At 42.3% G+C, this 57,671-nt stretch carries 59 protein-coding genes and 1 riboswitch (2 of these 60 only partly in view); of the genes, 52 read left to right on the top strand and 7 right to left on the bottom strand.

Annotation, left to right across the window (positions count from 1 at the left end):
- From V6C27_04990 to V6C27_04935, 12 genes are all read left to right on the top strand, one after another.
- Positions 1-463: the 3' portion of a molybdopterin-binding protein gene (locus V6C27_04990; GenBank protein ID MEG6615784.1), read on the top strand. 566 nt of this gene lie to the left of the window's left edge; the window shows 463 of its 1,029 coding nt (coding positions 567-1,029); its start codon lies beyond the left edge, outside the window; its stop codon occupies positions 461-463.
- A 253-nt stretch (positions 464-716) separates the two neighbouring features.
- Positions 717-2,504 (top strand): indolepyruvate ferredoxin oxidoreductase subunit alpha, encoded by a 1,788-nt coding sequence (gene iorA / locus V6C27_04985; GenBank protein ID MEG6615783.1) that lies wholly within the window; start codon positions 717-719, stop codon positions 2,502-2,504.
- Position 2,505: 1 nt separating this feature from the next.
- Positions 2,506-3,096 (top strand): indolepyruvate oxidoreductase subunit beta, encoded by a 591-nt coding sequence (locus V6C27_04980; protein MEG6615782.1) that lies wholly within the window; start codon positions 2,506-2,508, stop codon positions 3,094-3,096.
- A 1-nt stretch (position 3,097) separates the two neighbouring features.
- Complete coding sequence (locus V6C27_04975) at positions 3,098-4,387, top strand: phenylacetate--CoA ligase (GenBank protein ID MEG6615781.1); 1,290 nt, start codon at positions 3,098-3,100, stop codon at positions 4,385-4,387.
- A gap of 118 nt (positions 4,388-4,505) precedes the next feature.
- Complete coding sequence (locus V6C27_04970) at positions 4,506-6,068, top strand: spore germination protein (GenBank protein MEG6615780.1); 1,563 nt, start codon at positions 4,506-4,508, stop codon at positions 6,066-6,068.
- Positions 6,061-7,248 (top strand): Ger(x)C family spore germination protein, encoded by a 1,188-nt coding sequence (locus tag V6C27_04965; protein MEG6615779.1) that lies wholly within the window; start codon positions 6,061-6,063, stop codon positions 7,246-7,248. Before V6C27_04970 ends, V6C27_04965 begins: the two co-directional genes overlap by 8 nt.
- Entirely contained in the window at positions 7,235-8,323 is a 1,089-nt protein-coding gene (locus V6C27_04960) for an endospore germination permease (GenBank protein ID MEG6615778.1), read from the top strand. The genes V6C27_04965 and V6C27_04960 overlap by 14 nt, the downstream gene beginning before the upstream one ends.
- A gap of 71 nt (positions 8,324-8,394) precedes the next feature.
- Positions 8,395-9,018, top strand: coding sequence for a DUF2062 domain-containing protein (locus tag V6C27_04955; protein ID MEG6615777.1), 624 nt, complete (start codon positions 8,395-8,397; stop codon positions 9,016-9,018).
- Positions 9,019-9,255: 237 nt separating this feature from the next.
- Positions 9,256-10,599 carry a hemolysin family protein gene (locus V6C27_04950; GenBank protein MEG6615776.1) on the top strand — a complete coding sequence of 448 codons (1,344 nt, stop codon included), beginning with the start codon at positions 9,256-9,258 and terminating at the stop codon, positions 10,597-10,599.
- A 373-nt stretch (positions 10,600-10,972) separates the two neighbouring features.
- Positions 10,973-11,815 (top strand): zinc metalloprotease HtpX, encoded by an 843-nt coding sequence (locus V6C27_04945; GenBank protein MEG6615775.1) that lies wholly within the window; start codon positions 10,973-10,975, stop codon positions 11,813-11,815.
- 110 nt (positions 11,816-11,925) lie between these two features.
- Positions 11,926-13,263, top strand: a complete 1,338-nt coding sequence (locus V6C27_04940) for a solute carrier family 23 protein (protein ID MEG6615774.1) — start codon at positions 11,926-11,928, stop codon at positions 13,261-13,263.
- 38 nt (positions 13,264-13,301) lie between these two features.
- Positions 13,302-13,392, top strand: a riboswitch (SAM riboswitch).
- Between the two features lie 90 nt (positions 13,393-13,482).
- Positions 13,483-13,842, top strand: coding sequence for a hypothetical protein (locus V6C27_04935; protein MEG6615773.1), 360 nt, complete (start codon positions 13,483-13,485; stop codon positions 13,840-13,842).
- 272 nt (positions 13,843-14,114) lie between these two features.
- Here V6C27_04935 and V6C27_04930 read toward each other — a convergent pair whose 3' ends face one another.
- On the bottom strand, positions 14,115-14,336 hold the full coding sequence (locus tag V6C27_04930) for a helix-turn-helix transcriptional regulator (protein ID MEG6615772.1): 222 nt from the start codon (positions 14,334-14,336) through the stop codon (positions 14,115-14,117).
- Between the two features lie 165 nt (positions 14,337-14,501).
- Here V6C27_04930 and V6C27_04925 point away from each other — a divergent pair, with 165 nt between their 5' ends.
- The 9 genes from V6C27_04925 (at position 14,502) to V6C27_04885 (ending at position 22,339) form a co-directional block, all read left to right on the top strand.
- Positions 14,502-15,077, top strand: coding sequence for a TerD family protein (locus V6C27_04925; GenBank protein ID MEG6615771.1), 576 nt, complete (start codon positions 14,502-14,504; stop codon positions 15,075-15,077).
- Between the two features lie 18 nt (positions 15,078-15,095).
- Positions 15,096-15,710: a TerD family protein gene (locus V6C27_04920; GenBank protein MEG6615770.1), complete on the top strand. Its 615-nt coding sequence runs from the start codon at positions 15,096-15,098 to the stop codon at positions 15,708-15,710.
- A gap of 63 nt (positions 15,711-15,773) precedes the next feature.
- A complete protein-coding gene (locus V6C27_04915) occupies positions 15,774-16,355 on the top strand; it encodes a TerD family protein (GenBank protein ID MEG6615769.1) in 582 nt (193 codons plus the stop codon).
- Between the two features lie 58 nt (positions 16,356-16,413).
- On the top strand, positions 16,414-17,169 hold the full coding sequence (locus V6C27_04910; protein MEG6615768.1) for a TerC family protein: 756 nt from the start codon (positions 16,414-16,416) through the stop codon (positions 17,167-17,169).
- Positions 17,169-18,356: an HpcH/HpaI aldolase/citrate lyase family protein gene (locus V6C27_04905; protein MEG6615767.1), complete on the top strand. Its 1,188-nt coding sequence runs from the start codon at positions 17,169-17,171 to the stop codon at positions 18,354-18,356. Before V6C27_04910 ends, V6C27_04905 begins: the two co-directional genes overlap by 1 nt.
- Entirely contained in the window at positions 18,301-19,629 is a 1,329-nt protein-coding gene (locus V6C27_04900) for a phosphoribosyltransferase family protein (GenBank protein MEG6615766.1), read from the top strand. Before V6C27_04905 ends, V6C27_04900 begins: the two co-directional genes overlap by 56 nt.
- A gap of 96 nt (positions 19,630-19,725) precedes the next feature.
- Positions 19,726-20,823, top strand: a complete 1,098-nt coding sequence (locus V6C27_04895; protein MEG6615765.1) for a cysteine protease StiP family protein — start codon at positions 19,726-19,728, stop codon at positions 20,821-20,823.
- The gene (locus V6C27_04890; GenBank protein ID MEG6615764.1) at positions 20,823-21,632 is read left to right on the top strand and encodes a hypothetical protein; all 810 of its coding nucleotides are present in this window, start codon (positions 20,823-20,825) and stop codon (positions 21,630-21,632) included. The genes V6C27_04895 and V6C27_04890 overlap by 1 nt, the downstream gene beginning before the upstream one ends.
- 20 nt (positions 21,633-21,652) lie before the next feature.
- Complete coding sequence (locus tag V6C27_04885) at positions 21,653-22,339, top strand: TIGR00266 family protein (protein MEG6615763.1); 687 nt, start codon at positions 21,653-21,655, stop codon at positions 22,337-22,339.
- Positions 22,340-22,461: 122 nt separating this feature from the next.
- Here the strand turns inward: V6C27_04885 and V6C27_04880 are convergent, their stop codons facing one another.
- Positions 22,462-23,571: a toxic anion resistance protein gene (locus tag V6C27_04880; protein MEG6615762.1), complete on the bottom strand. Its 1,110-nt coding sequence runs from the start codon at positions 23,569-23,571 to the stop codon at positions 22,462-22,464.
- Positions 23,568-25,943 carry a YceG family protein gene (locus V6C27_04875; GenBank protein MEG6615761.1) on the bottom strand — a complete coding sequence of 792 codons (2,376 nt, stop codon included), beginning with the start codon at positions 25,941-25,943 and terminating at the stop codon, positions 23,568-23,570. Before V6C27_04875 ends, V6C27_04880 begins: the two co-directional genes overlap by 4 nt.
- A gap of 197 nt (positions 25,944-26,140) precedes the next feature.
- Here V6C27_04875 and V6C27_04870 point away from each other — a divergent pair, with 197 nt between their 5' ends.
- Complete coding sequence (locus tag V6C27_04870; GenBank protein MEG6615760.1) at positions 26,141-26,326, top strand: hypothetical protein; 186 nt, start codon at positions 26,141-26,143, stop codon at positions 26,324-26,326.
- A 71-nt stretch (positions 26,327-26,397) separates the two neighbouring features.
- Positions 26,398-26,616 (top strand): hypothetical protein, encoded by a 219-nt coding sequence (locus V6C27_04865; GenBank protein ID MEG6615759.1) that lies wholly within the window; start codon positions 26,398-26,400, stop codon positions 26,614-26,616.
- A gap of 143 nt (positions 26,617-26,759) precedes the next feature.
- On the opposite strand, the gene V6C27_04860 is transcribed toward V6C27_04865, so the two are convergent.
- From V6C27_04860 to V6C27_04850, 3 genes are all read right to left on the bottom strand, one after another.
- Positions 26,760-27,806 carry a ComEC/Rec2 family competence protein gene (locus V6C27_04860; GenBank protein ID MEG6615758.1) on the bottom strand — a complete coding sequence of 349 codons (1,047 nt, stop codon included), beginning with the start codon at positions 27,804-27,806 and terminating at the stop codon, positions 26,760-26,762.
- 4 nt (positions 27,807-27,810) lie between these two features.
- A complete protein-coding gene (locus V6C27_04855) occupies positions 27,811-28,011 on the bottom strand; it encodes a DUF3006 domain-containing protein (GenBank protein ID MEG6615757.1) in 201 nt (66 codons plus the stop codon).
- Between the two features lie 81 nt (positions 28,012-28,092).
- On the bottom strand, positions 28,093-28,323 hold the full coding sequence (locus V6C27_04850) for a hypothetical protein (GenBank protein ID MEG6615756.1): 231 nt from the start codon (positions 28,321-28,323) through the stop codon (positions 28,093-28,095).
- A gap of 212 nt (positions 28,324-28,535) precedes the next feature.
- On the opposite strand from V6C27_04850, the gene V6C27_04845 reads away from it, so the two are divergent.
- The 4 genes from V6C27_04845 to V6C27_04830 all read left to right on the top strand — a co-directional run bounded on the left by V6C27_04845 (position 28,536) and on the right by V6C27_04830 (position 33,416).
- Complete coding sequence (locus V6C27_04845; GenBank protein MEG6615755.1) at positions 28,536-28,667, top strand: hypothetical protein; 132 nt, start codon at positions 28,536-28,538, stop codon at positions 28,665-28,667.
- A 232-nt stretch (positions 28,668-28,899) separates the two neighbouring features.
- Positions 28,900-30,795 (top strand): PrkA family serine protein kinase, encoded by a 1,896-nt coding sequence (locus V6C27_04840; GenBank protein ID MEG6615754.1) that lies wholly within the window; start codon positions 28,900-28,902, stop codon positions 30,793-30,795.
- A 10-nt stretch (positions 30,796-30,805) separates the two neighbouring features.
- A complete protein-coding gene (gene yhbH, locus V6C27_04835; protein ID MEG6615753.1) occupies positions 30,806-31,993 on the top strand; it encodes a sporulation protein YhbH in 1,188 nt (395 codons plus the stop codon).
- 13 nt (positions 31,994-32,006) lie between these two features.
- The gene (locus tag V6C27_04830; GenBank protein ID MEG6615752.1) at positions 32,007-33,416 is read left to right on the top strand and encodes a SpoVR family protein; all 1,410 of its coding nucleotides are present in this window, start codon (positions 32,007-32,009) and stop codon (positions 33,414-33,416) included.
- A gap of 45 nt (positions 33,417-33,461) precedes the next feature.
- Here V6C27_04830 and V6C27_04825 read toward each other — a convergent pair whose 3' ends face one another.
- Positions 33,462-33,875 carry a hypothetical protein gene (locus V6C27_04825; GenBank protein ID MEG6615751.1) on the bottom strand — a complete coding sequence of 138 codons (414 nt, stop codon included), beginning with the start codon at positions 33,873-33,875 and terminating at the stop codon, positions 33,462-33,464.
- A gap of 225 nt (positions 33,876-34,100) precedes the next feature.
- On the opposite strand from V6C27_04825, the gene V6C27_04820 reads away from it, so the two are divergent.
- The 25 genes from V6C27_04820 to V6C27_04700 all read left to right on the top strand — a co-directional run.
- Positions 34,101-34,316: a small acid-soluble spore protein gene (locus tag V6C27_04820; GenBank protein MEG6615750.1), complete on the top strand. Its 216-nt coding sequence runs from the start codon at positions 34,101-34,103 to the stop codon at positions 34,314-34,316.
- A gap of 102 nt (positions 34,317-34,418) precedes the next feature.
- Positions 34,419-35,237 carry a Ku protein gene (locus tag V6C27_04815; protein ID MEG6615749.1) on the top strand — a complete coding sequence of 273 codons (819 nt, stop codon included), beginning with the start codon at positions 34,419-34,421 and terminating at the stop codon, positions 35,235-35,237.
- Between the two features lie 105 nt (positions 35,238-35,342).
- Positions 35,343-37,076, top strand: coding sequence for a chloride channel protein (locus tag V6C27_04810; GenBank protein ID MEG6615748.1), 1,734 nt, complete (start codon positions 35,343-35,345; stop codon positions 37,074-37,076).
- Positions 37,077-37,133: 57 nt separating this feature from the next.
- A complete protein-coding gene (locus tag V6C27_04805) occupies positions 37,134-38,321 on the top strand; it encodes a hypothetical protein (GenBank protein MEG6615747.1) in 1,188 nt (395 codons plus the stop codon).
- An 83-nt stretch (positions 38,322-38,404) separates the two neighbouring features.
- Complete coding sequence (gene ligD, locus V6C27_04800) at positions 38,405-39,307, top strand: non-homologous end-joining DNA ligase (protein MEG6615746.1); 903 nt, start codon at positions 38,405-38,407, stop codon at positions 39,305-39,307.
- Between the two features lie 124 nt (positions 39,308-39,431).
- Entirely contained in the window at positions 39,432-40,529 is a 1,098-nt protein-coding gene (dprA, locus tag V6C27_04795) for a DNA-processing protein DprA (GenBank protein ID MEG6615745.1), read from the top strand.
- 106 nt (positions 40,530-40,635) lie between these two features.
- A complete protein-coding gene (topA, locus tag V6C27_04790; protein ID MEG6615744.1) occupies positions 40,636-42,732 on the top strand; it encodes a type I DNA topoisomerase in 2,097 nt (698 codons plus the stop codon).
- A 29-nt stretch (positions 42,733-42,761) separates the two neighbouring features.
- Positions 42,762-44,078 (top strand): FADH(2)-oxidizing methylenetetrahydrofolate--tRNA-(uracil(54)-C(5))-methyltransferase TrmFO, encoded by a 1,317-nt coding sequence (gene trmFO / locus V6C27_04785; protein ID MEG6615743.1) that lies wholly within the window; start codon positions 42,762-42,764, stop codon positions 44,076-44,078.
- Positions 44,078-44,986, top strand: a complete 909-nt coding sequence (xerC, locus tag V6C27_04780; protein ID MEG6615742.1) for a tyrosine recombinase XerC — start codon at positions 44,078-44,080, stop codon at positions 44,984-44,986. The genes trmFO and xerC overlap by 1 nt, the downstream gene beginning before the upstream one ends.
- Before the next feature lie 85 nt (positions 44,987-45,071).
- Positions 45,072-45,602: an ATP-dependent protease subunit HslV gene (gene hslV / locus V6C27_04775; protein ID MEG6615741.1), complete on the top strand. Its 531-nt coding sequence runs from the start codon at positions 45,072-45,074 to the stop codon at positions 45,600-45,602.
- 14 nt (positions 45,603-45,616) lie between these two features.
- Positions 45,617-47,017, top strand: a complete 1,401-nt coding sequence (gene hslU, locus V6C27_04770; protein ID MEG6615740.1) for an ATP-dependent protease ATPase subunit HslU — start codon at positions 45,617-45,619, stop codon at positions 47,015-47,017.
- Between the two features lie 24 nt (positions 47,018-47,041).
- Entirely contained in the window at positions 47,042-47,821 is a 780-nt protein-coding gene (gene codY / locus V6C27_04765; protein MEG6615739.1) for a GTP-sensing pleiotropic transcriptional regulator CodY, read from the top strand.
- A gap of 216 nt (positions 47,822-48,037) precedes the next feature.
- Positions 48,038-48,736, top strand: coding sequence for a 30S ribosomal protein S2 (gene rpsB / locus V6C27_04760; GenBank protein MEG6615738.1), 699 nt, complete (start codon positions 48,038-48,040; stop codon positions 48,734-48,736).
- A gap of 121 nt (positions 48,737-48,857) precedes the next feature.
- Positions 48,858-49,511 (top strand): translation elongation factor Ts, encoded by a 654-nt coding sequence (gene tsf, locus V6C27_04755; GenBank protein MEG6615737.1) that lies wholly within the window; start codon positions 48,858-48,860, stop codon positions 49,509-49,511.
- A 62-nt stretch (positions 49,512-49,573) separates the two neighbouring features.
- Complete coding sequence (gene pyrH / locus V6C27_04750) at positions 49,574-50,290, top strand: UMP kinase (GenBank protein MEG6615736.1); 717 nt, start codon at positions 49,574-49,576, stop codon at positions 50,288-50,290.
- Positions 50,291-50,848 carry a ribosome recycling factor gene (frr, locus tag V6C27_04745; protein MEG6615735.1) on the top strand — a complete coding sequence of 186 codons (558 nt, stop codon included), beginning with the start codon at positions 50,291-50,293 and terminating at the stop codon, positions 50,846-50,848. It begins immediately after the preceding gene.
- A 5-nt stretch (positions 50,849-50,853) separates the two neighbouring features.
- Complete coding sequence (locus V6C27_04740) at positions 50,854-51,060, top strand: hypothetical protein (protein ID MEG6615734.1); 207 nt, start codon at positions 50,854-50,856, stop codon at positions 51,058-51,060.
- Positions 51,060-51,227: a 4Fe-4S binding protein gene (locus V6C27_04735; protein MEG6615733.1), complete on the top strand. Its 168-nt coding sequence runs from the start codon at positions 51,060-51,062 to the stop codon at positions 51,225-51,227. Before V6C27_04740 ends, V6C27_04735 begins: the two co-directional genes overlap by 1 nt.
- Before the next feature lie 54 nt (positions 51,228-51,281).
- Entirely contained in the window at positions 51,282-52,091 is an 810-nt protein-coding gene (locus V6C27_04730) for an isoprenyl transferase (GenBank protein MEG6615732.1), read from the top strand.
- Positions 52,092-52,124: 33 nt separating this feature from the next.
- Positions 52,125-52,901, top strand: a complete 777-nt coding sequence (locus V6C27_04725; protein MEG6615731.1) for a phosphatidate cytidylyltransferase — start codon at positions 52,125-52,127, stop codon at positions 52,899-52,901.
- Between the two features lie 14 nt (positions 52,902-52,915).
- Positions 52,916-53,992, top strand: coding sequence for a sporulation integral membrane protein YtvI (ytvI, locus tag V6C27_04720; protein ID MEG6615730.1), 1,077 nt, complete (start codon positions 52,916-52,918; stop codon positions 53,990-53,992).
- A 20-nt stretch (positions 53,993-54,012) separates the two neighbouring features.
- A complete protein-coding gene (locus V6C27_04715) occupies positions 54,013-55,164 on the top strand; it encodes a 1-deoxy-D-xylulose-5-phosphate reductoisomerase (GenBank protein ID MEG6615729.1) in 1,152 nt (383 codons plus the stop codon).
- A 37-nt stretch (positions 55,165-55,201) separates the two neighbouring features.
- Positions 55,202-56,251, top strand: a complete 1,050-nt coding sequence (gene rseP / locus V6C27_04710) for an RIP metalloprotease RseP (protein ID MEG6615728.1) — start codon at positions 55,202-55,204, stop codon at positions 56,249-56,251.
- 13 nt (positions 56,252-56,264) lie between these two features.
- Positions 56,265-57,314 (top strand): flavodoxin-dependent (E)-4-hydroxy-3-methylbut-2-enyl-diphosphate synthase, encoded by a 1,050-nt coding sequence (gene ispG / locus V6C27_04705; protein ID MEG6615727.1) that lies wholly within the window; start codon positions 56,265-56,267, stop codon positions 57,312-57,314.
- Positions 57,315-57,347: 33 nt separating this feature from the next.
- Positions 57,348-57,671: the beginning of a proline--tRNA ligase gene (locus V6C27_04700; GenBank protein MEG6615726.1), read on the top strand. It continues 1,386 nt past the right edge of the window; 324 of the gene's 1,710 nt are visible here — the first part of the coding sequence; its start codon is at positions 57,348-57,350; its stop codon lies off the right edge, out of view.

The raw sequence follows: 57,671 nt of genomic DNA, 5'->3' as shown, positions 1-57,671 counted from the left end.
CGAAGACAAATACCGTCAGATACTGACTGAAAAGGTACAGCAATACGGGGCAGGTTTGGTGGAAACTGTTTACCAGCCGGATGACAGCGAGGCAATTACTAATACCATCTTAGATTTGAAGGCCAAAGGCATGGAGTTGATTATCTGTGCCGGCGGTATGTCGGTGGACCCGGATGACGTGACACCGGACGCCATTCGCGCCACCGGAGCACAGGTGGTTACCTATGGCTCTCCGGTGTTGCCGGGGGCGATGTTTATGTTGGCTTATTTGGATGATGATGTGCCGTTGTTGGGTATGCCAGCCTGTGGTATGTACTCCAAAACCACAGTGTTAGACTTAGTATTGCCTCGCATATTGGCCGGTGAAAAATTAATTAGGCAGGATATTGCCAACCTTGGCTACGGCGGTCTTTGTAGCAATTGCAAAGTTTGCCACTACCCCCATTGCCCCTTTGGTAAGTAATATCACAAAAACAACGTGACACAAAGTGTAATATATGTTAATATTTATTCTAAGTTAGTTGAGAGTTGTTGTTACCGAGCCTTAAAAATTACACATTGAGCAGAGTTTAGATGAGTAGAGCTGAGCCTAGGTTAAGGTGAGTGGAGTTTTATTATAGTTAATTAACCAGGCAATTTAGTTGCCTGGTTTTTTTGTGTTTTTATGTATTTCAAATACTGGCATAATTCTGTATTTCATATTGGAGGCTTAGACGATGAAAAAGTTATTGATGGGCAATGAAGCCATGGCTTATGGGGCGGTGGAAGCCGGGGTGCAAGTGGCAGCAGCTTACCCAGGCACCCCCTCTTCAGAGATATTTAGCACTTTGGCAGCCATGGCTGAGGATAACGGTATTTACGCCGAATGGTCAACCAACGAAAAAGTTGCGTTGGAAGTGGCGGCGGGGGCTTGCTACGCCGGCGCCCGGGCGTTGGTAACCATGAAACAAGTGGGTTTAAATGTGGCGGCTGATCCGTTGATGACGCTGGCTTATATTGGCATTAAAGGTGGTTTGGTGGTGGTGGTGGCCGATGACCCAGGCCCCCACAGTTCTCAAAACGAACAGGACACCCGCAAGTTTGCTCAATTTGCTAAACTGCCGGTATTGGACCCGGCCACTCCCCAAGAGGCAAAGGATATGATGGTGTCAGCCTTTGACATATCCGAACAACTGGGATTGCCGGTGATATTGCGGCCAACCACCCGCACTTGTCACGTTTGTCAGGATGTAACGGTCAGCCAACAGAGGCAGCAACATCAAGCCACTGGGTTTGAAAAAAGCCCCAAGTGGGTGATTTTCCCCAGCTTGGCCATTAAACAGCACATTTGGTTAAATCAGCAACAGCAAAAAGCAGCGGAGATTTTTTCATTGCTTCATTATAACACCGCCACATATCGGGGCAAAATTGGCGTGGTGGCCTGCGGCGTTTCTTATAACTATGTGAAAGAGGCCATCGCCAAACTGGGAGTAGAGCTTTCGCTACTAAAAATCGGTACTCCATATCCACTGCCTCAACAACTGGCGTTAGAATTTATGCAAAGGCACGATCGGATATTGGTGGTGGAAGAACAAGAGCCGGTGGTGGAAGACCAATTGATTAAACTGGCTTGGGAAAACCAACTGCCGCTGACCATAAAAGGTAAAGCCTTATACGTACCGCGGGAAGGGGAACTCAATGTAGACAAAGTAGCCCAAAGTATTGCCTCTTTCCTAGGCATAAAGTTGTCAAACAACCAAACCCTGCCGTTGCCGGCTTTGCCGATGCGGCCGCCGGTATTGTGTGCCGGTTGCCCACACCGCGCTTCCTTCTACGCCTTTAAACAAGTGGCGGATAAAGATGCGGTATTTGCCGGTGACATTGGTTGCTACACATTGGGCAATATGGCACCACTCAATGCCACAGATACATGCCTGTGCATGGGAGCCAGTGTTAACATTGCCAGCGGAATGCAACGGGTGGAACCGAAACGCCAACATATTGCTTTTTTAGGTGACTCCACCTTTTTCCATACCGGTATTCCAGGCCTAATCAATGCCGTTTATAATCGGGCCAACATTACGTTGGTGGTGCTGGATAACCGCACCACCGCCATGACTGGGCACCAGCCCCATCCCGGGTTAGGATGTACCGCCACCGGCCAGCAAACAGTTAATTTAGACATTGTTAAAATTGTTTCTGCCCTGGGGGTGGAGAAAGTATTAGAGGCAGACCCCTATGACTTAGCGGCGGCCAAAGCGGCAGCGGCAGAGGCCATCAACTTTGACGGCCCTGCGGTGGTGGTGATGCGCCGCCAATGCGTAGCGTTAAAAAACCGACCCAAACAATTGCCTAAAAAAATTAATGCCGAACTCTGCCTAGAGTGTCGGGTTTGTATAGAGGAACTGGGTTGTTCAGCAATCACTCTGCAGGATGATCAACCGGCGATAGACGTTAGCAGTTGCAGTGGTTGTGGCCTTTGTGCTCAGGTTTGCCCAGCCCATGCCATAGAGGAGGTGCGTTAATATGAAATTAGATATTGTGATCACCGGCGTTGGTGGCCAAGGCAACGTGTTGGCTTCGCGGATATTGGCCCAAGCAGCGCTGGATGCCGGTTATTCTGTGCGCACCTCGGAAGCCATTGGTATGGCCCAAAGGGAAGGGGTGGTAATGAGCCAAGTGCGCATCGGGGAAGACCTTAACGGTGCGGTGATACCCGATGGCACAGCAGATGTACTGCTGGGCTTTGAATTGGCTGAAACAGTTCGGGGATTGCCCAAATTAAAACCCCAAGGAACGGTGATTGCCAACAACAAAACTATTTATCCGGTAACGGCTGCTTTGGGCCTTTGCCATTATAACAGGGATCAGCTAATTGATTATATGCACAATAATGTTACTGATTTACATTTGTTTGACGCCACAGATTTAGCAGCCCAGGCAGGTACCACCAAGACCACCAACATTGTACTGCTGGGGGCGTTGGCTGCCACCAATCTGTTGCCCTTCACCAAAGACCATCTGTTGGGGCGGGTATTACAAGCGGTGCCAGCTAAATTTAAAGAGATTAACAGCCGGGCCTTTCAGTTAGGTTTCCAGGCCATGGAGGTGCAATAACGTGGCAGTGGCCATAGAGTCGATAAAGGAAAGCTTTGACTTTGAACAGTTGTATACTCAACAAGAACAAAGCTTGCAAAAGATGATTGATCTGGTATATCGAAATTCCCCCTATTATCGTCAAAAGTTAGATCAACATGGTATTAAGCCCGGGGACATTCGCACCATTAAGGATTTGGCTCGGGTGCCCTTTACCACCAAGGCGGAATTGCGGGAAACCTATCCGCTGGGTATGATGGCAGCGCCGGAAGAACAAGTGGTCCGCATTCACTCCTCATCTGGCACCACCGGCAAACCGGTGATAATACCCTACACCCAAAGGGACGTAGACACCTGGGCGGTGATGATGTCCCGTTGCATGCAAATGGTGGGGGTAACCAACCGAGACCGGGTGCAGGTGACACCGGGCTATGGTCTGTGGACTGCTGGCATCGGTTTTCAGGCGGGAGTAGAGAAGTTAGGTGCCATGGCCATCCCCATGGGCCCGGGTAATACTGAAAAGCAACTGGAAATGATGCAAGACCTGCAAACCACTGTGCTGTTGGGCACCTCCTCCTATGGGCTGCTATTGGCGGAAGAAATTTGCCGCCGGGGACTAAAGGATCAGCTGGCGTTGCGGATAGGCATTTTCGGTTCGGAACGCTGGGGTGACAAAATGCGTGCCCGCATTGAAGCTGATCTAAATATTGACACCTTTGACATTTATGGTTTGACAGAGATATATGGCCCCGGCATTGCTATCGATTGTCCGGAGCATAACGGCATGCATTACTGGAGTGACCATTTGCTGTTTGAAATTATTGATCCCGCCACTGGCCAGCAACTGCCCCCAGGTGTAGAGGGGGAATTGGTCATTACCACTTTAACCAAAGAGGGTTTGCCGCTACTGCGCTATCGTACCCATGACATTACCAGTATTAAGGTTGAACGCTGCAGCTGCGGTTCACCCTACCCATTAATGAGTAGAGTGTTGGGACGCAGTGATGATATGTGTAAAGTTAAAGGGGTAAATATCTATCCCGGTCAAATTGACTTTGTGTTACAAGAAACCCCCGGCGCCGGCAGTGAATACCAACTGGTGTTAACCAGAAATAAGGCCAAGGATAAAGTGACGGTACGCATCGAAGTGGAGACTGGTTATCAGCATAGCGAGGTGGCCGCCCATTGCCAGCGGCTAATCAAATCAAAAATCGGTGTTCTGGCGGACATTGAGACATTAAACTATGGTGATTTACCCCGCAGTGAGAAAAAAACTAAACGCGTCTATGATTACCGGGAAGCTGAATTATAATTGAACCTGCAGGCATCTCCTTTGTGGAGGTGCCTTTTGTTGTTCCATTGGATAAAATTGTTTTATTGTGCAAACGCTATACTGATTACCAATAGATTCTTTTATCCGGAGGCAAACAGTGTTTAAAAAAGTTATTAAGGACATCTTTGCCATCAAAAGTAAACCAAGTAAAACCAAAGGCGAAAATAGCAGTCATCCCGTCAGTGCTAACCTGGAGACTGTCAAGGCAGAGGTGCGCAAAGTTCTTGGCAATTCTACCGACTTGATATTAAGGGAACTGTTAATTGCCAACGGTGCTAGACCGGCACTGCTGGTTTTCCTAGAAAATATGGTGGATTTGGATATCATTAACGAAGCCATCATCGGTAAACTACAGATAGCCCCTAAGGAATCGCTAGATAACGCTGATAAATTGGCCAACTCAGCCTTGGCCACATCTAAAGTCACCGTTACCGACAATTTGGCCAGCGCTTTGCAACAGGTGCTCTACGGCAATAGCGTCATATTTGTTGACGGCTTTAACCAGGCGCTAGTGACAGAAACCATTGGTTATCAAAATAGAAATATTATGCCACCGCAAACCGAACCGAATATAGAGGGGCCTAACGATGGCTTGGTGGAATCGTTAAAGATTAACTTAACTTTGATTAGAAGGCGCTTGGTGGATAAAGATCTGCGTTTTGAACAATTCACCGTTGGCACCAGAAGCAACACCTTGGTGGTGGTGGGATATCTTGCAGGCGTTGCTGATCCCAGCATTGTAGCAGAAGTTAAACGTCGGTTGAAGGCCATCAAGATTGATGCTGTACAGGGTACAGAAACTATAATTGAATATTTCTTTGATAACCCGTTATCACTATTTCCATTGGTTTTAAAAACCGAACGGCCGGATAACGTTGTCTCTTGCTTGCTGGAGGGCAGAGTGGTGGTGATTGTCGATGGTTACCCCTTTGCCATCACAGTGCCCACTACCTTTGCAGAGTTTATGCAGGCCGGGGACGATTATTATCAGAATTTCTATTTTGCCACCTTTACTCGCATCTTGAGATACTTTACATTTGTTGCTACTTTAATCTTGCCATCTTTTTATATCGCCTTGGTCACTCACCACTGGGAGATGCTGCCAACGGCATTGGCTTTAACCATTGCCGGCAGTAGGGAAGGGGTTCCGTTTCCGGTGGTGCTGGAAGTCTTTTTTATGGAAGTAACCTTTGAAATTTTGCGGGAAGCCGGCGTTCGCCTGCCCAGGGCAGTGGGCCAGGCGGTTAGTATTGTGGGGGCACTGGTGTTGGGGCAATCGGCAGTACAGGCCGGGTTGGTTTCGCCATCGGTGGTGATCGTGGTGGCCTTTACCGGCATTGCTTCCTTTAGTATCCCCAAATACAACGCCACCGTTCCACTTAGACTATTGCGGTTTCCATTGATGTTTATCACCGCTCTGTTTGGCTTGCCTGGTTTAGTGGCGGCAACCTTGGCTATCTGGGGATACATGGCCGGCCTGACATCCTTTGGTGTCCCTTATCTGGCCCCTTTAACACCAATGCAGGGCAAAGATTTTAAAGATACCGTTTATCGCTTGCCTCGTTGGGCGATGGTTAACCGACCCCAGTCGGTACCATCAATGGATAGTAAAAGGGTCAAGCCATTCATTCCACCTGGGGGGGGGGATCAAGATGAATAGATTAACCAAGATTACTTTGCTAATACCGATCAGTCTTTGTTTAGTGTTGACGCTGACAAGCTGTGTTACCCATCGGGATATTGAACATATGAATATTGTTCTGGGGGCGGCCTTCGATTACAATCCCGACACTGAGCTATACCAAGTGCATGTGCAGGTGCCAAAAACCCAAGCCTTTGCCAAGGGTGAGGGTGCTCAGGGCAATGAAGAAAGTTATGTGATTTTTCATGGCAAAGGGGAAACCTTGTTTTTAGCTATCCGTGATATGGCCAAAAACGGTATGGTGTTTTTTTGGGGCCATTGTGAGAATTATGTAATTAGTAACCGGTTGGCAGGACATGGCATATACGAGTGCATCGACTTTCTAATTAGGGATGCTGAAATTAGGGGCGAAGCATACCTTTTGGTGTCAAGTGTGCCATTGGAGGAACTGTTATCACTGCCACGTGGGTCACAAAATGTACCGATGATGGCAATAACCCCTATATTGGAAGAAGGGTTAAATGTATACGGTAAAGGTATTAAGGTGCAGATAGATGATGTCTTTAATAATTTACTTTATGAAGAAAGCAGTCATCTGATTTCTTTGCTGGACGTGACACTGTCCGATTACCAAGCCAAAGAGGAAACAGACAAATTTAATGTTTCTGGGGCGGCAGTGTTTAAAGATGACACAATGATTGGTTCTTTGTCTCCGACAGAAACCAGAGGTTATAACTTTATTACTAATCAAATCAAGAACACGTTAATTAATATTGAGTTCAGGGGTGGTCGCTTAGTAATAGAAAATACAAATTCCTCTGTCAACGTCACCGTCACAGAAAACGGCAATGTGGGTCTGTTGGTGGAAGTTAAGCCTCGGGGCAATATTGGGCAATTTAATAAGCCCCTTAATCTGGAAAATCCCAATGTGATCGAGGAAATAGAAAATATTTATGCAGCGGCCATAAAAAGAGAGGTGGAAAGCACCATTGAGCGAGCGCAAATATTACAGGCGGACTTTTTGGGCTTTGGTCGGGAGGTGGAAATTGCCAATCCTGAGCTTTGGGCTGAGTTTAAAAAGCGTTGGCAACAAGAGATATTTCCGGAAATAGAGATAACGGTGACAGTTAAACCTACGGTTGTCCACACTGGGTTAGCGATTACCACAGTCCCGGAGGAAAAATATGCACAATACTAAAATTACCCCGAAACAGGCGACGTTTTTAGTGCTGGCTTGTACTTTGTCTTCAGTACATGTATTTTTGCCCAATGAATTGGCCCAATACACCGGTAGAGATGCTTGGATTTCTGCATTACTGGCGCCGTTTATTGGTTGTTTGATCTTTTTTATGGTTATTAAGTTAGGTTTGTTATTGCCCAACCACTCATTGGCAGGGATTAACAAAAAGTTATTGGGCAGATATTTTGGAGGGTTGATCACGTGTATCTATATTACAAGTTTTTTAGTCCTTTGCATTAGAAATTTAATCCAATTTGGTTTAATTATGTCAGTGGCCTTTAAACCGGAAAGTGTTCCCTATATATGGCATTTGATAGTTTTAATACCGGCATTATATGTGTCATTCTTAGGTATTTCAGTACCGGCCCGGATGAATGAAGTGATCTTGCCCATGGGATTAGGGTTGATTGTGATGCTGGTGCTGTTAAATATACCGAACATTAATCTAAAAGAATACTTACCGGTGCTACAGTACGGATATAAACCTTCATTGGTGGGAACCACCTTTATCGGAGGGCATTTAGCTTACTCAATCATTATTTTTGCGCTAATGCCTCTGATTAACAAAAAAGATAAGCTAATTAAATGCCAAATTATAATATTCGGTACTATAATTATGCTATCTTTGTTGGTGGCAACACTGAGTATTGCTATCCTGGGCTTAAAGTATGCCGAGACAGCGCTGTTGCCGACGGTTAGTATGATTAGAACCGTAGATATTGGCTTTTTTTCTCGGGTGGATGCAGTGATGATGATGGTTTGGCAGATGGGTTTTTTTATTGCTGTTGCGGTATTATTATATGCCGCCGCCAGCCTAACCAGAGACTTGTTTAATTTTAAAGGTTATCGGATTATACTGTTGGTTTACGGGTTGGTTGTGTTTATTGGCGCCAATATTTACATTACCAACGTTCCGCAGCTGAGGCAATTGTTTCTCCAACCTTTAACCATTTTACTTTACTTCCTGGGGTTGGCCATTCCTCTGCTGCTGTACATGTTGGCAAAATTAAAGGGTTATCCCAAAAGGGAGTAGAATTCTTTTTGTGTTCGCAGTGACAATAAATTAATTGTGTACAGCCATACTAAAATCAAATATAATATGGTTTGAACAACAATGTATTTCACAAAGGGGATGTTAATATTCTCAAAAAATTTAAAGCTAATTTACTAAAACTGATTAATATTAAAGACGACCCCAATAAGTTGGCCAAAAGTGTATCACTGGGATTTTTCTTATCTATTCTGCCGCTGCCGGGCTTAAATTTGCCAATCGGCATAGTGCTGGCTAAACTGCTTAAATTAAATATTGCCGCCACCTCAGTGCCAGCTTTACTAATGACCTATGTGTCCCCTTTTTTGTACGTTTTTAACTATAAAGTGGGAACTTTTTTTATTGCTTCTAATGAAAGACCACCTCAGGAATTTGCTGCAGGCCTAACCATTTGGGAAAAATTGGTGGACTTCTTTATCCATGCCGGTCCGGCTTACCTGCTGGGCTGTGCCATTAACGCCACCCTAGCGGCAGTAATGTCATACTTGTTGTTTTTGGTTATTTATAAAAATGCCAGTAAAATATTCACTAATGGGAAAAAAGTTAAGTCTATCAAATTTAAAAAAATTGCGGGCGTGCGGGCGCGGGTGGGCCGCATTAAAAACCCAAAGGTATTTAATAAATTTAAACGTAAAAGAAGTGTTTCATCCACAAATAGAACACATCAAACCTTATGATAGATCAATTGATGCAGGGGTTCAACTTGTTTGAACCCCTGCAATTTTTTGAGCAAGACTATGTAAGGCTGAGATAATGTGCCAGTGTCCGATGCTAAAGTCGCTAAATAAATGGCCAAGTCAATTTTGACAAGAAATTTAACCTTTATTAATGTATTATTATTTTAGTTAATCTGATAAAATAAAAATAGCAAGTTCTAGCTTGCTAATATATTATAAGGAGAGTGAACCCATATAATGGGTGACGACACGTCGTTTAGTATTATTATTTTGCTACAGATAGCGCTGGCATTATTGCTAGTTTTGTTAAACGCTATTTTTGTAGCAGCCGAGTTTGCTTTTGTCAAAGTACGGCCTACCCGCTTAGCTCAGTTGGTGGCAGAGGGCAACGTTCGGGCAAAATTGGCTCAAGATTGTGTTAACCACATTGATGCCTACCTTTCAGTTAGTCAATTGGGTATTACCATCGCCAGTCTTGGTCTAGGTTGGCTGGGGGAACCGGTGGTGGCCAAATTGTTAGAGCCAGTATTGTATTATTTTGGTGTTGCCACTCCGGCGGCAGTGCATTCAATTTCTTTTATCATCGCCTTTACATTGGTGACATATTTGCACGTGGTTTTTGGTGAATTGGTACCAAAATCATTATCTATACAGCGGGCAGAATCGGTTACGCTCTGGCTAGCCGCACCAATGCAGGTTTTCTATCGGTTGTTTTATCCAGGAATTGTGTTGTTCAATGGTACCGCCAATGGAATTTTACGTAAGTTGGGGGTGGAACCAGCCAGCGAGCATGAAGAAAGCCATAGTGAAGAGGAACTACAAATGTTGGTTTCAGAGAGCTATAAAGGTGGTCATTTAGATAAAGATGAATGGAGTTTGCTAAACAACGTTTTTGAATTTGAGAAGCGAGTGGTGAGAGAGGTAATGGTGCCCCGCCCGGAAGTTGTGTTCATGGATATACAAAAAAGTTTGGCAGAAAACATTGAAATTGCTCAGCAAAGCGCCCATACGCGGTTTCCGTTATGTGATCGGGATAGTGATAACGTTATTGGTTTGGTACACATCAAAGATTTATTTCGATTGAAACCCGGGTCTAATATAGAAAAAATTAAACGCAATATCATGATGGTACCCGAAGGTATGCCACTGGATGATTTGCTTAAAGAATTCCAAAAAAACCACCAGCACATGACCTTGGTGGTGGATGAATACGGCTGCACCAGTGGAATAGTTACAATGGAAAACGTGTTAGAGGAACTGGTGGGTGAAATACAAGACGAGTTTGACAAAGAACTGCCCCAGGTGGTTGCTGAAAATGAAGGCACCTATTTGGTGGATGGTCGCCTGCTGTTGGAAGAGGCAGTGGAAGTGTTAGAACTGCCAGTGGATGATGACGATGAGGAATATGACACTTTAGCTGGTTATGTTTTTGGCAAACTGGCTAAAAGGCCCAAAGTGGGCGACGTGGTAGAATTACCTAGCCATAGGTTTGAGGTTATAGAAATGGTGGGCCTGCGCATTAATCGCATCCGTGTCAAGATACTAAACGAAGGGTTTTATCAAGATAGACCGGTGGCTTAAATTAAATGGAACTCCTTTGTTGCAGTTTGATAGCTTTTGTCACGTGTTAAAAAGAACTGTAAAAAATAGTGCGATTCGGTATGAGGGAACTTTGGGCATTAACCTGGGGTTCCTTTTTTGAAACCACCATTTTTACCATCAAGTTTAACTGTACGGTTTTTTGTAAATGCTGTATAATAATTTACTAATATACAAATTAAGTCTTCCAAATCCAATGGGATGCAAAATCGGTATTATCTGGACGATAATATACCAACAATTGTGGATATAAATATACTTAGAGGCTAAATTAGATAGGTGTTGTAACATTACAAACCATTGATCACAACAGAATCAAAATTCACTTTATTATATTTATAAAGGAGAGGTGGATGTGAATACGCTAAAAACTTTTACTTTAATGGGTTTTTTAACGATTTTGCTCGTGTTTATTGGTAATGCATTCTTTGGTCAATCAGGTGCCATGATGTTTTTTATTATTGCCATGGCAATGAATTTATTTGGCTATTTTTACAGCGATAAAATGGCCATTAAAATGACACGTTCTTATCCAGTCTCTAGGGCAGAAGCTCCAGAGCTTTATGCACTGGTGGAGAATTTAGTCAAGCGGGCAGGAATTCCAATGCCAAGACTCTACATTACTCCGTCAGATCAACCCAATGCCTTTGCCACCGGTCGCAACCCACAAAATGCAGCGGTGGCTGTTACCGAAGGGCTTCTGCGGTTGATGAACCGTTCGGAATTGGAAGGCGTAATTGCTCACGAATTGGCCCATGTAAAAAACAGAGATATACTAATTAGCACCATCGCTGCCGGTCTGGCCGGTGCCATCAGTATGATGGGTAATGCCTTGCAGTGGGGGGCAATCTTTGGTATGGGGAGAAGTGATGACGAGGGAGGCGGTGGCATGATTGGTGGTCTGATTATGGCAATCATCGCACCGATAGCAGCAGCCATTGTACAAATGGCCATCTCCCGTTCTAGGGAATATGCTGCAGATGCCACAGGCGCTAAGATTGCTGGCTCGCCCGATGGGTTGTCTAACGCATTGCTTAAGTTACAAGCGGCTGCCCAACGGATACCAATGCAAGTGAATCCGGCTGCGTCCCACATGTTTATTATCAATCCGCTGTCCGGTGCCTCGGTGGCCAGATTGTTTAGTACGCACCCACCCCTTGAAGATCGAGTGGCCAGGTTGCGGGCCATGCGCAGTTAACTAGATATAGATTATTCCTCCTTATTAAGCTCCGGGTAAATATACACGGAGCTTTCACTATATTGCAGTTAACTTTAGTGGGCGTAATTTAGTTAATCTCAGTGCTTTTTATGTGGTTTGCCTTTATAATAGGGTTGGTGATGAAAATGGCTGAAATTAAATTAAAATATCGGTTGAATGAGGTGCCACCGCTGCCAGAACTAATGCTTTTGGGCCTGCAATGGCTGGCAGTGACCGTTCCGGTGCTAATCATTATTGGTAAAGTGGTGGCCGAACTACATTTTAACGAACCGTTAGAACAAATTGTTTACATGCAAAAGCTATTTTTTGTCGTGGCGGTAAGTTTGTTACTGCAGTTAATTTGGGGGCACCGGTTACCACTAATAGTTGGACCGGCAACGGCTTTACTGGTGGCCATAATTGCCAGTCAGGCCAGTGGCATGGGAGCAATTTATTCCTCTGTATTAATCAGTGGTGCTGTGCTTACACTGGTCAGCATCACCGGGTTGTTCAGTTATTTAAAAAAACTGTTCACCCCTAGAGTTGTGGCTACCATTCTAATTTTAATTGCTTTAACCCTTACCCCGACAATTATGAATTTAATTATAAATACTGACATGGCGGGGACTGCATTTTTAAACTTGTGTTTTGCGGTGGCTTTAGTGCTGGCGATGTTTGTGGCCAATCATGTGCTAATGGGTATTTGGAGATCAACGTTAATAGTATGGGCAACCATTATCGGTAGTCTGTTATATTTGCTGTTGGTGCCCCATTATCAATTGTTGACCATGAATGCAGAAATAGCTTTTGTTTCCACATTTTTTAGCAACTTTAACTTGGATTTAACCATTGAACCAGGGGTGTTGGTCTCTTTTTTAGTCTGCTTCTTAGCCCTTTCCATTAACGACTTGGGTTCCATCCAATCGGTGGGGGAAGTAATTAAGTCTGATCAAATGCCCCAAAGGGTGACCAGAGGGATTGCTTTTACCGGCTTGTCCAACGTATTATCTGGTTTGATGGGGGTTATCGGGCAGGTGAATTTTTCACTCAGTCCCGGTCTTATAGCTGCAACCGGCAACGCCTCCAGGTTTACTTTAATACCCACCGGCCTCGGACTATTGTTGATATCATTTTTGCCCAAGGTTATTGCCTTTATGGGCAGTATTCCTTCTGCGGTGGTGGGGGCCACAATGATTTATCTAATGTGTTCACAAATATCCGCAGGATTATTGGTGGTATATAATGGTACAAAAACTATTAATTTTGAAAGCGGCTTAGTGATAGGGCTGCCTTTAATGTTAAGTATTATTGTATCAATTTTGCCGACGGAAACTTTAGCTGCCTTTCCAACATTGGCCAGGCCAATTATCGGCAATGGTTTTGTGGTGGGTGTGTTGGCGGTGCTGCTAATGGAACATATTATTTATCGAGATAAAACAGCTGATTAACTGTGCTATTTATGGTATAATAAACTTAATTTAATAAGAAGCTATCAAGAGCAGGCGAGGGAGTTAGCCCGTTGAACCTGCAGCAACCTGTTATAAAAGGCAAGGTGCTAAAGCTAACAGCGATAGGTGTAATAAGAGGATTATCACACCCTTCTTGCTTGTTGGCGGGAAAGGTGTGTTTTTATTTAATAATGATGTAAATAAACCGGGAGTGATAATATGTTCAGCGAACAGGAATATAAAAGAGCGCCCGGTGGGCTGGGGTTTGCCGATGTGATGCTCAGATCGACAGCCCCCACAGAAAAGTATGTAGCCCACATTACTGCCCTGATCAATAAATACCTGTTCAAAGAAGAAGAGAAACTCAGACTGCAAATTAAAAGAAACATCGTTAAATTTAGGTACCAAAACAGCTTTGTGCTCATTATGCCCCTAAGCTGGGTAGAAAGGTGCCGCAATACCAAGGTCAACGGATTAGAGTGGTTGTTGGTCACTAAGCTGCTGCAACAGGGTGTAGCTATCGATACCAGCTTGCCCTACTATGTAAAGTGGATTGAAGCTAAGAACGATAAAAATTAAGTTATACTTTAAACATTGGATACCCTCTGGCGTAAACCAGAGGGTTAATTCTTGATAGGAAAATTTGTATTTCACATTACTTGCCACCGTCACATATAGTACAGCACAATATAGATACATAAGGAGGTGCTTGGCATCGATACCTTAGTGTTTACTGTGGCGGTAATATATCTGATTATTGGCATTGGTTGTAGGGATCACATAAATTTTATCTTAAAAAATAGGCATAGTTATAACATAAAAGATTTGTTTAAAGATTGGTTTTGAAATGCTTACTTTTTTTTCTTTAGATCGATTGGATTAATGTGGGTGACCACGTCCTCAATATTGCACTGCAGATAAGTACAAATTTTATCCAGTACCTCCATAGATAAGTACTCATTTCGGTTAATTTTGGCAATTGTAGTGGGGCTTAAATTGAGCGCCTGCTGCAATTCTTTTCTTTTTATTCTCTTTTTTGCCAATATGTACCTTAAAGGTCCATAAGAAATCATTTGACATCACCTTTTGTTTATTACAGAAATTAGCACCTTAAGTATAATAAAAAAATACAGAAAAATAAAGTTTTTTATTAAATAGTTATTGTCAACTTGTCCCAGTGCCTGTATAATACTACATTAAGATGTAGTTTTAGAAAAGTAGTGAAGGAGGTATAATTTTTGGCAATTAACCTGCAAAAGGGACAAAAGATTGATTTGACCAAAGGCAGAACGGGCTTGACTAAAGTGATGATTGGCCTCGGTTGGGATGTTAACAATTTTGATGGCGCCGATTTTGACTTGGATGCTTCGGCGTTTTTGCTGGATGTTAACGGTAAGGTATCCCAAGAAAAGGATTTTGTGTTTTACAATAACCTAAAGGCTGAAGCAGATTGTGTTATACATACCGGGGACAACCTCACCGGTGCCGGTGAGGGTGACGATGAACAAATTATTATCGATTTTGCTAAAATTCCCGATCGAGTACAAAAGGTTGCCATTACCGTAACCATTTACGAGGCAGCAGCCCGGAAGCAAAACTTTGGCATGGTGCACAATGCCTTTGCTCGGGTGGTGGATGCTAACACAAATGCAGAGATTTTGCGCTATGATCTCAGTGAAGACTATAGTGTGGAAACGGCGCTGGTAATTTGTGAACTGTACCGACACAATGGCGAGTGGAAGTTTGCAGCGGTGGGCAGTGGTTTCCAAGACGGGTTAGCAGGTTTATGCCGTTTATATGGCTTGAATGTTTAATAATTAGGAGGTTAGTTAATGGCTATTAGCTTACAAAAGGGGCAAAAAATTGATTTGACCAAAGGTAACCCAGGCTTAAAGAAATTGATGGTGGGTTTAGGTTGGGACCCCGTTGAAAATGGTGGCGGTGGTGGATTTTTAAAAGGTCTATTTGGTGGCGGCGCCGGTGGCGCTAAAATCGACTGTGATGCCTCAATTTTTATGCTAGACCAAAACAAAAAATTAACCAAGAAAGAAAACCTGATATACTTTGGTAACCTAAAGAGCAAATGCGGTAGTGTACGGCACATGGGTGACAACCTCACCGGTGATGGAGATGGCGATGACGAACAAATATATGTGGAATTGAGTAAAATTCCTGCCGACATCAACTATCTGGTGTTTGTGGTTAATATCTATGACTGTGTCAAACGTAGACAAGACTTTGGCATGATTAAAAACGCTTTTATTAGAGTGGTTAATAACGATAATGGCCAAGAACTGGTGCGGTTTAACTTAACAGAAAACTATGGTGGCAAAACCTCGCTAATTGTTGGTGAAGTATACCGCCACAATGGAGAATGGAAATTTGCTGCGGTGGGTGAAGGTACCACCGATGCATCACTGGGCAACTTAGCGCAACGGTTTATGTAAAAAGAAAATTACATGTATAATTGTTACATTTGATTAATATAAAAAATAGGGGGTAATTGTTAAATGGCTATTTCTTTGGCAAAGGGTCAAAAAATTGATTTAACCAAAACTAATCCTGGTTTAACCAACATTTTTGTTGGTCTCGGTTGGGACACCAACCAGTATGATGGCGGACAAGCATTTGACTTGGATGCAGCCGCCTTTTTGCTAAACAAAGATGGCAAAGTGGTAAACGATTCTGCCATTGTGTTCTACAACAATCTAAAGGATGCCAGCGGTGCTATCTGTCACAGCGGTGACAACCTGACCGGTGAAGGGGAAGGTGACGATGAAAGGGTGACCATCGACTTGACAAAAGTACCAGCTGAAATTGAAAAGATTGCTTTCACCATCACCATTCACGAAGCGGCAGCCAGAAACCAAAACTTTGGTCAAGTGTCCAACGCCTTTGTTCGGGTAGTAAACGCTGCCAACGACGAAGAATTGATTCGCTACGATCTATCGGAAGATTACTCAATTGAAACAGCACTGGTGGTTGCTGAACTCTACCGTCACAATGGAGAATGGAAATTTAGCGCTGTTGGTGCCGGCTATCAGGGTGGATTAGCTGCCCTTTGCACCAGCTACGGCTTAAACGTTGGTTAATAAAACGCTTAAAGGGGTGCTCCAACAGCACCCCTTCTAAAATGGAGGAATTTAATTAATGGATCTATTCGCTGGTATAGCACAAAGTTATGCACAATTTTTTTCGTGGGAAGCGCTGCATGCAGTTCTCGTCAATCCAGCCTCTTGGGGAATCATTGCTTCTTTAGTTCTGTTAGAAGGTATTTTAAGTGCAGATAATGCCATGGTGTTGGCGGTGGCCGTAAGACACCTGCCACCGGAGCAAAGGAAGAAAGCGTTAGTATATGGTATTTGGGGTGCTTACCTGTTCCGGTTTCTAGCCATTGGTATTGGCGTTTATCTGGTGAAATTTGCCTTTGTTAAAATTCTAGGCGCACTCTACTTGTTATGGTTAGCTGGTAAGTATTTCTTTAAACGGGATAACGGTGATGAAGAGGTCAAGGAAGTTCACGGTGGTTTTTGGCGCACGGTATTAACGGTGGAGATGTTGGACATTGCCTTTAGTATCGACAGTGTGCTGGCAGCCTTTGGTGTCAGTGGTCAAATTTGGGTGCTGTTTATTGGGGGCTTATTGGGAATTTTAATGATGCGTTTGGTGGCTCAGGTATTTATTAATCTGTTGGACAAATACCCGCATCTAGAAGCCACAGCCTATGTGTTAATTGCCTTTATCGGTGGTAAAATGATGGCTTCTGCCTTTGGCATTCACATCACCGAGGTGATGACACTGACCATTATGGCGACGATTTTTGTTGGGGGATTTTTATTTGAAAAGTTCAAAGGCTCTGCTAAATCAGCGGATGCTAAACCAACAGATCAGGGGCATGTGAAATAATGCAGTACTTTAGTTACCTTGATCAGCGGGAAAAGGAAGCGATATTTGCTTTGCCCCCGGCTGATTTAACAGAGAATATGGATAAACAGACGTTGGCCCTTGCCCTAGGGGCCACGCTGTATATTCCGGCAAATTCCCCCAAAGTGGCCCAAAAGCTGGTAAGGGATGACATGCCCGGCCTGGTATCCACTGTGTTATGCCTTGAGGATGCGGTGGGTGACGATATGGTTGCCGCTGCCGAAGGCAATTTGCAAGTACAGTTAAAGGAGCTATTAAAGCAACGGGAAAACGGCAGAAATCTCCCCTTTATCTTTATCCGGGTGAGAAACCTGGAGCAAATGAAGCGGTTAATTGTTAATTTGGGCTCGGCTTTGTCGGTGTTAACCGGTTTTGTTTTTCCTAAGTTTGATCCCGAAGCAGATTGGCAATATTTTGCTGAACTGCAAAGGGTCAATCACAGCTTAGCAAAACCCCTTTACGGTATGCCCATTTTGGAAACTCCCCGGGTAATCGAACAGCCAACCCGGGTGGCTGAAATGTTAAAAATTAAAGCGGTGTTAGATAGTTACGCCGATTTGGTGCTCAATGTCCGCATGGGGGCCACCGATCTTTCAGGGTTATTTGGCATCAGAAGAAGCTATGAATTTACCATTTACGATATTGCGGTCATTAGAGACTTTATCGCCGATTTGCTGAACATCTTTGGCCGTCCCCAAGGCGGTTATGTGATATCAGGACCGGTGTGGGAGTATTTTGGCACCAAAGAAAGGGTGCTGAAGCCCCAGTTGCGAAAAACCCCGTTCTTGGAACAATATGGTGATGCCGGTTTAAATGTCCGTCGGCAACTGGTTTCCAAATATGTGGATGGTTTAATCAAGGAGGTGCTGTTGGACAAAGCCAACGGTATTGTGGGTAAAACCATTATCCATCCCAGCCATCTGGTACCGGTACAGGCACTTTATGCCGTCACCATGGAAGAATATTTGGATGCGATGGATATTTTGGATCATGAAAAAGGCGGCGTATCTAAAAGCATTTACCAAAATAAAATGAACGAGGCTAAGCCCCATACCAATTGGGCCAACAAAATCATGAAATTAGCTAAAATTTATGGAGTGATTAACGAACGACATGACCACGCAAGCATTATCTATGCCGGAGCGAAGAAACTACAACATATTGGCTAACTTATCGGTTGAGGTGGAAATAACCGCTAACCCCTTTCATATTCCCATTGATGATGTGTTTGCCATGGCTGCCAGAAACAATCCTAAGCGCAGCTATTTGTTTGTCAGTAAACTGATTGGTAAGCACATTCCGGTATTACCGGGCACGCCGCGTCTTGCCGGTAGGCTTTTGGCTACGCGTTTGGCCGAACTGCTGGCATTGCCCATTAATCAACAATCAGTTAGTGAGATGGTGGCGGCATTAAGTGGTCACGCAGTGGGCGTAATGCCGAGCTCAGCCTATAAAATGCAGGGTAAAGCACTATTTATCGGTTTTGCCGAAACCGCCACCGGTTTAGGGCATGCCGTGTTCGATTGCTTTGCCGGTGATGTAGAATATTTACATACCACCAGAGAACCCCTTTGCGGTGCACATGATACCATTTATTTTACCGAAGATCACTGTCATGCGCCGGACCAAAAGTTGCTGGTTAACAATCCGGCACTTTTGCAACATAACGATTATCTGGTGCTAATAGATGATGAAATTAGCACTGGTAACCTGTGCTTAAATATCATCCGTTCGATTCATAAAAAGTACCCCCAGCAACATTATGTTATTTTATCTCTTTTAGATTGGCGTTCGTCAGCCGCTAAACAAAGGTACCAGGCGGTGGCAGCGGAGTTGGGCGTCAAAATTAGTGTGTTGTCTTTAATTGCCGGCACCTTTGCCGATAACGGCACCTCACCGGTGATTCACGAAAGCCCTCAACCGTTGCCCAAACTAAAGCAAGCAACAGAAATCTTTGTGCCACCAGCGTTGCCCACGGTGGTAACCACAGCGGAAAACGAAGTGGTTAATTACTTCAAATACACCGGCCGTTTTGGTATTGATCAACAGGATAATCAGTTATTAAAAGAGATTACCGACAAGTTGGGAAAGAGGTTAACTAAACTGCGCCATGGGCAACAAACCCTGTGCTTAGGCACCGGTGAGTTTATGCATATTCCTTTTATGATTGCTGAAGCCATGGGCAAAGGGGTGGTGGTGCAGTCTACCACCAGAAGTCCGGTGCACCCGATTAATAAAGATAACTACGGGGTAAAACACGCCCTTACCTTTAAAGATCCCCACAACGCTGTATCCAACTTTGTCTATAATATTCCTCCTAACCGCTATGATGAAGTGTTTGTTTTTTGGGAAAGGCCAGTGCTACCCCGACAGGTAGAACCGCTATTGATTGGTTTTCAACAATTGGGCATCAAACATGTTGTATTTGTCTGGATGACTTAAAGATTCTTCACAACGCTGGGAATGTGGTGTCAGCCGTCATTCTGGGGTTGTGAAGAATCTCTGTTTTCAGTAAGAATTTAAACGGAGGTGTAGTTTTTGCGAGCAGAAATACCAGCGCCAGAGCCACTGGGTAGTTATTCGCCGGAGGACGTTATATTTTTGCTAAAGGATATCGGCCAATTGGTGGTGGAACAGAGCAACGAAGAGCGGGAACGGGCAATGCAGGCCGACAAACACTATTCGGAAATGTTGCCCATTGAATATCGTCCCTCTGTCCAATATATAAATTTGTTTTATCAGTCTTTACAGAAAAGTGCCACTGATATTGCTAAGGCTGTTGGTATTGTGGCGTCAGCCATTTATCAATTACACGGTGACAACGTAGTGCTGGTTTCGTTGGCTAGGGCCGGCACCCCCATTGGAGTGCTAATAAAGCGTTATTTTAAACAATACTTTGGGATTGATATACCCCACTACAGTATATCCATTATTAGGGATCGGGGAATTGATGAGAACGCTTTGTTTTACATATTGCAACACCACAGCCATGTTAGCATACAATTTGTTGATGGATGGACAGGTAAAGGTGCCATTACCAAAGAGTTGATCAAATCTCTCAATCAATTTGAGAAAAAGTACAGCATTAAAATAAACAGTGAGCTGGCAGTGTTGGCCGACCCTGGATATTGTGCCAATATTTTTGGAACTAGAGAGGATTTTTTAATTCCCAGTGCCTGTTTAAATTCCACTGTCAGTGGCTTGATGTCCCGCACAGTGTTGCGCCCGGACTTGATTGGCCCTTTAGATTTTCATGGTGCCAAATACTATCAAAACCTGCAAGCCGATGATCTTTCTAATTTTTATGTAGACAGTATCACTGAGCACTTTACCGCCACCACCACTGATATCTCTGCCTTTATTGACCACAACCCCAGTTGGTTGGGGTTAAAAAATATCGAAAATATTCAGCAGGAATTTGGTATCAAAAACATAAATTTAATTAAACCGGGGGTGGGGGAAACCACCAGGGTATTGTTGCGTCGGGTGCCATGGCAGGTGTTGGTGCGGGACCAATCTCACCCTCACCTGGAGCACATCATGTTGCTGGCCAATGAGCGAGGGGTGCCGGTGGTTGAGTACCCCAACCTAGCCTATTGTTGCTGTGGACTAATTAAACCAATGGAGAAGAAATAATGATTTTTGCCAGCGACTTAGATCGCACTTTAATTTACTCCAGTAGGTTTATTGCAGATGGTGGCCGCCATTACCGGGTGGAAGTTGGAGATTATGCGTCCTATATGACCGAGCGGGCGGCGGCACTGTTGCAAATTATTGCTGACCGACTGATTTTTGTTCCCTGCACCACCAGGACGGTGGAGCAGTACCGGCGGGTAACCTTTGTTACCGATCTACAACCTAAATATGCCGTCACATCAAACGGTGGCAACCTGCTGATTGATGGCCAGCTAGATCAATCATATCATCAAGAAATTCTACTGAAATTAAGGGATTGCGCACCCAGTGCAGATATAATAAAGGAGTTTAATCGCATTGTTTCGGATGCCTGGGTAATAAAAATGAAAGAGGCAGAGGGGCTGTTTTATTATTGTCTAGTGGACCGGCCGGCGCTGCCGGAGCCAGAGTTAGCCCAGTTTACCAGTTGGGCGGCGACCCAAAATTGGGAGATTTCGCTCCAGGGTCACAAGTTATACTTGGTGCCTAAGGTGATTAACAAATGGGCACCGATAGCAAAGATTATGGCCATCACCGGGGAAACCGAAGTTTACACGGCAGGGGATTCGCTGCTAGACTTGCCTCTGCTGACCGCTACGCCGCATCACCTTTGCCCCAGGCATGGTGAGGTGTTCCAATGTTATCAGCAGCAGTTTAAAGGGGAAAAAATTAATTTTACCCGCAGCGAGGGACTTAAAGCCGGGGAAGAGGTGTTGGAAACAGTGTTAAGATGGAGTGCTGACCAAAGCACTCTTTGCTTTGAAAGTTGAAACTAAAGGGGGGAGAGAACATGAAACATAGAATATTATATCCTGGGGCCTATGCCATGTTGGAAGTGGAACTGCAACAGGGGGAGACCATCAAGGCAGAAGCCGATGCCATGGTTTCGATGTCCTCCACTATAGATGTGGAAGGGAAAATGGATGGTGGTATTTTCGGTGGTATTAGCCGCATGTTGGCGGGGGAAAATTTTTTCTTGCAAACCCTCACCGCCAATCGCGGCCCGGGCAAAGTGTACCTGTCACCACCAATACCGGGGGACATTATTGACGTGGAGTTAGACGGCTCTTACAACCTGATGGTGCAAAAGGACGGTTTTTTAGCCGGTGATAGTGGGTTAAATGTGTCTACCCAAGCCCAGAATTTAGCCCAAGGTTTCCTTTCAGGAGAAGGATTCTTCGTGGTTAAGGTAAGTGGCAAAGGGGTGGTATTTGTCAATACATACGGGGGTATTCATGTTTTCGATCTGCAACCGGGCGAAGAAATAGTGGTGGACAACAACCACCTGGTGGCCTGGCCTGATTATATGCAATACAGCATCGATAAAGCTTCCAAAGGCTGGGTATCTTCCTTCACCAGCGGTGAAGGTATCGTCTGTAGATTCCGCGGCCCCGGCCCGGTAATCATTCAAACCCGTAACCCCAAAGGCTTCGGCAGTTGGATCAGAAAGTTTATTCCCGTTAAGAACAACGGATAAAGAAAGAGCAATTATGAATTTTGAATGTTAAATTATGATTGAGGGGCGCAATGAACTTAACCACTCCATTTAAAATTCATAATTCCTAATGTATAATTACTAAAGGGGGCGTATAGCCCCCTTTATTTTAGCATTTTTTTGTTTTGGAACTCTTCCTTAAAGGCCAACAATTTTTGGCTGTCGGCAACCCTCTTCTGGCGCATATCATCTTGGATTTGCTTGGTTTCTTCAATGCCTTTGACAATGGTTTCCCAGGACTTTTGTAGCGTTTCGATGCTAACAAAGCTGCCCGAGGCCAGTTGGGCGGTCATTTTGGATTGTAAAGCGGTGTTTTGGGCGTTTCTTAATAACAACTCGTTGGTCTTTTCATCCAATGCTTGCATGGCCTTGGCTTGGACTGCCTGACGTTTGAGCATGATGGATTGAATTAAACACTGCTTAAATATTGGTAACGTAATAATAAAGGCCGAGTTGATTTTGCGTATTAAGTTGTAGTTGCCGTTTTGAATAGACTTAATGCTGGGCATGGTTTGGATGGCGATGTTTTCGGCCAGCTTCAGGTCATGCACCCGTTGCTCCATCATTTCCAGCATTCTGGCCACGTTGTTGGCCTGCACCTGATCCAATTGATTACCACTGGTGGCGGCTTGCTGTTGCATTTGGGGCAGAATGTTGTTGCGCACTTCGTTAATGGCCAATTCACCTGCATAAATGTACTGTTCCAATTGCTCATAGTACTCCAGATTTTTCATAAACATCCCTTCCAAATCTGCATTGGCTTTGTTGATTTCACTTTCATACTGTTTAAGGGTGACATAGATTTTATCCACCTCATCACCCATGGTGTGATACTTTTTAAACAACGCTTCGATGGAATCTTTGGCTTTGTTAAACAACTTGCCGAAAAAACTCTGCTTTTTTTCTTCAAAGTCTTTGATGTCGAACTTGTCCATAATGGCATTAAGCTGGGCCAGCATGTTGCCGGAATCTTCCACCTTGACCATTTCCATGCTGTGCAAAATTTGATCGGCAAATTTGGCGATTTCCTCGGTGATGCCGGCACCATAGGTCATAATGGTGTTGGGATTATCCAAATCAATTTGTGCCAAAATATTGTCTATGGCTGGTGAATTTTGTACCTTTACCGCCACTTCTTGTTTTTGCTTTTCTAAATCAAATGGCACTACCTCCACCGCTTGCTCCAGTTGCCTGTCTGTTCTGTTAATTTTCAACGAAATTTCCTCCTTATTTTTGTTGATATCTGGTTAAATAAATTACCGATTTTACTTGATTCATTGGGCATGTCCATTGAATCCGGGATGGGCAAATCCAACTGCAATGATGGTAGTTGATGTTCATCCAGTAGCTCTGTCTTTAGCTTTAGTTCAATGTTGTTGTAATTGGTGGGGGTGAAGATGGCAATGTCTATACCCACCAGATTTAAAAAGGCAATAATGATGGCGTCTTCATCACTAAAGACCTCTTTGGTGCTGTCATAAATGACCAATTTGGGTACTTCTTTGGGGTAATCAAAGGTTTCGATTAACCGTAAGATGTTGTCATCCATCGTCATCACCGTCATCAGGATTTTTAACGGTAATTCCTTATCGGTGCCATCAATGAAGGGGTTGGCTTTAATAAGCTCCTCCACTTTGCTAATAATGAGATGCTGCAATGAGCTTCTTAAATAACTAAAGCGATAAAAACCACTTTGCATCAGCTTCTCTCTATTTAATAGGCCGTCATTATTGAACAAAAATGCAGATGCATATAAATCTCGTTTTTTGTAATTCACTTTAGTAAAGGGCACTTGGGTGACCACAAGGGTGTTTTTGCTGTTGATTAGCAATCGATAATCTTGCCAGTACAGATTTAAGTCTTGATGAGTACCTCTAATTTTGGCAAAGAGGTTGGGTACATACACTGTGTCGTCAACCACTTTAAACTCCGGCCGAATGCGAGCCTCCTCCGGCCACAAAATTTTCAACTCATCATAGGTGGTGCGCAACGTTATTGGTTGAGTGCGGTAATTTTGAAACTGCCAAGGTTTAAATAAACCGGCATCGGCACTGTAAATTACCTGTTGAATTTCTTGGGAGGCGCTGTAGGCCACCGTAGCCTTGCGTATAACTCGCTCCACTTCGGGAAATGGTTCCAGCGCTAAACTGTACGGTTGTGTAATGAGCTTGCTATGTTGCTCAGCCGGGTCAATTTCTTTAAAGATATTATCCTTTTGGCAGTCGGTGTTGATATACAATACGTCGCAACCGATTTTGGACAGGTAGATCAGAAAGCATATTTCGTGTAGTTTAATGTCCCCGTAATACAAAACCTTAGGACTATCTTTAAAATCAAAATCGATGTATAAATCATAAAAATAATTATTTATCCAACCAATTAGTTTTAAAGCAAAATTCTCTAACCTGGTTGAACTGCTGTTGGGTTCAATGTCAATAAACAATTCCATGGTTTGCTGAAATGCTGTTTTGATGGTATTATTCAAAGATTTACTGTTGGTGATCGGTAAAATATTAGCTGACAACACTCCACTAATTAAAGAATTTTGATCGCCATTCCAATGCAACTTGGTTTTGTAGTGGGCAATGTCGCTATTGCTGGGCATCGGCACAAAATCTGTCAACCGGATATAGCCGTAATTTCCATTGGTTAAGGTTCTATCCAGTTGATAAATGGTATTGTAGAACTGGTCCACTGATTCATTGCTTGTCCCCGCAAGACCAATGTGCCTATAAAAGTAGATGGGCAGAACTGGCGTTGGGCTACCCAGGTAACCGCTTCTTTTATGTAGCGGCAACAAAATATCTTGCCAAATATCCGTGGCTTTTTTTAGCTTTACTGCCACGCAGGGGCCGGTGGTGATTGGTCTGACATATGATTTAGCCATTACTTTAATGGGTGGCTCGGCCAGTTTGGTTTTAATACTGCCTTCTATAATCTGAGAAAACTGATTGTTAGGGTCTACATTTTGATAATCTGAATCACTGTAAGGATTGATGTATAACACATCACAGCCCAATTGTGACAAAAAAATTAAAAAGTAAATCGAGTGTTTTTTAATTTCGCCATAATACAACACTTTAGGGTTGTGATTGGCGTTGCTTTGCCGGTATAAAGTCGGGACATGCTGATGGGCCCACAACAAAATTTTAGTAACAAAGTTTTTCAATTGGCTAATATTGACGGTGGGTTCGTTCTTGATATATAAATCGAGAATCGTTTTTAGGGAGCCTGTCATTTGCGAGTTTACTGTAGGTAATAAGCTAGCTTTGGTTAAAACATCGCAAATAACAGTGGGATCAGTGCTATTTAAATCTGTCAGACCCTGGCTTATTTTATCAGTCAGAATATTGTTGAAAGGTAGTGGTAGGCTGTCAATAAAGTAAAGGTAAAGGTCACCATATTTCAACAACTGTTGATGTAACAATGTCACCTTGGTGAGAAATTCGGACTGATTGTTAAAACCAATTAGTCGGTAGAAATAAACAGTTCCCCGGGTCCGTTTCTTCGATGGCAACAATATATCATTAAAAATGTCATTGGCTTGGTTTAAAGCAGTTTGTTGGTTAGACCTACGAATTTTCATCAAAGTACTACCCTTTCATCCAAAATGTGCATTCTACCTATAATTATATAGGGTAATAAGCAAAAATTAAACCACCTAAATGATTACTGTGCAACTGACAAGGTAGAAGTATTCATTTTATCATTAAGACGCTAAACCCCAAAGACTATGAAGTTGAATAGGCTGCCACTGCCTATAAAGAAACAAAATGCGATGCCATGGCCAAGGCCAGTCTGCTGGCAGCCATTGCTGCCTCCAATGCTCTGATTGGGGCGGTACACGCTATGGCACAGCTTGTTGCCAATAAAAGTATCCGGGATGCAGCTAAAAGTTCTATTGAAACTGTACAGGCTTTGGCCACGGAAGTGGGCATTAAGGATACCTTTTTTCAAGCGGGCAATTGATCAGCACTTTACACCGGAGGAAATGGAACTCTGCTTGGACATTACATTGCCAACCCGATGGAGAGCCATTGTTGAAGATCGGCAATGCTAAATATGGTGTTATCTTGGCCCGTACTGACAGATTCGTTAGTCTACATGTGCCCGCGAAGTTGGCCAACACCGAGGCATTGGAGATGTATTTATCCTGCTGGTTGGATAATTTTAAGCTTGATGAATCGATCTATCCCTATGGAATTAGACAATTATCTTTGCAAAACAACCCAAACTTAGCGTACCTATCGGAACTTTAGGGCAAATTATCAGGGTGGAAGGTGGAATTGAAATCTAGTTATCTATCAGAGTGGCAGATAATCTCTCCAAGTGGAGGTCTAACAATATAATTAGGAAAGGTTTTGTGACTGGGGGGGCATTTTATTAAAGCCCCCTCTAATTATTACTGTTTAATGTTACTGCAGGGTTGATAGCCAGCTGCTTTGGCTGCTGCCATATCTTTAAACCAAATAATGTTTTTATCAGCAATACTATCTACATGGGGACAATCTGGGGTATGGTACTTGTCGGAATTGACGCTGCCCAAATAACTGCCCTCAGTTGCAGCAGGCAGTGCCGCTGTTGTTGGTTGCTTAACCGGTGTGACGTTACTGCTAACCTGCTTGCCATCTGATTTGATGATGATGGTGCCTTGTTGATCGGTGCGTAGCACACTGATGCCAGCTTTATTTAACCTTTCTAAAGTTTGCTGGTGAGGGTGTCCATAATCGTTGTTTGTGCCAACACTAATTATGGCAAGTTTAGGGTTAACCGCCGCTAAAAACTTGTCACTGGTGGAAGAAACGCTACCGTGGTGGCCAACCTTTAATACCGTTGCTTTTACGTCTATGCCGCTGGTTAAAATTTCATTCTCCGCCAATTCTTCGGCATCTCCGGTGAACAAAAAACTGGTATGTTGATAATTGAGTTTGATTACAGCGGAGTAATCATTTAATTCTTGGTAGTGGTCATTGATGGGGCTGATTATTATAGCCTGTAATTCATCTTCATTCAGGATCTCTACCCCTGCCTTGGCAGCAATGACCTTTAGACCTTTGTCTTTTAATGCCACCAATACGTCCTGATAGGTTTTAGTGGTGTGCGTTACCTTGGGCAGGTAAACATTACCAATTTCAAACTGGTTTATGACAGTATCCAATCCGCCGATGTGATCTTCATGGGGGTGGGTACCCACTAAATAGTCAATTTTTTTAACCCCTTGTTCCTTTAGGTAACCAGTTACCAACTGGCCGTCATCATTATTGCCGGCATCAATCAGCATATTTTGACCATTGGACAATTGCACCAAAATGCTATCAGCTTGACCCACGTCTAAATAATGAACCAGTAAATCCGTTGGTTGACTAGCGGGTTTATCACCACTACAACCGACAACGAATAGCAGTGGTAGTAACAGTATGAAAGCAAGTTTTTTGATTTGAAAAGTCATTTAATTACTCCTTAAAAATATCGTCAATAAGCGCTTGATTTTGTTGTTTGATACCCTCGGTGGCCTTGGTATTAAGGGAAATATTAATGGTGATTACATCCCCTGCTTTGGCGGTGGGCGGCAGTAGGCTCTTCGGCAAGTTAAATACCTGTCGGTCAAATTCGATCACCGCCCATTCATTTTCAAACCGATCTATAATATACATCACTCACCCTCCTCATAATGGAAAACTACCCAGTTATTATAACACAAAAATATAACCGCCCTAAGTGGTTGCGGAAGATAGTTACTGAAACTGTACCTGCACTTGAGTTACTCCTTCAAAGGACAGTACCCGTTGTGCTATTTCATGCTCAAGGCTTTTATAATCTTTGTCTGGACAGCAACCTCCTAAGACCACAGTAACGGCATTATCATCGCTAATTTCTATGGCCTTTAGGTTGCACGAGATATCCTTCATTGTATTAGGATCTTTAAGCCCGAATAGGGAATCTGTAATTTGTTTTTGATAATCCACCGACACAGCATCCTTCCTGTAAAAGCATTTTAATTTAGTATGTCTAAGGACTGCTGATTATATAAATGTTTATTAAAAGTAAACCACTGAAACCAGTTACATTTTTTATAAAAATTATTGAAGAAAATTTTCACAAGCCTATTGCCAAATACAGTGAATTTTGTTATGCTTTGCTTAAGGATATTGTATACAAAATAATGGGGGGTGGCGCAATGATGAGATATTTGTTAACGTGGATGGAAGGAAACGAGGTTCAGTACCGCTTTATCACAAACAAAGATGAAATCGCTAAGTTTTATGTTGAAGATCGCCATGTAATTGTTACCCCTTTGGATGAAGATTAATCATTATGGAATATGATAACGCTTGTGGTCAAATAGTTGACTACAAGCGTTTTTGTTTTCGTGGTATTTTATCTGGTTAGATAATGTCGAAATAGATAAAGTAGTTTAGAATATTGCATTTATTTTCATTGGAGCGGTGCCAAGCGCATATAATGTTACAACCTAAACACAAAAAACTGCTAATCTTGAAGTGAGCTGTACGCCGCTAATCTTAATATGGGAGTGGTGATAATTGGATTTTTTGAAACGTCTTGAGGAGTATCGACAAAAAGAACGAGAATTGCATTGGGAAGGATTATTCAGTGATTACTTAAATTTGGTTAAGGAAAAACCATATGTTTGTCAACTATCCCATGCCAGACTTTATAATATGATTGAAGATGCTGGCATTATTGTCAACGACGATGTCAAAAGCTATCGCTTTTTCAACAAGGAACTGTTTGGTTTAGATAGGACGTTAGAAAAATTGGTGGAGGAGTACTTTCATCCCGCAGCTAAAAAGTTGGATGTCAGGAAAAGAATTTTATTACTAATGGGCCCTGTAAGTGGTGGCAAATCCACAATTGTTTCGATGTTAAAAAAGGGATTAGAAGCTTACTCCCGTACAGAGGCTGGTGCATTGTATGGCATTAAAGGGTGTCCCATGCATGAGGAGCCGCTGCATTTGATACCAAAGGAATTGCGACCAGAGTTTATGGAGGAATACGGGATAAGCATAGAAGGGGATTTGTGTCCGGCCTGTCAACTGCGGTTGGATACAGAATTTGGTGGTGACGTAGAAAAAGTGCCGGTGGAACGGGTGATTTTATCCGAAGACAAAAGGGTAGGCATTGGCACCTTCGCTCCCTCAGATCCCAAAAGTCAGGACATTGCAGACTTAACAGGAAGCATTGACTTTTCCACCATTGCTGAATACGGTTCTGAAAGTGATCCCCGGGCTTATCGCTTTGATGGAGAACTAAATATCAGTAATCGCGGGTTGATGGAGTTCCAGGAAATGTTAAAGTGTGATGAAAAATTCCTTTGGAATCTGTTGTCCTTATCCCAGGAAGGAAATTTTAAAGCGGGACGTTTTGCGTTGATCTATGCTGATGTATTAATTGTAGCCCATACCAACGAAAACGAATACAAAGCCTTTATAGCCAACAAAAAGAACGAAGCGCTGCAATCCAGGATGATTGTGCTTAAAGTACCATATAACTTAAAGGTGTCTAAAGAGATACAAATTTACGATAAACTAATTAAACAAAGTGACTTAAAAAACGTACACATTGCACCCCATGCCCTAAAGGTGGCAGGTATTTTCTCGGTGTTATCGCGCCTAAAGGAGTCCAAAAAACAGGGCATGGATATTGTCAAAAAGATGAAACTTTACGACGGCGAAGATGTGGAGGGATTTAAACAAAAGGACGTAGCTGAATTGCATCAAGAGGCAGGAGAGGAGGGTATGAGTGGTGTAGACCCGCGGTATATTATCAACCGTTTGTCCAGTGCGTTGATTAGAACCGGCAACAATTGTATCAATGCATTAGATGTGTTGCGCTCTATTAAAGATGGTTTGGATCAACACCCATCTATTAATAAAGAGGAGCGGGAACGGTTGTTAAACTTTATATCCATTGCCCGCAGAGAATATGACGAATTGGCTAAAAAGGAAGTACAGAAGGCCTTTGTATATTCCTTCGAGGACAGTGCCCGGGTTTTGTTTGAAAACTATCTGGATAACGTTGAGGCCTATTGTAACGGTGTCAAATTAAAGGACCCCATTACAGACGAAGAAATTGATCCTGACGAAAGATTAATGCGCTCTATAGAGGAACAAATTGGTGTGTCTGAAAACGCTAAAAAGAGCTTCCGCGAGGAAATTTTAATCAGGTTATCGGTATACGCCCGCAAGAACAAACGGTTTAATTATCAGTCCCATGAGCGTTTGCGGGAAGCAATTGAGAAAAAATTGTTTGTTGATTTAAAGGATGTGGTTAAAATAACCACTTCCACCAAAACCCCTGACGCTGAACAACTAAAGCGGATTAACGAAGTTAGCGCCCGTTTAATTTCAGACCATGGCTATTGCCCGGTGTGTGCCAATGAACTGTTGAAGTATGTAGGTAGTTTGTTAAACCGTTAGGTGATGATATATGGATAAGAAAAAAGTTTATATCATATCCCGCGAAGATTGGTCTCTACATCGCAAGGGTGAACTGGACCAACAACGGCATCGCCAAAAGGTGCGGGAGGCCATCAAAAAAAACTTAGCGGATATTATTACCGATGAAAGCATTATTATGTCTGATGGTAAAAAGGTGTACCGGGTACCCATTCGCTCATTAGAAGAGTACCGTTTTCGTTATGACCATCACAAGCAAAAACATGGGGGTATAGGCGATGGTGACAGTAAAGTGGGGGATGTGGTGGCCAGCGACCGGCAGGGGGGTGGTAACGGCAAGGGCAAAGGTGGCGCTGGTGAGCAACCTGGTATCGATTATTATGAGGCGGATATCAGCTTGGAAGAGCTACAGCAAATGCTCTTTAAGGATTTGGTACTGCCGGATTTAAAAGAAAAACACAATAAACAACTGGCCTCTGAAACAATAGAATTTAGGGACATTCGTAAGCAGGGATTGCAAGGCAACATTGACCGTAAGCGCACGTTAATGGAAGTGCTGAAACGTAACGCTAAGGCAGGTAAGCCAGGAATCCACGGCATTAAGCCAGAGGATCTGCGTTATCGCACCTGGGAAACTGCTTTTAAGTATCAGTCGGCAGCGGTGGTGTTGGCAATGATGGACACGTCGGGCAGTATGGGGCCCTATGAAAAGTATATTGCCCGCAGTTTTTTCTTTTGGATGGTGCAGTTTATACGCTCGAAATATCAACAGGTGGAGATTGTTTTTTTAGCTCATCACACCGAGGCTAAGGAAGTTACTGAGGAGGAGTTTTTTACCAAAGGGGAGAGCGGGGGCACTAGATGCTCGTCGGTCTATGACTTGGCGTTAAATATAATAGAAACCAGATACAGCCCCAACGATTACAACATTTATGCCTTTCACTTTTCCGATGGTGATAATCTCAGCTCAGACAACGAACGTTGTGTGGAACTGATCAATAAAATGTTAGCATACTGTAACTTAGTAGGTTATGGAGAGATCGAGGGTCCATATTATTATAGTAGTACACTGAAAAATTCATTTAAAACAATTGAAAAAAGCAATTTTACCACAGTCAGTATTCGAGATCAGAGTGGCGTTTACCCCGCGTTAAAAGCTTTCTTTTCTAACCGGAGTAACCAAGGGACGGTGCGGATGATGCAACCCTTTGATGTATAAGCGGAGGAACAGCATGAGCAAAAGTTTAGAATTAAAATTATTGGCAGAGAGTATAGAAAAAATTACTGAAACTGCAACGGGATTTAATTTGGATTTTTACCCCATGCGTTTTGAGATTTGTCCTGCGGAAATAATTTATACCTTTGGTGCCTATGGCATGCCAGCACGTTTTACTCACTGGTCATTTGGCAAAGCCTATCATAAAATGAAGACGCAGTATGACTATAATCTTAGCCGGATTTATGAAATGGTGATTAACTCTAACCCTTGCTATGCTTTTTTATTAGAGGGCAATTCACTAATTCAGAATAAAATGGTAATGGCCCATGTGCTGGCCCATTGTGATTTCTTCAAGAACAATGTTTGGTTTAAACATACCAACAGAGATATGCTTGAATCCATGTCTGTTGCTTCGCAACGGTTTCGGAATTATGAATTAAAGTATGGTTGCGAAAAAGTAGAACAATTTTTGGATGCCGCATTGTCTTTGCAACAGCATATTGACCCCCATAGTTATATTAAAGAAATGCCAACCACAATAAAACAATGTTGTGGTAATCAGCAAAAGACCCCCTATGATGACATGTGGAATATAGGTAGCAAAAAGGAAGGTGCAGGTGACTGCAATTGCCAACACAAATGTACGTCGATAAAAAGGGCCAATGATTTAATGAAGTTTTTGCTTGAATATGCCCCGGATTTGGAAGAGTGGCAGCGGGATATTTTGTCGGTGTTACGGGAAGAAATGTTGTATTTTTGGCCACAAATGCAGACAAAGATAATAAACGAGGGCTGGGCCACATATTGGCATCTGCGCATTATGCGAGAAATGGATTTAGTGGAATCAGAAGCATTGGAGTTTGCTAAAATGCATGCCGGAGTAATTCAGACATCTAAAACCAGCATCAATCCATACTTTATTGGCTTAAAAATATTTGAAGATATTGAAAAACGTTGGAATAACCCTACAGAAGAAGAGCGGGAAAGATATGGTTGCAATGGTCAAGAAGGTCGAGAAAAGATCTTTGAGGTGCGCACAGTTGATAACGATGTCAGTTTTCTCAGAAATTATTTGACTAAAGAGCTGATAGAGGAATTAGACTTGTATTTGTTTCGCAAAGTGGGGCATGACTATAAAGTGGTGGATAAAGATTGGAGAAAGGTGCGTGATGAATTAGTTAGAAACTTAACCAATTGCGGTGTGCCTTATATCGTAGTAGAAAATGGTGACTATAAAAAGCGTGGCGAATTGCACTTGAAGCATTTATTTGAAGGGTTGGAACTTGATGTTTTACATTTAGAAAAGACGTTACCCCATATATATTTAATTTGGGGGCGACCGGTGCATTTAGAAACCATACTTGACAAAAAAGTAGTACTTTTCAGTTATGATGGTGAAAAAATAGCAAAGAAGTTTGCTTAGAAAATTTAAGGAGCCACCCCTAAGGTGACTCCTTATTAGTTTGCATTATCCCTGATTTAAATTTGGTATTATGTCTTTATTAAGTAAACGGTAGACCACTAAAACGCCGATAAATAATAACACAAAGTGCGGCAGTGTATAGCCAAAATTACTTACTGCGTTGGTGAATGTGGTAACCGCCATCGCCTGGGGTTGAGCAACAAACCAATAATAAATGGGTACCAATTGCAATATTGATAAAAGCGAGAATTCTATGGCCAACAGGTATTTTGTAGTCTTATGTGTTAAATCCCAGGTTACAGATGTACCTATAAGTAGAAGCCCTATAAATATTGAAAAGATACCCCACTGCATTAGACCGGAATTAACTTCAAAAAGCTGACACACATAGGGAAGTCCTAGCAACGAGGAGCCAATGCTGCCAACCAACATTAAACGCATAAATTTTTTTGTTTCCATAATATCAACAACTCCTTTCTGTTTAGAAGATTTTTTTATGTGATAAGGTTGTTGTTATAATAGTTATATATAATAATTATAATAATGTGAAAGTAATTACAATCATAATACTAGAAAAATGCTGATTTGTAAAGGGGTATCTCGATTTTATTAGTATTAAATACAAATAAGGATTATTAGAATAAATACCCGTTATTCTGTTTAAGCTAAGCATGGGGTGATTAAATGGGACATAAAAAGGATTTTGATGAACTGCGCACTAAAAGAATGTTGGGACAATTACAATATGAATCGGCAAAGGAATTGGGTCTGGGGGAAGAACATCGGCAGTTAAATAAGCGTATGGATGCGTTGAAACGAACAAAATGTAAAGTTGAATTGGCTGAGGCCAATTTAGGTGCCGAAGGAGCTCGCAAAGCTAGGTTAAATATTAAAGATTGATTTGCAATCAGCAGTAACTAATAAATGTATATGTTGGTTACTGCTTATTTATTTAATACTGAGAGATAATAACCTTTATTACAGAGCTTAGGGGTGAAGTCAATGAGACCACTGTGGAAGGGTGCCATCAGTTTTGGCTTAGTATATGTGCCAATTAAGCTATATGCAGCAACGGAGAACAAAGATATTCGCTTCAACTATCTTCATGAAAAGTGTAAAAACCCAGTGCAATATCAACGCTATTGCCCCCATTGTGAAACAGAAGTAACTATGAGTGATATAGTAAAGGGCTACGAATATGAGAAGGGTAAATATGTGGTAATTAAGGATGAAGATTTTCAAAACCTGCCCGGAGCCACAGCTAGAAGTGTTGACATTTTAGACTTTGTGGACCTACCAGAAATAGATCCAGTTTACTTTGAAAAGGCCTATTATCTAGCCCCAGGGGAAGGTGGCCAGAAGGTTTATCACTTGTTAAAAACCGCAATGGAGCAAACGGGTAAAGTGGCGGTGGCAAAAATAATGCTTAGAAGTAAACCTGCCTTGGCGGTGCTGCGGGTGGCTGGTAATGGCACTATGATGATGAGCACTATGTTTTATCCTGATGAAGTACGCCAAGCAGACAATATAGCGGAATTGAATTATCAGGTGGATTTGCATGACAATGAACTGAAAATGGCAGTGAATTTAATCAATAATTTGTCCAGCGCATTTAATCCAGAAAAGTACACCAATGAATATCGCCAAGCTCTGATGGATGTGATTCAGTCTAAAATAGCCGGCGAAACAATAGAGATTGTTTCACCTCCCAAAACAGAAAAGGTGGTGGACTTAATGTCTGCCCTAAAGGCCAGTATTGATTTGGCCAAGGAAGAACGGGGGAAAAATAATAAACCAGTAAAGAGAAAGAAAACATCGTAGGTGGCTCGTTTAACGAGCCTGCAAAGTTGAGAAGCTTTAGTTGTTTGACCGATAAACCAGTGAGCGTTATGATTGGTATAGAAAATATTAAGTGGGTGCAGATAATTGTTTATAAATGCCAATATAAAGAAATCACAACTTATAGAACTGATGTTGGGTATTATTGTAGGTGCACTTTGCGGGGTGGCGGTATATTTATTTTTATGGTTATTGGAATTTGTAACTGCCATGTCCTTTGATTATGGTAAAGTGACATTGGATTTTTTAAATCAGTACTATGTGATCCTACTGCCGGCCATCGGTGGTTTGCTGGCTGGTCCCTTAATTCATTTTTTAGCTAAGGAGGCCAGAGGACACGGTGTGCCAGAAGTGATGGCCGATGTAATTTTAAAAGGTGGTGTTATTCCACCAAGGGTGGTGTTAATTAAGTCCTTGGCGTCCATAGCCACCATTGGGTTTGGTGGGTCTGCCGGCAGAGTAGGTCCGATTATCCATATTGGTGCCGGCATCGGTTCATTTGTGGGCCAACTAACTAAAATACATCCTGATTTAATGCGATCTTTGGTGGCCTGTGGCGCTGCCGGCGGGGTGGCGGCAACCTTTAATGCTCCTATCGGCGGCGTCATGTTTGCGTTAGAAGTAATATTGGCCGACTTTGCCAGCGGGCGGTTAATGATGATTATTGTTTCAGCGGTCACCGCTTCTATTGTAAGCAGTGCACTGTTTAATGACGCTTTGGCCATAACAGTGCCGCAATTTTCGCTCCATAGCCCGCTGGAATTGATATTGTATGGTATGTTAGGGATTGCTGTGGGATTGTTTGCAGTTGTGTTTATTAAATTGTTTTATCGAGTTGATGAATTGTTTTCAGCCTGCAACTTTATGCCATCCTACCTTAAACCGGCAGTGGGAGGGCTATTAGTTGGTCTAATCGGCGTATATTTACCGGAAATATTTGGCGTGGGTTATGATGTGATAGAGGTGGTTTTGGCGGGAAAAATGACGTTAGGGTTGCTGGTTTCTTTACTTTTATTTAAGGCCTTGGCCACTGCTATCACGTTGGGCTCCGGTGGCTCCGGTGGTGTGTTTGCACCAATTCTATACCTTGGTGCTATGCTGGGGGGAGTTTGTGGTTTGATCTTTGGTTCGTTTTTTTCCGGTATAGTTATTGAGCCGATGGCTTATGCACTGGCAGGTATGGCCGGCATGCTGGCGGCATCTTCCTTTGCCCCCATTACCGGTATAATTTTACTATTTGAAATGAGTAACGACTATAGGATGATTGTTCCTTTGATGATTACTTCGGTAATCAGTTATGTAATTGCTTCTTCGTTAACCCGATACAATATCTATACCACAAAATTAGCTAAAAAAGGTTTGGATATAAATTACTTGCGCCGTCCAGATCTATTAAAGAATATCTGTGTCAAGGATGTGATGACCATCGATGTGCTCAGTTTACCAGATTATTACACTGTTACAGAGGCGTTGTTGAAAATTAATAACAGCACGCATCACGCCTTTCCGGTGGTGGCCATAGATGGCAAGGTTAATGGTGTTATCACTGGCAGAGAATTACACAGAGCAGAACAGAGTGGCCAACAGAATAACATGGTTAAGGAGCTGTTAAATAATCAGTTGATATATATATTGGAATACGATTGTCTTAATCATGCGGCGATACTGATGTTTAAACATGCTGTGGGGAGGTTGCCAGTATTGGACGAAAGCAAAAATTTGGTGGGCATTATCAGCAGAAGTGACATTGTTCAGGCCTATGGTTTAGTCAGTGAACAAAAATTTCAAAATCAAGATCAACAAGATGTAAAGCTTGTTTAAGCATATTTTCATTTTTACCCCCATATCTTTTTTAGTAGGATTTGAGGGTGATGAAAGATGCGGTTAACCTTTCTAACTTATTTTAAGTACCGCACACTGATTAAAATAATGGTGTTTATTATTCCATTGGCGATAATGATGCGGGTTTATTGGCCACAGCAGCCGGTGGCAATAACCTTTACAGCACTGCGTTGGGATGCAAAGCTTGATGTAATTAATGAGCAGGAAAGGAACACCATTGTAGAAGCAATGCGTTATACCCACAAAATGCGTAAACCTGGGCCGCCGAAACAATTGGCCTTATATAGTATGCTGGTAGAAAAGGGCAATCAGCAGCAAGAATATTTGGTGACGGAATCGGGGGAATATTTTTTTCCAGATGGTACCGCAATACTGCCCAGTTATAAGTTGAGAGAGATATTCAAACAGTATGCTGACCGATTGGAACGCCAGAGTCCCTTTGGACAACCGATGGCTTGGTCAGAAGCAAGAAGGATTTTTAGCCGTTACACCAAGGCTACAATAGAAGATTTAGACACCGGACTGCGCTTTGAAGTACAGAGGAGAGCTGGAAATTATCATGCAGATGTACAGCCTTTAACTGCCAATGATACCGCGGTGTTGAAAGAGATTTATGATGGTAATTGGAGTTGGAAACGCAGGGCGGTGATAGTAGAGGTGGGCAATACTAGGTTGGCGGCGTCAATGGCTGGTATGCCCCATGGGGCAGGGGCCATTAGAAATAACAACTTCAATGGCCACTTTTGTGTTCACTTTAAAGACAGCACTACGCACCAAACCCCAAAGCAACCCAATTTAGCCCATCAGATTATGGTGTGGAAGGCTGCCGGTAGGCTACCTGAATTATTGGCAATGGCCTCGCCGGAAGAAGTAATTGAAATATTTTTTACTGCCTTGAACCAGCAGGCCCCCGACATTTGCCTATTGACATTGGCAGGTGAACCAAAGTTGGATGACGAGGAATTTAGACAAAAGTCAAGAGAAGTGGCAGCGTTGGCATATAGCGTGCAGAGATACGACCCACAGACTAATATTATAACGGTGCAAATTCAGCTTGATTATTTGGCAGGTCCCCAAAATGTAAAAAAAGAATTGGATATTCAAATGGTGCATAGTTTGGGTTACTGGTGGAAAATCGATCCCCGATCATTGACAGAGCTGTATCATGATAAGACGACGGCAAATTTTAATGATCTATTAAGGTCAGAAGCTGAATGTCTTTAATATAAAGGAACCTGTGGATTGCAATCTGCAGGTTCCTTATACTATTATCATTAATGACGCAACCTATAGTGGAGGTGTTATTGATGGTAAAAAATGAAATTATGGTGGAAATTGAAGGTAAACAATTGAAACTGACCAATTTGGATAAAATTATGTTTCCTAACAATATTTCTAAAAGGGATGTCATTAAATACTATCACGACATTGCTCCGATATTGTTGCCCCACATCCAAAATCGTCCTTTGGTGATGAAACGATACCCAAAGGGTATTGATGGGGAAAGCTTTTACCAAAAAGAATGCCCCGAACATGCTCCGGAATGGGTACAGACCTATGCGGTACAGCATGGAGAGAAGACTATCAATTATATAATTTGTAATGACTTACCCACCTTGCTTTGGTTGACTAACCTTGGGTGTCTAGAAATGCATGTTTGGCGCTCTAAAATTGATAGGATAGAAAAACCAAATATACTGGTAATGGACTTGGACCCAGCACCAGATATTCTATTTAAAGATGTTTTAAAGGTGGCATTATTGGTAAAACAGGCACTAAAAGAGTTTGAAGTGGAATGCTACCCCAAAACTTCAGGTTCTAGAGGTGTACATTTGTTTATACCAATTGCACCGGCATATACCTTTGCTGAAGCCACCGTGGCCATGAAATATATCGCTAAAATAATTGAGCAGGTATACCCCCAGAAGTGTACCACCGAAAGAGTAGTGGAAAAAAGAGGACCAAAAATATATTTAGATTATTTACAAAATACTCGAGGTAAAACAATGGCTTGGCATTATAGTTTACGCCCCACTGCCGAGGCCACTGTATCGACACCGCTAATGTGGGAAGAAATAGAAACCGGAGCTGTAGAAGCTAAAACATTAAATATTAAATCAATTTTTAACAGGTTAAGAATGTTTGGGGATTTATATCAAAATTTATTAACCCAACAACAAAAAATAGATAAAATTTTAAAATTGGTTTAAAACTCTATGGTGTAAATATCTGTCTCCGAAAAATACTTCAATTTGTTATGCAGGAAATTAATAATATTTCCAGAATTGCCTATTTTAATCGATTCTTTTGGTTAAAATGTTTAAACCAGGAGTGATGACCTTGAATAACAGGTTGTACTGGTTAGCATGGCAGCTGATGTTACCTGGTTCAGGCAAAACAGTGTGGCAGATTATAGACCACTTTGGCGGTGTTGAGCCAGCTTGGCACGCAGGGGAGAAGGCCTTTAAAGGAGTGCCAGGTATAAAATCCTCTACCATTGAGAGTATTATTTATCAACGCAGGCGGATAAACTTGGAACAAGAAGTGACCCGGTTGGAAAAGCATGGAGTGGCATTTATCACCTTTGATGACGATAACTACCCAATTATGTTAAAAGAGATTTTTGATCCACCACCGGTGTTGTTTGTGCGTGGACAACTTAACAGTTTAGCGGGCACTGGTGTTGCATTAGTTGGTTCCCGCAAAGCCACTGCCTATGGTAAAACGGTCGCTCAACGCTTAGCTGGTGAACTGACGGTGTCTGGTGTTAATATAATTAGTGGTATGGCAAGAGGTATTGACACCGCTGCCCATCAAGGGGCACTAGCGGCCGGGGGTTATACCATCGCGGTGTTGGGCTGTGGTTTAGATGTGGTATATCCTAGAGAAAACAAGGCTTTAATGTATGAAATTATTGAACATGGTGCAGTTATCACTGAGTTTCCGCTGGGGTCAGCGCCTGAACCATGGCATTTTCCTGCACGCAATCGTATCATTAGCGGCCTCTCCCAAGGGGTTGTGGTAGTGGAAGCAGCGGATAAAAGTGGTGCGCTAATTACCGCTGATTTCGCATTGGAGCAAGGTAAAGAAGTGATGGCGGTACCCGGTAGTATATATAGTAATATGAGTAAAGGTAGCCATAAGTTACTGAAACAAGGGGCTAAATTGGTCACTGAGGCAGCGGATATTTTAGAAGAACTTGGCCTGGAAGTGTTGTTTGATAATATAGAGTTGGCCTCTTCCCATGGGTTAAAATTAAGCGTTACAGAACAGCAAATATACAATATTTTACAAGGTGACCCATTGCATTTAGAAGATATTTTGCGACAAGTTGAGCTATCTTCGCAGGATGTAATGGCAGCGTTAATGTTTTTGGAAGTAAAGAAATTGGTAAAAAAATTACCTGGTAAAATGTATGTAGCAACAAAATAAAGGAAAAAGTTCTAAATATGTTGGTTTGTAGTATAGTTTAAAACAACGGTGGCAGTAATAATAAGCATTGTATGTCCCTTTGCATTTTGATAGGAGTGTATTATTAGTGGCAAAAACTATAGTTATAGTGGAATCTCCGGCTAAAGCTAAAAGTATCAGTAAGTTTTTGGGTAGAAACTACACAGTTAAGGCTTCAATGGGCCATGTCAGAGATCTGCCCAAAAGTCAGTTTGGGGTAGATGTGGAGAATGAATTTACTCCCAAATATATTACCATTCGGGGTAAGGGCGATATTATCAAAGAACTGAAGTCGGCGGCAAAAAAGGCGGATCGCGTGTTACTGGCAGCTGACCCCGATCGTGAAGGTGAAGCAATAGCTTGGCATTTGCAGCACATTTTAGGCATTGATGAATCCACCCCCTGCCGGGTAGCATTTAATGAAATTACCAAAAATGCGATCAAGAATGCAGTTAAACAACCACGACCGATAAATAAGGATTTAGTGAATGCTCAACAGGCTAGACGGATTCTTGATCGTTTGGTTGGTTACAATTTAAGTCCGCTACTTTGGCGTAAAATAAAAAAAGGATTATCGGCTGGCCGGGTACAATCCGTTGCGGTGCGGTTAATTGTAGATCGGGATGAAGAAATTAATGCATTTGTACCCGAAGAATACTGGTCGCTCACTGCTAAACTATTTAAGGTTGGTCATGGAAGTTTTGAAGCTAAACTTAATAAGTACCGAGGAAAAAAGATAGAAGTTAAAAGTAAAGAACAAATGGATGAGGTTTTGGCGGCCCTTAGAGAACAGCAATTTGTGGTTGATAGAATTAGTCGCAAGGAAAAAATGCGCCACCCTGCGCCACCCTTTACCACCAGTTCGTTACAGCAAGAAGCATCTAGAAAGCTTAACTTTACTGCAAGAAAAACCATGGTGGTGGCCCAGCAGCTTTATGAAGGTTTAGAAATAGGTGATCAAGGCACCACTGGTTTAGTTACTTATATTCGCACCGACAGCAAACGAGTATCAGAAACAGCTAAAGATGAAGCAAAACAGCTGATAATGGAACGTTTTGGGCCAGCCTATGTACCAAAAGAAGTAAAACAGGCTGGCAAAGATAAAAACGATAAAAAAATTCAAGATGCCCACGAAGCCATTAGGCCAACCTATGTCAATCTAGACCCAGAGTCTATTAAAAAGTATTTAACCAATGATCAATATAAGTTGTATAAATTAATATGGTCTCGTTTTGTGGCTAGCCAAATGGCCGCCAGCGTGATAGACACCACTAGCTTGGATATTAAGGTTGCCGATTATGTATTCCGAGCCACTGGGTCAATTATTAAATTTCCTGGATTTATGCAAGTGTACATTGAAGGCAGAGATGATGACAAAAAAGAAGAAGAGGGTCTACTGCCAGAGGTGGTGGAGGGAGATAAATTGGAAGTAAAGGCCTTGGAACCTAAGCAGCATTTTACTCAACCACCGCCCCGTTACACCGACGCCACCCTGGTTAAAACCTTGGAGGAAAAGGGGATTGGGCGACCCAGTACCTACGCGCCCATTGTTGATACTATTCAAAAGCGCGGTTATGTGGTCAGGGAAAATAAACAATTCTACCCCACTGAATTGGGGGTAATTGTGGTAGATATGTTGAAAAACTATTTCCCGAACATTTTAAACGTAGAATTCACAGCGGAGATGGAAGATAAACTGGATAAAGTTGCCGATGGGCAAATTGATTGGGTAGATATATTGAGAAACTTTTATCCATCCTTTAACGAAACCCTAAAGGCAGCCGAAGAAGCCATCGGCAAAGTAGAGATTGAGGATGAAGTCACTGATGAGATTTGTGAAGAATGTGGGCGCAACCTAGTTGTGAAGCTTGGTCGCTATGGCAAATTTTTGGCCTGTCCAGGTTTCCCGGAATGCAGATTTACCAAACCTTTATTAGAACCCACGGGGGTAAAATGTCCCCAGTGCGAAGGGGATGTGGTGCTGCGACGTAGTAAAAAAGGCCGTAAATTCTATGGTTGTAGTAACTATCCAGAATGTGATTTTGTATCCTGGGATCAGCCGGTGGCAGAAAAATGTCCCCAATGTGCTGGACTATTGGTGCAGAAAAATGGCAAAAACAAACAATCTTATTTAAAATGTGTCAATGAAAATTGCGGCTATAAAAGCACACCAGCAAAAGATTAACTGCTATTCTAAACAGGAGATGTAGAAAAATGCAATCAAAACAAGTTACAATAGTAGGTGCAGGGCTGGCCGGTTCTGAAGCAGCATGGCAATTGGCCAAACGTAATGTCCCGGTCAAATTGTATGAAATGCGTCCACTTAAAATGTCCCCTGCCCATCACACTGATTACTTTGCTGAGTTAGTATGTAGTAACTCATTGCGGGCTAAGGCTATCGAAAATGCTGTGGGACTTTTAAAAGAAGAAATGCGCAGATTGGGATCATTAATAATCGATAGCGCCGATCGCAATAGTGTACCTGCTGGGGGTGCATTGGCGGTTGATCGAACTGGTTTCTCGCAGTATATTACCGAAATGTTATCAAACCACCCGTTGGTTGAAGTGGTGAAAGAAGAGGTTACCGATATTCCCAATGACGGAGTAACCATTATTGCCAGCGGACCGTTGACATCTGATGTTTTGGCAGAAAGGATACTACAGTTGTCAGGAGATGATTATCTATACTTTTATGATGCTGCCGCTCCCATAGTTTCGTTAGAATCATTAAACATGGAGGTAGTATTTAGTGCCTCCAGGTATGGCAAAGGAGAGGCTGCTTACCTTAATTGCCCGATGAACGAAGAAGAATATGAAGTATTTTACCAAGCTCTAATCAACGCCGAAAGGGCACCATTAAAGGATTTTGAGAAGGAAAAGCACTTTGAGGGCTGCATGCCTGTGGAGGTACTGGCCGCCCGGGGCAAGGAAACCCTTTTGTTTGGACCTTTGAAACCGGTGGGGTTAACAGATCCCCGTACCGGCAAGCGGCCCTTTGCAGTGGTGCAGTTGAGACAGGATAACTCTGCAGCAACACTATATAATATTGTTGGATTTCAGACAAATCTTAAATGGGGTGAGCAAAAACGAGTGTTTCGATTAATCCCCGGTATGGAAAATGCTGAGTTTGTTCGCTATGGGGTGATGCATCGCAATACTTACCTTAACTCACCAACACTATTGGAGCCATCGCTACAATTAAAAGCTAGAGAAGATTTGTTCTTTGCTGGTCAAATCACCGGTGTGGAAGGCTATGTTGAATCTGCTGCCGCGGGTTTAATTGCTGGCATTAACGCCGCTAGGCTGGTCAATGGAATTGGTGTTGTTCGATTTCCGTTGGATACTGCCCATGGCGCGTTAATGCACTACATAACCACTGCGGAATCTAAAAATTTTCAACCAATGAATATCACCTTTGGTTTATTGCCTCCGTTGGAAAAACGGGTAAGGGATAAAAAACAGCGCAATGGCATGTTGGCTGAAAAAGCGTTGGCCAGTTTGGCAGATTTTATTAAGGATGCTGATATTTAATGTATTTTTACTTAGATGAATTTTTACTTTATCTGCAATTAGAAAAAAACGCATCCGCAAGAACACTGGAAGAGTATCAAAAGGATATTTTTCAGGGTTTAGACTTCTTCAGTAATTTGTTGAATAAAGAAATAGAGAATATAGCGCCCCAAGAAATTAATCATCAGGTGATGAGATGTTACTTGGGTGAATTGCAAGCTAATAAATTGGCCCGCAGCTCCATTGCCCGTAAGTTAGCGGCTTGGCGTTCATTTTACAATTTTTTAAGTCGAGAGGCTGTGCTAATGACCAACCCGTTAACCAGAGTGGCTACACCAAAGATGCAAAAAAAATTACCGAATTTCTTTTATCCCACTGAAATTAATGCGTTGTTAGCTGCACCAGATAATTCACCATTGGGTATGCGGGACAAGGCGTTAATGGAAACCGTCTATGCCAGCGGGTTGCGGGTGAGTGAATTGGTGTCATTGAATGTCAACAGTGTTGATTTGTGTGGCGGTTTCATTCGGGTAATGGGTAAAGGTTCTAGGGAACGGGTGGTACCCATTGGCTCTTATGCCATTAAATCATTAGAAACCTATCTATCTATTGGTAGAAAGAAACTATTGGCTAATAATAAAGTGACCAATGAAGAAGCAATGTTTTTAAATTATCAGGGAGGACGTTTAACCGACAGAGGGGTAAGAAAGATATTAAATAAGTATATTCAGTTGGTGGGGCTTAAAAAGCAAGCCAGTCCGCACACTATTCGCCACAGCTTTGCCACTCATTTATTGGAAAGAGGGGCTGATTTGCGTACCGTTCAAGAATTGCTAGGTCATGTGCGTTTGGCAACAACACAAATATATACCCATGTTACCAAAAATAAAATAAAACAAGTTTACAAATCGACACACCCCCGGGCGTGAGAATTGTCTAATTATTACAAAAGGCATTGCCAATTAGTTTAAAAAATTATATAATTTAGAATTGTTGAGAAAGGAAAGAGATATTATGTTCCATGCTACCACAATTATCGCGGTAAAGCACAAAAATGAAATTGCCATTGCTGGGGACGGTCAAGTTACCTTTGGTAACAGTACTATTTTTAAACAACAGGCAAAAAAAGTACGCAAGTTATTCCAAGGTAAAGTAGTAGCTGGTTTTGCAGGTTCGGTGGCTGATGCCTTTACTCTGTTTGATAAGTTTGAAGTTAAGCTTGAGGAGTATCATGGTAACATTTTACGGGCAGCTGTAGAACTGGCTAAAGAATGGCGTATGGATCGGGTTCTCAGAAAGCTGGAAGCCTTGTTAATAGTGGCTAACAACGAGCACCTTCTTATTATTTCTGGTAATGGAGAGGTAATCGAGCCCGATGATGATATTGCTGCCATTGGCAGTGGTGGTAACTATGCTTTGGCAGCAGCCCGGGTTTTGGTAAAACACAGTCAACTGAACGCAGAGGAAGTGGTTAAAGAAGCTTTGCACACAGCGGCTGATATCTGCGTTTATACAAACCACAATATTGTTGTGGAAAAATTGTAAGGGGAGGCAGTCTGATGGAATCTTTAACACCACGGCAAATAGTAGCGGAATTAGATAAATATATTGTTGGTCAACAGGAAGCTAAAAAGGCAGTGGCCATTGCCCTTAGAAACCGCTATCGTCGTAGTAGACTCCCCCAGGAGATGCAAGACGAAGTTGTACCTAAAAACATTTTAATGATTGGCCCCACCGGTGTAGGAAAAACAGAAATTGCCAGAAGATTGGCCCGGTTAGTGAATGCTCCCTTTGTTAAGGTAGAAGCAACTAAGTTTACTGAAGTTGGCTATGTTGGTAGAGATGTAGAATCAATGATCAGAGATTTAGTGGAAACCAGTATTCGGATGGTTCGTCAGGAAAAAATGCTAGAGGTTGAAGATAAGGCCAGCAGGTTGGCCGAAGAGCGTATTGTCGAATTATTGGCGCCAATGCCCACCAAAGCGATGCCCACAAAGAATCCCTTTGAAATGTTGTTTGGAGCTAATAATACCAACACAACGGATAATGATGACATGCACAAGCAAAGGGAAAAAAGAGTGCAGTTTGAACGGGAGACGCTGAAGGAAAAACTGCAACGGGGTGAATTGGAAAATGAGTACCTAGAGATTGAGGTGGAAGAAAACACTTCGCCGATGCTGGAAGTTTTTACAGGATCAGGGATGGAAGAGATGGGCATTAACATTAAAGATATGTTTGGTGGCATTTTTCCTGGTAAAAAACAGAAGCGGAAAGTAACTGTTACCGAGGCTCGTAAAATATTAACCCAACAAGAAGCACAAAAACTGATTGATATGGACGAAGTGACCACAAATGCCATTAAACGGGCGGAAGAACAAGGCATCATTTTTTTAGATGAAATTGATAAAATTGCCGGTAAAGATTATGCCCAAGGTCCGGATGTATCTAGAGGCGGCGTGCAAAGAGATATTTTGCCAATAGTAGAAGGTTCAACGGTGGTGACTAAATATGGGCCAGTGAAGACCGATCATGTGCTGTTTATTGCAGCGGGGGCTTTTCATGTGGCTAAACCATCGGATTTAATCCCTGAACTGCAGGGGCGGTTTCCAATCAGAGTGGAGTTAAAAAGCTTGACAATGGAGGATTTTCTACAAATTCTTATTGAACCCCAAAACTCTTTAATTAAACAATATGTAGAATTAATAGCGACAGAGGGTGTTAAGGTTGAATTTTCAAAAAATTCGCTTGAAGAAATCGCCAAAATCGCTTATACTGTAAATGAACAAACTGAGAATATTGGTGCGCGTAGATTGCAAACTATAATGGAACGGCTATTAGAAGATATTTTGTTCGAAGCACCTGAGTTGACCGATGAAACGATAGTTATCGACAACAATTATGTTCAGAACAAACTTGGTGAAGTGGTAGCAAACGAAGACCTAACTCGATACATTTTATAAGAAACAGGAAAGGGGACAGTTATTTTGGAAAATTTGCTGGAAAGAACCCGGGCTATTAACAAGTTATTGCAAAAGTCTGCGGGATATCCTGTTGACTATACAGAAATTGCAACGGTGTTGTCAGAGAATATAACCTCTAATGTTTATATTATCGACAGAAGAGGACGTGCCCTTGGTCATTGTTTTATGAAGGAATTTGCTTGTGATATTATGGTGGATATTGTCGAGGGTAGCAAAAAATTCCCGGAAGACTATAATAACCACCTGCTGAAGGTTGAGGAGACCCACGCAAACTTTTGCCAAACCAATAATGCTTGTGTGTTTTTTGAAGAAGAGGGTTGCCGTCACAGTAATAAAGTAACCACAGTTGTTCCTATCATGGGAGCCGGTTCTAGATTAGGTACACTGGTTTTGGCTAAGTACAATGAGCATTTTACTGATGGTGACTTAATTCTTGCCGAGTATGGAGCCACAGTTGTGGCTATGGAGATTTTGCGAGCCCGGGCTGGAAGGATGGAAGAGGAGGCCCGTAAAAAAGCGGCTGTGCAAATTGCAGTAGGCACACTATCCTATAGTGAACTTGATGCTGTACAGCATATTTTTAAACAATTAGATGGCGATGAAGGCGTCTTAGTTGCTAGTAAAATTGCTGATCGGGTGGGCATAACCCGTTCTGTAATTGTCAATGCTTTACGCAAGTTTGAAAGTGCCGGTGTGATCGAGTCCAAGTCACTGGGCATGAAGGGCACATATATTAGAGTGCTCAACGATCGTTTGCTTGAAGAATTGGATAAGATAAGATAACCGCAGTTTAAACTGTGGTTATTTTTTTTGTTGATTTTTTCAATATATTAGCAAGTAGTACTTGCTTTGAAAATATTATTATGCTATTATTCTTTTTGGTGTTAATTATTACACACGTTGCCGGATGTGTTGTGAAGGTGCCATTTACATATTAAATGGTCTCACACGAGATGATGGTGGCGGAGGATCAAAACCACAGGGAGGAGGTGTAGTGAAGTGGCAGTAATTTCAATGAAACAACTACTTGAAGCTGGTGTTCATTTTGGTCACCAGACAAGACGTTGGAATCCTAAAATGGCTCCATATATCTTCACTGACCGTAACGGTATTTATATCATAGACTTGCAGAAAACCGTACAAAAGGTAGAAGAAGCTTACAATTTCATTAAAGAAACTGTAGCTAATGGTGGCACTGTGATGTTTGTTGGTACCAAAAAGCAAGCTCAAGAAGCTGTTAAAGAAGAAGCTGAGCGTTGCGGCATGCATTATGTTAATCAGCGTTGGTTGGGTGGTATGATGACAAACTTCCAAACCATACGTCGTCGTGTTGATAGATTAAAAGAGCTGGAGCGCATGGAAGAAGAAGGAACAATGACACGTCTGCCTAAGAAAGAAGTGGCTATGCTTTTAAATGAAAAAGAAAAGCTGGAGAAGTTTTTAGGCGGAATTAAAGATATGAAGCGTCTGCCAGATGCTCTATTTGTTATTGATCCGCGTAAAGAACGCATTGCTGTTGCAGAGGCACGTAAGTTGAATATTCCGATTGTTGCAATTGTAGATACAAACTGTGACCCGGATGAAGTTGATTACGTGATTCCCGGCAACGACGATGCTATTCGTGCGGTTAAGTTGTTAACCAACAAAATTGCAGAAGCTTGTTTAGAAGGCAAGCAAGGTGAGCAAGTTAACGAATAGTAAGGTAATAAAGGGTGGGGGGCGTCTCATTTCGGGTTCCCCTGCCCTTTTTGTATGTTTGTTAGTGTAAATTATGGTTATAATAGCAAATAAAAATGATAATAATGGAGGGAATTTTATAATGGCTGAAATTTCCGCAAAACTTGTTAAAGAACTGCGTGAACGTACCGGAGCAGGCATGATGGATTGTAAAAAGGCTTTATCAGAAGTAAACGGTGATATGGATAAAGCTATTGATTTTTTACGTGAAAAGGGTTTGGCTGCTGCGGCTAAGAAAGCTGGTCGCATAACTGCCGAAGGTTTGGTTAGCTCATACATACATGGCGAAGGCCGTATTGGTGTATTGGTTGAAGTAAACTGTGAAACTGACTTTGTTGCTAAAACCGATGACTTTAAAGAGTTGGTAAAGGATATTGCAATGCAAATTGCTGCTGCTAAGCCTGAATATGTTAGTCGTGAAGAGGTGCCTGCCTCAGTGGTCGAACATGAGAAAGAGGTCTTAAAGGCCCAAGCTCTAAATGAAGGCAAACCAGCTAACATAGTTGAAAAAATGGTTGTGGGTCGGATTGATAAATTTTACAAAGAAATTTGCCTGTTGGAACAGCCATTTATTAAGAACCCAGATATAACAGTGCAACAACTGGTGACTGAAAAAATTGCTAAGATAGGCGAAAACATTGCGGTGCGTAGATTTGCTCGTTTTGAGTTGGGTGAAGGTCTGGAAAAAAGACAAGATGACTTTGCTGCAGAAGTAGCAGCTCAAATAGGTAAATAATAAAAGGACTTTTTCTGGTTTTATAGAATATATTTTTATCTGGATGGAGGTTGCGCCAACGCATGACTCCGAAATATCGACGTGTAGTCTTAAAATTATCTGGTGAATCATTGGCTGGAACCCAAGGTTATGGAATAGACCCTGAGGTAGCCTATTCAGTTGCCGAACAAATTAAAGAAGTGGTGGAAATGAGGGTTCAACTGGCCGTTGTGGTTGGTGGTGGTAATATTTGGCGTGGCATTGCCGGCAGTGCCAAAGGAATGGACAGAGCCACCGCGGATTACATGGGCATGTTGGCCACAGTAATGAATTCACTGGCTTTACAGGATGCTTTGGAAAATATTGGTGTTGACACTAGAGTACAAACCGCCATTGAAATGAAGGCGGTGGCAGAGACTTATATCAGGAGACGGGCTATGCGCCACTTAGATAAAGGTCGTGTGGTTATTTTTGGTGCTGGCACTGGCAATCCTTATTTCTCTACTGATACAACTGCTGCTTTGCGGGCAGCCGAAATAGAGGCTGAGGCAATTTTAATGGCTAAAAGAGTGGATGGAGTGTACTCCGAAGATCCTTTAAAGAATGCTAAAGCCCAAAAATTCGAAACTTTAACCTACCTGGAAGTGCTAAACAAAGGTTTGCAAGTGATGGATGCCACGGCAACATCTTTGTGCATGGATAACAATATACCCTTGATTGTCTTTAATATTACCGAAAGTGGCAACATAAAAAAAGCCATTTTAGGTGAAAAGATAGGTACATATGTAGGGGGGGAGTAGATGATTAGTGAGATCGTTAAAGATGCAGAAGAGAGAATGAAAAAGTCCATTGAGGTAACCAAAAGTGAATTTGCCAGTTTGAGGGCAGGTCGGGCTACCCCGGCTTTGCTTGATAAAGTGCAGGTGGATTACTACGGGACACCAACACCGATTAATCAAATGGCTAATATTTCTGTGCCAGAAGCGCGTCTGTTAATGATTCAACCTTGGGACAAATCAGTAATACCTCAAATTGAAAAAGCAATTATGAAATCTGATTTGGGGATTAACCCCACCAGTGACGGTACAGTTATCAGATTAGCTATTCCTCAACTCACCGAGGAACGTCGTATGGAATTGGTAAAAGTGGTCAAGAAAAAGTCAGAAGAAGGCCGGGTTGCAGTGCGTAACATCAGACGTGAGGCCAACGACGATATGAAAGATATGCAAAAAAGTGGCGACATATCTGAAGACGAACTAAAGCGTGGTCAAGAATTGATACAGAAGTTAACTGACAAGTATATTAAAGAAATCGACGAGCTGTTAGCTGCTAAAGAAAAGGATATTATGCAGGTATAAGTGATATGGATTTTAAACGGTATTTAGGTATGGAACTGGCTGAGGTAATGAATCATCTGCATTTGAATGGTAAAGAGGCTGAGGTTCAATACACTGTTCCTCCCCGTCTTACCTTTAGAGGAACACCTAGAATTCTAAAGGTGCATACTGCTGGTGATAAAACAATACTGACTGTTTCATATCAAACTAGCAGGGAAGGGGGTGTTCAGTAATGGCATATGTTATTACAGATGAATGCCTTGCATGTGGTACTTGCCTTGAGTCTTGCCCAGTTAGTGCTATTAGTGAGGGCGATATTTTTACCATCGATGATGCAACTTGCTTAAATTGTGGAACCTGCATGGATTCTTGTCCCACTGGAGCAATTATTGAAGAATAATGGAATATTACCCCCTCGTCACCGAGGGGGTTGTTTCATATAGGAGATGAATGTATGCTGAGAAAGTTATTTCCTTGGTTTCATAATCAAACTCCAGGACAAAACAGAACATTAAACAGTCAGCAATTAATGCAAGCCATAGACTTCGCTAGGCTACCCAACCATATTGCCATTATTATGGATGGAAATGGCAGGTGGGCGCAAAAACGAGGCATGCCCAGAATGATGGGACACCGGGCGGGAGTTGAGTCTTTGCGGGATGTGGTTAAAGTATGTAATGAAATAAAAATACCGGTGTTAACGGTGTATGCTTTCTCAACCGAAAATTGGAAGCGCCCTAAAGATGAAGTTGATGCTTTAATGAAACTGTTGGTAGAATATGTTTATAAGGAAATAGATGAATTAGACCAGAATAAGGTACAAATACGCGCCATTGGTAGAATACATAAATTGCCTGAAGATTGCCGTCGGGCAGTGGCTCACGCCCGAGAAAGAACTGCAGATAATGATGGCTTAATATTTAACTTAGCACTAAATTATGGTGGTAGGTCAGAAATTGTTGATACCGTCCGCACAATAATAAAAAAGGTTAATGAGGGTGAACTGGTGGCTGAAGAAGTGGATGAACAATTATTTGCGGCCCATTTATATACCGCCGGTTTACCAGATCCTGATTTGTTAATTAGACCATCTGGTGACTATCGGATTTCTAATTTTCTACTATGGCAATTGGCATATACTGAATTCTGGCATTCGGATGTAATGTGGCCTGACTTTAGAAGAAAAGATTTATTGCAAGCAATTTATGATTACCAGTGTAGAGAAAGGCGATTTGGTGGCTTATTAAGACGCAATAAAAAGTGATTTAATTAGGTTGGTGAATTTTAATTGTTACATATGCGGGTACTCAGTGCATTGTTAGGCATACCTCTAATTATATGTGCAGTATGGAAGGGTGGATTGATACTTCTTTCATTTATTGCAATAGTGATGATTTTAGGTTTGTTGGAAATGCTTAATTTGCTAAAAAATCTTGGTTTGAAGCCGAGTAAAGCAATTACCATCGTCAGTGCACTACTATTGCTGGTAGCTACATATTGGCAGGATTGGCGCGTTGTAGGCATGGCCATTACATTAACCCTGGTGGCACATTTGCTCTATTTGTTAAAGGATTTTCCGCGCTATTCACCCATTGATGCAGCTGCTGGGTGGTTAGCTGTGATGTATTTAGGTTTATTTACATATATATTTTTAATCAGCACTCTTCCGGAAGGAACCCTTTGGCTCTATATGTTGTTAGTGGGCACTTGGGCCAGTGATACCTTTGCTTACTTTGTGGGTAAAACTTTTGGTAAACATAAATTGACGCCCAACCTCAGTCCTAAAAAAACTTGGGAAGGTGCAATGGGTGGGCTTCTAGGTTCAGTAGTAGCTGTGTATATTTATAGTGCCTTTGTTATTTCGTTGCCATTAAATTATGTGTTTTTATTAGGCTTGTTAATTAGTATTACCTCCCAGTTTGGTGACTTGGTAGAGTCCACCTTAAAAAGGCATGCTAGCCTTAAGGATTCCGGTAACATTATACCCGGCCACGGTGGAATGTTAGACCGGTTTGATAGTATGCTATTGTCTGCACCATTAGTATACTATTTTGTTTCACTGTTTATAATTTAAATGAGGTGAAATAAATGGAACCCAGATGGTATAAACCGGCATTAAATACAATAGTAATCATAAGCGCCGGGTTATTATTGTTGTTAGCCTTGGGGGTAGGACTGTGGCTCACTGGTAATATTTTGCCAGCATTAATACCCTTTATTATTGCTATATTTATTAGCTTTTTGATTGAACCCTTGGTTAACTTTTTGCAACGAAAGTTTAGATTGAGTCGTGGTTTAGCTGTTATGCTAGCAATGCTACTCTTATTTGGCACGTTAGGTACCCTACTAGTGTTATTAATTATCCAATTAATAGCTGAACTTGTTTCACTCTCCGCAACATTGCCGGGGATTACCCATGAACTGAGAATTTATGTAGAACAAATGATTCCGCAAGCGATTCGATTTTATGGTGATTTGCCCAATAATATGGTATCGTACCTTCAGGATGCAATTAGAAACTTTGGTACTATGTTGCAATCCTTGGTGGAAGTGGCGGCTACTTCGCTGTTGTCCTTCCTATCTTTGGTGCCAGGTACCTTTATTCTAATCATTGTTACGTTTTTAGCCACTTATTTCATTGCCAAAGATCGGCGGGCAATCGCAGATTTTTGGAAGCGTTTAATTCCAGCTCCCTATGGACAAAAAAGTTTAACGGTGCTACGGGAAGTGCTGGCGGCTTTTATTTCTTATCTAAAGGCCCAAAGTGTTTTGGTAATTATTACCACTATACAGGCCATTATTGGTTTTTATATTATCGGAGTAGATTATGCCTTGACTTTAGGATTGGTGGTTGGCGTTTTAGATTTAATTCCGGTACTAGGCCCAGCCACATTAATTATTCCATGGGCGATTTGGTTTTTTATTCAAGGTAATATTGCTTTTGGCATCAAATTATTAGTCTTATATGTAACAATATTTGTGGTTCGACAGTTGCTGGAGCCAAGAATTGTGGCTGCAAATCTGGGATTGCATCCACTGGCCACATTGTTGGCTATGTATATGGGTTTAAGTTTATTAGGATTTATCGGTTTGATATTGGGTCCGATATTATTAATTGCCATACAGGCAACTTTAAAGGCAGGAAATATCTTTCCGAAGGCATAATAAATATTTGAGGTGTTAGCGTGAAATGTATAGCAATCATTGGCAGTACAGGTTCCATAGGCTGTCAAGCATTAAATGTAGCGGAAAATAATCCGGAAGCAGTAAAGGTGGTTGCATTAGCGGCTGGAAGTAATATAGAATTGCTGATGCAACAAGCACATCAGTTTAAACCGGAAATCATATCAGTGGCTCACGAAAAGGATGCCGTAAAATTAAGAAGTATGTTGTCCAAGGATATAGTGCGAGAAATTTATTTTGGCACAGAAGGTCTAATAGCGGTGGCGACTTGCTGTTTGGCCAATATTGTTTTAACCGCCGTTACCGGGACAGTGGGTTTATTGCCCACCATAAGGGCCATAGAGGCCGGTAAAGACATAGCATTGGCTAATAAAGAAACTTTAGTGGCGGCCGGTGGCTTAGTAATGGAAAAGGTTAAAACCCATGGAGTTAACTTGTTCCCAGTGGATAGTGAACATTCGGCCATTTGGCAGTGCCTAAACGGAGAGCCCCAAAAGGCATTGGCTAAATTGATATTAACTGCTTCCGGTGGTCCCTTTAGACAGACACCCCATCAACAAATGGCAGACATTACTCCGGGAATGGCTTTAAAGCACCCCAACTGGAGTATGGGCAGCAAAATAACCATAGATTCAGCCACTTTAATGAATAAAGGGCTGGAAGTTATTGAGGCCCGCTGGCTGTTTAATGTAGATTATAACGATATTGATGTGGTGGTACATGCCCAAAGTATCATCCATTCTATGGTGGAATTTGTGGATGGTTCGGTAATAGCTCACTTGGGCATTCCAGACATGAGAATTCCTATTCAGTATGCACTTTCGCATCCGGATCGTTGGCCCAACCAGTTACCTAAGCTGGATTTAATTAAAGTTAGCCAACTGACTTTTGAAGAGCCCGACATGGAACGTTTTCCTTGCTTAAAATTAGCGTTTCAAGCCGGTGCAACCGGTGGTACTATGCCAGCAGTGATGAACGCTGCTAATGAAATAGCGGTGGCAAGATTCCTAAGAAAAGAAGTTGGTTTTCTTGATATTCCGGTTATTATAAGAAAGGTGATGGAAAAACATTGTGTAATTGTTCAACCTGAGCTGGAGGATATTTTAAGAGCAGATGGCTGGGCTAGGGACGTTGCACAACAATTAGTTTTATAGTTGCGTACCCAAAAAATTGAACTTTAGAGGTGAACCGATGCAAACTTTTATCGCTTCTGTATTCGTGTTTGGGATATTGATTTTTTTCCACGAGCTGGGTCACTTTGCAGTGGCTAAAGCAGTGGGCATTAGAGTATATGAATTTAGTTTGGGTTTCGGTAATAAAATATTTGGGTTTAATCGTGGTGGTACGGACTATAGTGTCAGACTGTTTCCACTGGGCGGCTATGTACGCATGGCTGGTATGGACCCTGAAGAAGATGAAAAAGAACGGGACTATAAGGAAGATGAAGGATTTAACAGTAAAACCGTTGGTCAAAGATTTTGGGTAATTGCTGCCGGAGCAATAATGAATTTTGTGCTGGCGATATTGCTTTTGGCAACTATATATGGCGTTCAGGGAATACCAACATTAACCACTGAAGTTGGTGCTGTGGTAGAGGAGTCTCCTGCTGATGCAGCTGGAATAAAACCAGGTGATAAAATTGTGGCCATCAATGGCGTGAATGTAACCACCTGGCAACAATTGATAGATAATGTTAACAATGCTGGCGAAGAGTTAACTGTTAAGCTGCAGCGAAATGATCAAGTTAAAACATTACAAATTACTCCTGAACTGAGCGACGATGACCGCTATGTGATTGGTATTCAGGCAGACCCGGACAAGGCATTTATGCAAAGGGCCAACCCATTGGAAGCACTGTGGCAAGGGGCCCAAAGTACCTATCAGGTCACGGCATTGATCATCAGTTTTATTGGTAAAATGTTTACCAATGAAGCACCGGTGGATTTAGGAGGGCCAGTGGCAATTGTGTCCGAAATTAGTAATGCAGCACAAATGGGTATTTTCCAATTATTACAGTTGGCCGCATTTTTATCCATTAACCTTGGCTTGTTTAATTTGTTTCCAATCCCAGCCCTAGATGGCAGTAGACTGCTATTTTTAACTTGGGAAAAGATTGTTGGAAAACCAGTTGACCCAGCCAAAGAAGGCTTTATTCATATGATTGGTTTCGGTTTACTGCTGTTGTTGATGGTTGTGATTACCTATAATGATATCCTCCGTTTAATCGGTGTGGACAGTTAATGGGGGTTAATGTATGAAGAGGCGTAATACAAAACAGATAAAGGTAGGATCGGTGAGGGTTGGCGGCAATGCACCAATTTCGGTGCAATCGATGACCAATACAGATACCCGTGATGTTGCTGCCACCATTAAACAAATAGAGAAACTAGCTGCTGGTGGTTGCGAAATCGTTCGAGTGGCGGTGCCCGATGATCAAGCGGCGATTGCGTTAGCAGAAATAAAAAGACAAATTTCGATACCTTTAATTGCCGACATACACTTCAGTCATCAATTGGCATTGGCAGCTGTAAAAGCTGGTGTGGATGGGCTGCGTATTAATCCAGGAAACATTGGCAACAACCAGAAGGTAACTGAGGTGGTGGCGGCAGCTAAAGATAGTGGCATTCCCATTAGGATTGGTGTGAATGCTGGTTCACTAAAAAAGGACCTGTTGGAAAAGCATGGTGGTGTAACGGCGGCAGCTATGGTTGAAAGTGCTTTAGAGCATATATCAATCTTAGAAGAACTCGATTTTACCGACATTAAGGTGTCCCTTAAGGCATCCAATATTCCTTTAATGCTGGATGCCTATCGGCTTTTGGCCCAAAGGGTGGCTTATCCGTTCCATATTGGTGTCACCGAAGCAGGCACCGTTAGCTCGGGTACAGTAAAATCAGCGGTGGGTATTGGTATTCTGTTGTCCGAAGGGATTGGCGATACCATTAGGGTTTCTTTAACCGGTGACCCGTGTCACGAAGTTAAGGTGGCTTATCAAATTCTCCAATCCTTAGGGTTGCGCCAACATGGTGTTGAGATCATATCTTGTCCCACCTGTGGGCGGACACAAATTGATTTAATCAAACTGGCAGAACAGGTGGATAACAAATTGCAGGGATTAAACAAGCCCATTAAAGTGGCGGTGATGGGCTGTGCCGTTAACGGACCAGGGGAAGCTCGGGAAGCCGACGTTGGTATTGCTGGTGGCAAAGGTGTGGGGCTAATTTTCCGCAAAGGGGAAATTATTCGTCAAGTGCCTGAGGACAGGCTGTTGGAAGAATTAATGTTAGAAATAGATAAGTTATAAAAATAAATACAACAGTAAATGGGGGCTCAGATAATGCGTATATCACAAATGCTTATACCTACCTTAAGAGAAACTCCTGCCGAGGCAGAAGTAATTAGTCATAAATTGCTGCTCAGAGCAGGTTTTATTCGCAAAACTGCGGCAGGTGTTTATACATATTTACCCTTAGCCATACGAGTGTTGAGAAAAATAGAAACTATTATCAGAGAAGAACTGGACAAACAAGGCAGCCAAGAAATGCTGATGCCCATTATGCAACCAGCTGAGCTGTGGTTGGAGTCTGGCCGCTGGCAAGTATATGGTCCTGAATTAATGCGCTTCAAAGATCGGCACAATCGAGAATTTTGTTTAGGGCCT

It is taken from the genome of Peptococcaceae bacterium 1198_IL3148 (genome assembly GCA_036763105.1).
In the GTDB taxonomy this organism is placed as follows: domain Bacteria; phylum Bacillota; class Desulfotomaculia; order Desulfotomaculales; family Desulfohalotomaculaceae; genus JBAIYS01.
The sequence above is the reverse complement of the archived record's forward strand: the minus strand, read 5'-3'. Positions and strand labels throughout refer to the sequence as shown.

Bases quoted from the DNA above. Each gene is read 5' to 3' on its own strand.
- ytvI (MEG6615730.1), top strand. From the start codon at position 52,916: ATGGAACCCAGATGGTATAAACCGGCATTAAATACAATAGTAATCATA.
- ispG (MEG6615727.1), top strand. From the start codon at position 56,265: ATGAAGAGGCGTAATACAAAACAGATAAAGGTAGGATCGGTGAGGGTT.
- V6C27_04910 (MEG6615768.1), top strand. From the start codon at position 16,414: ATGGATCTATTCGCTGGTATAGCACAAAGTTATGCACAATTTTTTTCG.
- V6C27_04890 (MEG6615764.1), top strand. From the start codon at position 20,823: ATGATTTTTGCCAGCGACTTAGATCGCACTTTAATTTACTCCAGTAGG.
- tsf (MEG6615737.1), top strand. From the start codon at position 48,858: ATGGCTGAAATTTCCGCAAAACTTGTTAAAGAACTGCGTGAACGTACC.
- trmFO (MEG6615743.1), top strand. From the start codon at position 42,762: ATGCAATCAAAACAAGTTACAATAGTAGGTGCAGGGCTGGCCGGTTCT.
- V6C27_04820 (MEG6615750.1), top strand. From the start codon at position 34,101: ATGGGACATAAAAAGGATTTTGATGAACTGCGCACTAAAAGAATGTTG.
- pyrH (MEG6615736.1), top strand. From the start codon at position 49,574: ATGACTCCGAAATATCGACGTGTAGTCTTAAAATTATCTGGTGAATCA.
- V6C27_04740 (MEG6615734.1), top strand. From the start codon at position 50,854: ATGGATTTTAAACGGTATTTAGGTATGGAACTGGCTGAGGTAATGAAT.
- V6C27_04920 (MEG6615770.1), top strand. From the start codon at position 15,096: ATGGCTATTAGCTTACAAAAGGGGCAAAAAATTGATTTGACCAAAGGT.
- xerC (MEG6615742.1), top strand. From the start codon at position 44,078: ATGTATTTTTACTTAGATGAATTTTTACTTTATCTGCAATTAGAAAAA.
- V6C27_04735 (MEG6615733.1), top strand. From the start codon at position 51,060: ATGGCATATGTTATTACAGATGAATGCCTTGCATGTGGTACTTGCCTT.
- V6C27_04875 (MEG6615761.1), bottom strand. From the start codon at position 25,943: ATGAAAATTCGTAGGTCTAACCAACAAACTGCTTTAAACCAAGCCAAT.
- V6C27_04805 (MEG6615747.1), top strand. From the start codon at position 37,134: ATGCGGTTAACCTTTCTAACTTATTTTAAGTACCGCACACTGATTAAA.
- iorA (MEG6615783.1), top strand. From the start codon at position 717: ATGAAAAAGTTATTGATGGGCAATGAAGCCATGGCTTATGGGGCGGTG.
- rseP (MEG6615728.1), top strand. From the start codon at position 55,202: ATGCAAACTTTTATCGCTTCTGTATTCGTGTTTGGGATATTGATTTTT.
- V6C27_04905 (MEG6615767.1), top strand. From the start codon at position 17,169: ATGCAGTACTTTAGTTACCTTGATCAGCGGGAAAAGGAAGCGATATTT.
- hslV (MEG6615741.1), top strand. From the start codon at position 45,072: ATGTTCCATGCTACCACAATTATCGCGGTAAAGCACAAAAATGAAATT.
- V6C27_04855 (MEG6615757.1), bottom strand. From the start codon at position 28,011: ATGTATATTATAGATCGGTTTGAAAATGAATGGGCGGTGATCGAATTT.
- V6C27_04900 (MEG6615766.1), top strand. From the start codon at position 18,301: ATGACCACGCAAGCATTATCTATGCCGGAGCGAAGAAACTACAACATA.
- V6C27_04860 (MEG6615758.1), bottom strand. From the start codon at position 27,806: ATGACTTTTCAAATCAAAAAACTTGCTTTCATACTGTTACTACCACTG.
- V6C27_04940 (MEG6615774.1), top strand. From the start codon at position 11,926: ATGTGGTTTGCCTTTATAATAGGGTTGGTGATGAAAATGGCTGAAATT.
- hslU (MEG6615740.1), top strand. From the start codon at position 45,617: ATGGAATCTTTAACACCACGGCAAATAGTAGCGGAATTAGATAAATAT.
- frr (MEG6615735.1), top strand. From the start codon at position 50,291: ATGATTAGTGAGATCGTTAAAGATGCAGAAGAGAGAATGAAAAAGTCC.
- V6C27_04730 (MEG6615732.1), top strand. From the start codon at position 51,282: ATGCTGAGAAAGTTATTTCCTTGGTTTCATAATCAAACTCCAGGACAA.
- V6C27_04965 (MEG6615779.1), top strand. From the start codon at position 6,061: ATGAATAGATTAACCAAGATTACTTTGCTAATACCGATCAGTCTTTGT.
- V6C27_04815 (MEG6615749.1), top strand. From the start codon at position 34,419: ATGAGACCACTGTGGAAGGGTGCCATCAGTTTTGGCTTAGTATATGTG.
- V6C27_04725 (MEG6615731.1), top strand. From the start codon at position 52,125: ATGCGGGTACTCAGTGCATTGTTAGGCATACCTCTAATTATATGTGCA.
- ligD (MEG6615746.1), top strand. From the start codon at position 38,405: ATGGTAAAAAATGAAATTATGGTGGAAATTGAAGGTAAACAATTGAAA.
- yhbH (MEG6615753.1), top strand. From the start codon at position 30,806: ATGGATAAGAAAAAAGTTTATATCATATCCCGCGAAGATTGGTCTCTA.
- V6C27_04845 (MEG6615755.1), top strand. From the start codon at position 28,536: ATGATGAGATATTTGTTAACGTGGATGGAAGGAAACGAGGTTCAGTAC.
- V6C27_04980 (MEG6615782.1), top strand. From the start codon at position 2,506: ATGAAATTAGATATTGTGATCACCGGCGTTGGTGGCCAAGGCAACGTG.
- V6C27_04960 (MEG6615778.1), top strand. From the start codon at position 7,235: ATGCACAATACTAAAATTACCCCGAAACAGGCGACGTTTTTAGTGCTG.
- V6C27_04870 (MEG6615760.1), top strand. From the start codon at position 26,141: ATGGCCAAGGCCAGTCTGCTGGCAGCCATTGCTGCCTCCAATGCTCTG.
- V6C27_04885 (MEG6615763.1), top strand. From the start codon at position 21,653: ATGAAACATAGAATATTATATCCTGGGGCCTATGCCATGTTGGAAGTG.
- V6C27_04825 (MEG6615751.1), bottom strand. From the start codon at position 33,875: ATGGAAACAAAAAAATTTATGCGTTTAATGTTGGTTGGCAGCATTGGC.
- V6C27_04950 (MEG6615776.1), top strand. From the start codon at position 9,256: ATGGGTGACGACACGTCGTTTAGTATTATTATTTTGCTACAGATAGCG.
- V6C27_04930 (MEG6615772.1), bottom strand. From the start codon at position 14,336: ATGATTTCTTATGGACCTTTAAGGTACATATTGGCAAAAAAGAGAATA.
- dprA (MEG6615745.1), top strand. From the start codon at position 39,432: ATGACCTTGAATAACAGGTTGTACTGGTTAGCATGGCAGCTGATGTTA.
- V6C27_04830 (MEG6615752.1), top strand. From the start codon at position 32,007: ATGAGCAAAAGTTTAGAATTAAAATTATTGGCAGAGAGTATAGAAAAA.
- V6C27_04915 (MEG6615769.1), top strand. From the start codon at position 15,774: ATGGCTATTTCTTTGGCAAAGGGTCAAAAAATTGATTTAACCAAAACT.
- V6C27_04935 (MEG6615773.1), top strand. From the start codon at position 13,483: ATGTTCAGCGAACAGGAATATAAAAGAGCGCCCGGTGGGCTGGGGTTT.